The sequence below is a fragment of the Enterobacter sp. 22452 genome (genome assembly GCF_052045065.1).
GTDB lineage: Bacteria > Pseudomonadota > Gammaproteobacteria > Enterobacterales > Enterobacteriaceae > Enterobacter > Enterobacter mori.
Map to the genome: position 1 here is coordinate 75,356 of NZ_JBQEOB010000007.1, position 57,671 is coordinate 133,026.

Below are 57,671 nucleotides of genomic sequence, written 5' to 3' on the forward strand. Positions count from 1 at the left end.
CACCCGGCAACCTGCGCACAGGACTAGTGCGCACCGCCGCCGCCGCTACCGGCGCCAAACGGTGGTTTAGCAAACCACACCAGCCCCAGCAGGACGATAAAGATCCCTGCCGATATCCAGAAAATCTCGTTGGCTGAGATAATCAGACCCTGGTTGGTGATCTGCTGGGCGATCCAGCCGGACGCCTGTTGCTCCGTCATCCCCATTCCCTCCAGCTGGCTATACATCTGCTGAGCATTCGGGTTGAACGGGTTCACCGCTTCGGTCAACTGCGCATGGTGCAATGATTCCCGGTTGGTCCACAGCGTCGTGGTGATCGACGTCCCGATGGAGCCCGCCAGCGTTCGGGTAAAGTTCGACAGGCTCGATGCCGCCGCCATGCGCTCAGGCGGTAAGCCGGAAAGCGTAATGGTGGTCAGTGGCATAAAGAAGCACGCCACCGCAAAGCCCTGAATAAACTGCGGCCACGCGGACGCGCCAAAGTCCATTCCCGGTTCGAACGTATACGCGCGCCAGTAGAAGCAGACGGCGTACATGATAAAGCTGAACGTGACCAGCCTGCGCATGTCGAGCTTATGGGCGAAACGACCAATAATCGGCGACAGCAGAACCGGTATTAACCCCACAGGCGCAGAGGCCAGCCCCGCCCAGGTCGCGGTATAGCCGTATACCTCCTGCAATAGCTGCGGCAGCAGAACGATCGCGCCGAAGTAGAGCATGTAGGCGAGGCTGATACACAGACAGCCGATGGTGAAGTTTCGCGACTTAAACAGCGAGAGATCGACTATCGGGTTGTCGTCCGTCAGCTCCCAGACAATCAGGAAGCTGATAGCGACCACGGCAACGACCGTGAGGACGATGATTTCCGACGAGGCAAACCAGTCCAGCTCTTTACCCCGGTCGAGCATGATCTGCAGGCTACCAATGCCGACGACCAGCAACGCCAGCCCCACGCCATCAATTCGCCGCTGCTCGGTACGCGTTTCACGACCGCGCAGAGACTGCAGGGTCATCAACACGACCAGCGCACCAATCGGTACGTTGATAAAGAAGATCCAGCCCCAGTGGTAGTTATCGCTGATGTAGCCACCGAGAATCGGTCCGCAAATCGGCGCGACAATTACGGTCATTGACCACAGCGCCAGCGCAATGGAGCGTTTGGCGGGCGGGTAGTTGTTCAGCAGTAAACTCTGCGACAACGGAATCAACGGCCCTGCCACAATCCCCTGAATGACGCGGAAGAAAATCAGCATCGTCAGGCTGTTGGACATGCCGCACGCCCAGGAGGCGAGAACGAACAATACCGTTGACCACAGGAACAGCTTCACTTCACCGACGCGCTTCGCCAGCCAGCCGGTGATCGGAATGGAGATGGCGTTTGCCACCCCGAACGAGGTAATGACCCAGGTTCCCTGGCTCAGCGATGAGCCAAGGTTCCCGGCGATAGTCGGGATCGCCACGTTTGCGATGGTGGAGTCCAGCACCTGCATGAATGTCGCCAGAGACAGCGCAATGGTCATAATGACCAGCTGCGCGCCTTCCAGCGGTTTTTGCGGCTTTTGCTGTTGCATAACGCTCACCTTCGGATTAACCGGCGTTTGCCTTCACGATGTCATCGATCAGCTTGTTGACCGGATCGAGGCTAATTTCACGGGCGTTACTTTCATAAGCCGGGCTGCTGCGCACCTGGCTTGCGAGGATCTGACCGTCGCGGTTGGCGGTATCGACCGTCACCAGCGTGGAAAGACCGATACGCAGCGGGTGATCCGCCAGCTGTTTGGCATCCAGCTCGATACGCACCGGCAGACGCTGAACCACTTTGATCCAGTTACCGGTGGCGTTCTGCGCAGGCAGCAGGGAGAAGGCGCTGCCGGTCCCCATGTCCAGACCGACCACTTTACCGGTGTACTTCACGTCATCGCCGTAGATGTCGCTGATAACGGTCGCGGTCTGGCCGATACGCATATGCGCAAGCTGTGTCTCTTTGAAGTTCGCATCCACCCACAGATTGTCCGCCGGAACGACCGCCATCAGCGGCGTGGTTGGGCTAATTTGTGCCCCTGGCTGGACGGAACGACGGGAGACGTAGCCGGTCATCGGGCTGACAATTTTGGTACGCTGCAGGGCAAGCCATGCGTTACGCACTTCGGTCGCCGCCTGCTTAACGGCTGGCTGGTTTTCCAGACTGGTGCCCAGCACCATCGCCTGGTTGGCGTTGTACTGTTGGATCGCCACGTCCAGCTGAGCCTGCGCGCTGGCAACGGCGTCGCGGGCGTGCTGCAGCTCTTCACGGCCAATCAGGTTGGCGGTGCCGAGAGGAACACGACGATTGAGATCGCTCTGCGCCTGTGCCAGTGCGGTTTTCTGCACGTCGATGCTGGCCTGAAGCTGTTTGCTGTTGATCATCAGCTGGCGAGTTTGACGGACGCTGGAGGCCAGCTCTGTCTGTGCTTTTTCGAATGCCTGTTGGGCGTCGGTCGGATCGAGCGTGACCAGCACATCCCCTTTTTGCACAAAGTCGGTATTGTCAGCCCAGACTTTCGTCACGCTGCCCGACACCTGCGCCATAATTTGAACCTGGTTCCCTGCCACGTATGCATCGTCAGTCTCTTCAGCATGACGCAATACTAAAAACCAATAGATCCCATATGCCACGGCAATAATAATAAAGAGCAAGGTCAACAGAAGAAGGGCGCTCTTACGTTTGCCTTTCTTGTTGGCCGGTTGCTGCGGGTTGGTATTCTCCGCATTTGCGCTCATTGTTGTTCTCCACGATCTTCTTATTTTCACATCGGCTGAGCCGACCTGTTGTCAGAAAGGCCAGCAGTGTGACGTGCTGGCCTGTCAGTTTTCTTTTTTAAATCAGGATATTCGAGCGTGTCGTCGCGTTAGCGCAGCGCCTCAAGAATGGCGCCGTCTTCATCCATCTGGTCCAGACGGGTGAGCAGCTTGCGAGTGATGTGCTCAAGCTGGTCGCGCTCGGCAGTGCTGAGGACAGACCAGAGTTTGTGCAGGCAATTGTGCTGAGGTGGCAGCACCTCACGCAGGAATTCGTGACCTTTATCGGTCAGTTGCAGATGCAGACAGCGGCGGTCGTTGTCGCTTTCACGGCGCTCAATCCAGCCGCGTTTTTCCAGCTCATCAGCGATACGGGTCGCATTGGTGCGGGATGAACCCAGCGCGCAGCTCAGCTCAGACGGTTGAATGCTGTGGTTTTCCTGAGACTGCAGCGTAATTAACGCCATAAACAACGTCTCGTTAATCCCTTGAGCTTTCAGCATCTTATTACGGTTTTCCAGCAACTTACCCTGCATGTGCATGCACAGGCGAGTCAGCAGGATTTCCTGATAAGGGAAGTCCTCATGACGACTGGCGCGGAATTTAAGCATTTGTTCAATGGGCGTAAACGAACTATCCATTTTGGGCATAACCTCATTAATTACAGCCGATATAGTAACGACAGTGACAAATAATGTAAATGAATTATTTGTGCGGTTATATCCGCCAAACGTATGTCACCATCAGAAAGCGCCGGGTAAGTCCGTGACCCGGTGAGCACAGAAAGCGTAGGGTATGAACCCGTTGAAGAGGGGAGGTGAGGATGGGGGTCTGAGCTATTCATGCGTATACTAAATATGTCACCCACATTAAAATTTCTGGAATAAATAATTGCGTTAACATTAACAGATGCAGGCCCCCTTTACACCCCAGGAGGCCTAAAGCAGTGTAAATCTTAGTGAATTGCCTCCTGGCGGTGATAGCCACGCCACCAGACCAGCAGATTCAGCACCGCCATGACGGCGCCGATGGCGCACACGCCTGTCCAGCCCGCATGCTGCCATGCGGAAGCAGAAATCAACGAACCTGCAGCACCACCGATAAAGTAGCTGGTCATGTACCCGGCCGTGAGGCGGTTTCGCGCTTCAGGCTTCACGCGGTAAATGACGGTCTGGTTGGTGATATGCACGCCCTGGACGGTCAGGTCGAGCACCAGAATACCGACGATCAGCGCCAGCACGGAGACGTGCCCATACCAGATAGCCGCCCAGGAGAGCAGAAGTAAAACCAGCCCGGCAGTCGTGGTCATGTGCGATTTGCCTTTGTCAGCTAGCCCACCCGCCGGTCGTGCGCCCAGCGCGCCCGCCGCACCGGCCAGACCAAACAGACCAATCACCCCTTCGGAATAGTTAAACGGCGGTGCGGCCAGCAGAAAGGCCATCGACGTCCAGAGAATGCTGAAGTTGGCGAAGGTGAAACACCCCAGCAGAGCGCGGGTGCGTAGCAGTTTATCCTGCGTGAACAGGCTGAATACGGAGGCCAGAAGCTGAGGGTAGTTAAGATGGTTCTCTTGCTTCACTTTCGGCAGCCCGCGCCACAGCGCCAGTGCCATCACTACCATCAACACGCTCGCCACCCAGTAAACGGTGCGCCAGCCGCCGAGGCTAGCCAGCAGCCCGGCGACGGTTCGCGCCAGTAAAATCCCCAGCAGCAGGCCGCTCATAATGGTGCCTACCACTTTGCCGCGCTTTTCCGGCGAAGCGAGCGTTGCCGCCAGCGGCACCAGAATTTGCGCCACCACGGAAAACAGTCCCGTCAGGGCGGTACCGATAATCATCATCGTCAGCGACTGGCTGCTGGCGGTGATCAACATCCCACCGGCCGCCAGCAGGGTCATGGAAACGATCAGCATCCGGCGTTCAAACATATCGCCGAGCGGCACCAGGAACAGCAGTCCGGCGGCATAGCCAAGCTGGGCGGCGGTGACGATAAAGCCTGCGGAGCTGGCAGAGAGATTGAACGCGCGGGCGATGGTGTCGAGAAGAGGTTGCGCGTAGTAGTTGCTGGCGACTGCCAGACCCGTTGCCACGGACATTAAAAGGATGAGTGCGGGGCTAAGCCCTTGAGTTGTTTTTGTCATTAGTTTCAGGAATCGTTAGTTGAGTGATTATATTTCCGGAAACCATAATAACCAATGATGGTGAATGTTGGGGGATTGTTATGTGTGTGTTTGTGCGGTTAATCCCCTCACCCCAGCCCTCTCCCCAAAGGGGAGAGGGTGTATAAAGTCCCCTCTCCCCTTTGGGGAGAGGGTTAGGGTGAGGGGTAAGGTTGTGTTGTATTTTTTACTTCTGCGCGTCAAGCGCCTCTTTCACCCAGCCGTCGAACTGCTGCTGGTGGGCTTTGATCCAGCCGTCCACGTGGCCTTTTACATCCGCTTCTGACGATTTACCCGCATGCATCATCGCGTTCTGGGCATTGATGTCCGCCAGCGGCAGCTTCATCACCGAGAACAGCTTCGCCGCCGCCGGGTTTTTCTCTGCCCAGGCTTTGTTGGCGACGATATGCATGGTGTTCACCGGGAAGCCGTAGTTCATGCCGTTCGGCAGCCTGGTGTCGATATCTTTCTGCTCGCCCGGCAGGGAGGAGAACGGCACCTGCAGCCACACCACGTCTTTACCCGGCTTCAGCACGTCGCTCACCCAGTACGGCGTCCAGGTGTAGTAGATCACCGGTTTACCCTCTTTGAAGCGGGCAATGGTGTCGGCCATCATCGCGGAGTAGTTGCCGTGGCTCACGTCGACGGTTTTCGCCAGATCGAAGGCTTTGTTCTGGTGGTTAATCACCGCTTCACAGCCCCAGCCCGGCGAGCAGCCCATCATGTCGGCCTTGCCGTCACCGTTGGTGTCGAACAGCTTGGCGATCTTCGGATCTTTCAGCTGTTCAATATTGGTGATGTGGTACTGATCGGCGGTTTTCTTGTCGATCAGATACCCCTGCGCTGCGCCCGTCACGAAGGTGCCTTCGCGATAGAATTTCTTGTCGCCACCGGCGGCGGCATACATGTCGTCGTGCAGCGGCTGCCAGTTAACCGCGGTAAAGGTGGCGTCACCAGAGGCAATCGAGGTGTAGCCCACGTTATAGTCCACTTCACTCGGCGTGTTGACCGTATAGCCCAGCTTCTCCAGCGCGCGGCTGACGATCTGCGTCTGGAAGCTCTCTTCCGAAATGGTGCTCTGCACCGGCTGTACGGTAATGCCTTTGCCAGGCAGCTCAGCCGCAAACGTGCTGGTGGAGACAAGGGTGGCAAACGCTGTGGCAAAAAGTACGTTATGTCGCATCGTTGTTCCTTATTTTGATTTCGTGAAAGGGCGGGTGAGTAACCCGACGGGGCCGGTGGTATACCAGCGACGGTTGCCGCGACTGCGTGAATCACGACCGACGGCCTGAGTCAGGCGGTCAAGAATAATGGCGAGGATCACAATGCCGACGCCGCCGACGGTAGCCAGCCCCATGTCGAGACGGCCGATACCGCGCAGCACCATCTGGCCCAGTCCGCCAACGGCGATCATCGAGGCGATCACCACCATCGACAGGGCTAGCATCAGCGTCTGGTTAACGCCCGCCATGATGGTCGGCATCGCCAGCGGAAGCTGAACTTTGAACAGCATCTGACGCGGGCTGGCGCCGAAGGAACGTGAGGCTTCGATCAGATCCGCTGGCACCTGGTTAATCCCCAGAATGGTCAGACGGATAATCGGCGGCAGGGCGAAGATAATGGTCACCACTACCCCCGGCACGTTGCCGATGCCGAACAGCATCACGATCGGCACCAGATAGACGAACGCCGGCGTGGTCTGCATCGCATCCAGTAACGGACGAATAATCTTCGCGGCCCGCGGGCTGCGCGCCAGCCAGATCCCCATCGGTAAGCCGATGACAACGCAGAAGAGCAGGGCGGTCAGCACCAGAGCCAGGGTGATCATTGCCTGCGACCACGCGCCAATCGCGCCAATGGCAATCAGCGAGATCAGCGTGGCGACCCCCATGCCCGCGCTACCGAACTGCCAGGCGATCAGGGAGAACAGGATAATCGCCACCGGTGCTGGCATGCCCAGCATCAGCTGCTGGAAGCCGTTCAGGATGTAATCCACCGGGACGCGGATCCCCTGGAAGACCGGACGGAAGTGGGTGACCACCCAGTCGATCCCCTCCGTAACCCAGCTGTCCAGCGGGATCAGCGTTTTGTGGAACGGATCCATAATATTGAAGTGTTCTGGCGCAGGCGCGGGTGCGCTGTTCAGCCAGTCTGCCGCACCGCCGCCATCGGTCGGCGCTGGCGTGGAACCCCACGCGTCGGCAGATTGCGCAGCGCTGTCCGCTGCTTCAGTGGTACCCCACGGGTTAGATTGATCAGCCATTGTTTGCCCCCTCGCGATCTAAAGCCTGCAGCAGCATCCGTTTTGAGATGATGCCGACGTACTGTTGTTCCTCACCAACGACCGGTACGGCGCACGGCGCCTGGCCCACGTGAGAGAGCAACTCGCTGAGCGGCGTTTCTGCGTCCACGGCGAGCGGAGCGTCAATTAACGCCGCATCGATCCCCTGGTTCTCAGTGAGAGCCGTTTTCAGGGAGTCGATGGAAACAACGCCGACAAATTTATTGCCGCGTTCAACCAGATAACCGTATTCACGGTCTTCATCCTGCAGCAGCTTCAGCGCCGAGCGCGGGCCGAAGCCTGGCGTTTTACGGATAATGCCGTTCGGGGTTCGACGGGCAATATCTTTGGCGCTAAACACCTGGCTAATATCCACGCCGCGGAAGAAGGTACGGACATAATCATTCGCCGGATTATTGAGAATTTCATCCGGTGTTCCCACCTGCACGACTTCACCGTTTTGCATAATGGCAATACGGTCGCCAATACGCATGGCTTCATCGAGGTCGTGGGAAATAAAGACAATGGTACGTTGATGTTTAGCCTGTAATTTTACCAACTCATCCTGCATCTCGGTGCGAATTAACGGATCGAGCGCCGAGAAGGCTTCATCCATTAATAATATGTCTGGATTAATGGCTAACGCGCGGGCTAATCCTACACGCTGACGCATACCGCCGGAAAGTTCATCCGGATACGCGTGGGCATAATTTTCCAGCCCGACCTGACGCAGTGCATCAAGGGCTTTTTCCTGCCGTTCCTGAGCGGGCGTACCGGCTAATTCCATCCCGAAGGCGGCATTATCCAGCACCGTCAAATGCGGCATCAGCGCGAATGACTGAAACACCATCGCAATCTTCTTTCTGCGCACCTCGCGAAGCTCTGCGTCTGATATTCTGGCGATATCCACGCCGTCAATCAGCACCTGCCCGCGGGTGGGTTCAATCAGGCGATTGAGAAGGCGAACCATAGTGGATTTACCCGAACCGGATAACCCCATGATGACAAAAATCTCGCCTTCTTCAATGGCCAGACTGGCGTTTTTAACGCCAAGCGATAGCCCGGTTTTTTCCAGAATTTGCTCTTTCGAAAGGCCTTTCTCAATATATTTGAATGCGCGCTGCGGATGCTCGCCAAATACTTTATAAAGATTTTTCACTTCTAATTTAATTGCCATGCAATAGAGAGTGTCCTGTTATTAGTTTATGTCGATATGATTACCATGGTAAATTGTTAACGGGCATAACCCTAACATACTGAGAATCTGAGACAACCCTGAGGTGACCTGAAGTCGGAATTTTGACGCAAGCGAAACGGCTGAATTTCCCATGAGTAAAGGGCTGAGGGCTTTTTGAATTTTTCTCAATTTTTTGCTGCTGCATCGGGAAATTTCGCCTGAATCGGTATGATTCAGGCGAATATGACGGGGAAATTACAGTGTAGTGCCTGGTGAAATATTGGTATGGAAATAATGAGATGTATATTTAATTAATGAACGTTAATTCATACATTAAAAATCCCAGTCCTCATCTTCCGTCTCCACCGCTTTGCCCATCACGTACGACGAGCCAGACCCGGAGAAGAAGTCGTGGTTTTCGTCGGCGTTAGGCGACAGCGCTGCCAGAATCGCCGGGTTCACCTCCGCCATTTCCGGCGGGAACAGCGCCTCGTAGCCCAGGTTCATCAGCGCCTTGTTGGCGTTGTAGCAGAGGAACGCCTTCACATCGTCCTCCCAGCCCGTTCCGGCGTACAGCTCTTCGGTATAGCTCAGCTCGTTGTCGTACAGATCCATCAGCAAATCGAGGGCAAAACCTTTGAGTGCCTCGCGTTTCTCCAGACTGATTTTCTCCAGCCCTTTCTGATACTTATAGCCGATGTAATACCCGTGCACCGCTTCATCACGAATGATGAGGCGGATCAGGTCGGCGGTGTTGGTGAGCTTGCCCCGGCTCGACCAGTACATCGGTAGCCAGAAGCCGGAATAGAAGAGGAAGGATTCCAGGAACACGCTCGCGATCTTCTTCTTCAGCGGTTCGTCGGCGCGGTAATACTCCAGCACCAGTTCCGCCTTGCGCTGTAATGACTCACTCTCTTCGCTCCAGGTATAGGCCGCGTCCACGTCTTTGGTCTGGCACAGCGTGGAGAAAATCGAGCTGTAGGAGCGGGCATGCACCGCTTCCATAAAGCTGATGTTCGACATCACCGCCTCTTCATGCGGCGTCAGCGCGTCGCTCATCAGCGCTGGCGCACCGACGGTATTCTGAATGGTGTCCAGCAGCGTCAGGCCGGTAAAGACGCGGATCGTCAGCTGCTGCTCGGCGTGGCTCAGCGTTTGCCAGGCCGGAATATCGTTCGAAAGCGGCACCTTTTCCGGCAGCCAGAAGTTGCTGGTCAGGCGATTCCACACCTCCAGGTCTTTATCGTCCTGGATTTTGTTCCAGTTAACGGCACTCACGCGTGACAGTTTCATCCTTTCTCCTTACAGCGCGCAGGACACGCAGCCTTCGATTTCGGTGCCTTCCAGCGCAAGCTGGCGCAGGCGAATGTAGTAGAGCGTTTTGATGCCTTTCTTCCAGGCGTAGATCTGCGCCCTGTTGATATCCCGCGTGGTGGCGGTGTCCGGGAAGAACAGCGTCAGCGACAGCCCCTGATCGACATGCTTCGTCGCCTCGGCGTAGGTATCGATGATTTTTTCCGGGCCGATCTCATACGCATCCTGATAGAGCGCCAGGTTCTCGTTGGTCATAAACGGGGCAGGGTAGTAAACGCGCCCGGTTTTGCCTTCCTTACGAATTTCAATTTTCGACACGATGGGGTGAATGCTCGACGTGGCGTGGTTGATGTAGGAAATCGATCCGGTTGGCGGCACCGCCTGCAGGTTCTGGTTATAAATGCCGTAGCGCATCACGTCGACACGCAGCTGCTGCCACATCTCGCGCGTCGGCAGGGTAATACCCGCGCGGGCAAAAAGTTCGCGCACTTTTTCGGTTTTCGGCTGCCAGTCGCCTTCAAGGTACTGGCTGAAATACTCTCCGCTCGCGTAGCGCGACTGCTCAAAGCCCGCGAAGCGCTGGTTACGCTCGCGCGCCAGCATCATCGAGGTGTGCAGCGCGTGCCAGGTGACGGTGTAGAAATAGAGGTTGGTAAAATCCAGCCCCTCCGGACTGCCGTAGGCGATGCCTTCCCGCGCCAGATACCCGTGCAGGTTCATCTGCCCCAGCCCGATGGCGTGGGACGCGGCGTTGCCCGCTTCAATAGACGGCACGCTGCGGATGTGGCTCATGTCGGACACCGCCGTCAGCCCGCGAATGGCGGTCTCCACCGTGCGGCCAAAGTCTGGGGAATCCATGGTGTGGGCAATATTCAGCGAGCCGAGGTTGCAGGAGATATCTTTCCCGATGTCCGCGTAGTCCAGGTTTTCGTCGTAGGTGGAGGCGCTGTTGACCTGCAAAATCTCCGAGCACAGGTTACTCATGTTGATGCGCCCGGCAATCGGGTTCGCTCGGTTCACCGTGTCCTCGTACATGATGTAGGGATAGCCGGACTCAAACTGGATCTCCGCCAGCGTCTGGAAGAAATCGCGGGCGTTGATGTACTTTTTACGGATGCGATCGTCTGCCACCAGCTCGTCGTAGAGGTCGTTTATCGCCACGTCGCCAAAGGCTTTGCCGTAAATACGCTCAATGTCATAGGGCGAGAAGAGCGCCATCTCGGCATTCTCTTTGGCGAGTTGGAAGGTGATGTCCGGGATCGTCACGCCGAGCGACAGGGTTTTGATGCGGATTTTTTCGTCGGCGTTTTCGCGCTTGGTATCCAGAAAGCGCAGAATATCCGGGTGGTGTGCATGCAGATAAACCGCCCCCGCGCCCTGACGCGCGCCAAGCTGGTTGGCATACGAGAAGGCATCTTCCAGCATCTTCATTACCGGGATCACGCCCGAGGACTGGTTTTCGATGCGCTTGATCGGCGCGCCCGCTTCGCGCAGGTTCGAGAGCAGAAACGCCACCCCGCCGCCGCGTTTAGAGAGCTGCAGCGCCGAGTTCACCGCGCGGCCAATCGACTCCATATTGTCTTCGATGCGCAGCAGGAAACAGGAAACCAGCTCGCCGCGCTGGGCCTTGCCGCAGTTGAGGAAGGTCGGCGTGGCGGGCTGGAAGCGGCCGGAGAGGATCTCCTCCATCAGGCGTTCAGCCTGCGCTTCATCCCCTTGCGCCAGGGTTAACGCCACCATCACGGTGCGATCTTCAAAGCTCTCTAAGTAGCGTTTGCCGTCAAAGGTCTTCAGGGTATAGCTGGTGTAGTACTTCCACGCGCCAAGAAACGTCTGGAAACGAAAACCGCTGGCATGCGCGCGTTCAAACAGCTTCACCACAAAGGTGCGGTCGTAGCGGGTCAGCACGCGTTCTTCGTAGTAGCCTTCTTTAACCAGATAGTCGAGACGCTCATGCTGGCTGCCAAACGTCACCGTGTTAGGCCGAACGTGGGCGGCAAAAAAGGCGTCCACCGCATCATGGTCTTTACCAAACTGGATGCGCCCCTCGCGGTCATAGAGGTTGAGCATCGCATTTAATGCGTGGTAATCAGGCGTTGCCTGCATTACGCGTTCTGCGGTTGTCGTTGCCAAAATTCGTTCACTCCTTTACGCACGTTTTCTACGTCCTGCTGTGTCCCCATCAGTTCAAAGCGATAGAGATACGGCACGCCGCATTTTTGAGAGATGACATCCCCGGCGCGGCCAAAGGCATCGCCGAAATTGCGATTTCCCGCCGCAATAACCCCGCGGATCAGCGCCCGGTTATGGGGATCGTTGAGAAAGCGGATCACCTGACGGGGAACCGCCCCCGCCGTACCCCCGCCGCCATAGCTGGGCACCACCAGTATGAAAGGTTCGTCTACCTGAATTCGCTCCCGCTCGTTAAGCGGGATGCGGGTCGCAGACATCCCGAGACGCTCGATAAAGCGGAGCGTGTTTTCCGAGCCGCTGGAGAAGAACACCAGCCCACTCATGCACGGGCGGCCTGAGCGGCGAGGCGGTTGATCATGTCCGGGCGGAAGCCAGACCAGCTGGTCTCCCCGGCGACGACCACCGGAAGCTGCCGGAAACCTTGCGCACGCAGGGTATCGGCGGCATCGGGCACCAGGTCGATATTCACCATCTCAAACGCCACGCCGCGGCTCTCCATTGCACGTTTGGTTGCGTGGCACTGAACACAATCGTTACGAGTGTAAATAATAATGCTCATGATTCGTATTTCCATTTAGAATAAGAAAACGGCGCGATTGAACGCGTCAGGTTGTGTCTCTGTTGCTAAAGGAATACTAGATGTAGTTGTGATAATTATCAACCATACAAGATATGGGAAATTCAGATTGATAATGCCCGGGTGATGAGCACAGCGGGGCAGGGCGTGCTGTACGGGTTTTACAGGTGTTCGGACAAAGAAAAGCCCCGGCGCCTGAGGCAACCGGGGCTGATAAGTCGTGTTTACTTACGCAGGCTGAGCAGGGCACCAACAAAAATACCGACGGCGGCAACCGTACCCAGTGCACAAAGCGGTTTTTCACGGACGAAGGTATTGGCACAGCTCACCGCGTCGCAGGCCGCCTGCGTAGCGCGAGAACGACCGTGCATCCGGGCTCGGGTTTCACGCAACAGAGACTGAGCCTTACGTTTTGCGGCATCTGCTTCATCCTTCGCGTCACTTCCCCAGGACTTCAGCACTTCCTCTAGCGTGTCCGCTAATTGGCTGACATCATTACGAATATCCTGCGCATCATCATTAATATCGTTTCGGTTCGGTCTGTTAAACATAGGATCCTCCATAATTTTGCGTTCCCGTTTAGTCTAGTTCAGAAATTTAATATCTGAAGCGAGTCACGGCTTATTGAACAGTTTATGGAATATTCTGAAAGCCCTGCTAATGCTGAATACTGTAAGGTTGCCGGGCAGGAAAAGATAACGAGGAAGAGATATGTATTTACGACCCGATGAGGTGGCGCGCGTTCTTGAAAAAGAGGGATTCACCATGGATGAGGTGACATCTAAAGCGTATGGATATCGCCGTGGCGAGAATTATGTTTACGTAAACCGTGAAGCGAGAATGGGGCGCACCGCTCTCATTATTCACCCGACCCTGAAAGACAGAAGTTTGTCCTTTGCTGAGCCTGCCTCGGATATTAAAACCTGCGATCATTATCAGCAATTTCCGCTCTATTTAGGCGGTGAGACGCATGAGCATTATGGTATTCCGCACGGTTTCAGTTCACGGATGGCGCTGGAGCGTTTTCTGAAGGGACTGTTTGGCGACATTCAGTAAGTCTGCGACTGGCATGAGCCAGTCGCCCCACCTCATGCTTTTGCCTGGCTGTACTGGCTGACTTTAAACAGACGGCGGCAGTAGTCGAGAAAGTAGCCGTAGACCGCACCCATTAACATCGAAACCACGATATTTGAACTGACCGCCGCCGCGATTTGATGCCAGTCTGCGCCCACAGTCAGCAGAATAGCCACATAAACCGGTGACTGGAATGTGACATACGCCAGCACGTCGGCCAGATTTTTAACCCAACCTGCCGGGCTAATGCGACGGGCAAAGCGCATAATCGCATCGCGATATAATCCGTAAGGCCAGGCAATAACGATGTTGACCGGGATGGCCACCAGACGAGATGAAAGTGACTGCTCAAAGGTCATTCCGGAGAGGAAAATTTCAATCAGCATGTTGACGACGGAGCAGTAGACTACCATCGCGAAGGTATCCGCTACCGCATGGCGCAGGCGTGATTGCGGTGAGAACATGTCTGAACTCCTTGAGAAGCACAAAAGGTGATGTTTTATCGGTAAATCTTAGTGATTTAGATTGGTTTGTTTGACGCGTATAGCGTATCTCTCTGGCTTTGAACTAACAACTAGTGATAAATTTTTATTTGCTGGCGTTTTTTCCACAATATGCTCTAAATTTGTCTGTTTTTTACTCGCTTCGTTATTTTCTCTCCTTGATGTATTTTTATGTTTATAAATCAATTGTTTATGCTTGATCCTTTCAGAGGCCGTAACCGCGTCTCTGAGAACCGCGTGATATTCTACAATTTGGCTCAAAGGTAACCGTATATATTGATGCGGCAATTAATTCCCGGGACGCATGCGGTTCTCTCGGCTGATATATAAATTATTTATTTTAAAATATTTACAAAATTGTCCTGTCGCGCTGATGGGTAGATATTGTGTTTAAAATGAATTATTCTGTCGGCTGATTTCCGGTTTACTCCAAAGAAAAGGTTTTTAATTATTATGTCTTTGACGTTACAGAATCTTAATAATATCCGTACGCTGCGTGCAATGGCACGTGAATTATCCGTCGACATTCTTGACGAAATGCTGGAGAAGGTCAGGATCGTTGTTGAAGAAAAACAACACGAGCAGTCGGAATTCGAGCAGCAACGTGCAGAGCAGCAGGATAAAATTAATGCGTTGCTGGAACGGATGAAAGCCGACGGTATTTCACCTTCCGATCTGCTCGGTACTGAACGCGTGCAGGCCGGTAAACCGGCGAAAAAACGCAAAGTGCGTGAAGCGAAATATCGCTTTATTGATGTGAATGGCGAAGAGAAAACGTGGACCGGCCAGGGCCGCACGCCAAAGGCGATTGCCAATGCGCTGGCAAACGGTAAAACACTGGATGATTTTCTGATTTAAGTCTTGAGCCGGGCGGACGTATCCGCCCGGTTTTACAATCAGCAGACGCCAAAATCACCCGCTTCGGTATATAACGTCACCTCTGCGGCTTTCAGGGTAAATGTCTCGCCCTGTTCATTGCTGGCCTGCACGACCACAATGCTGTCGTCCTTCACGTCGAGCACTTTCAGTTTTGGACCGCCCTGACGCGGCTGCACATAATCACCAACAGAAAACATAGTACCTCCTCTCATTTAGCGATCTTCACCTTAGCCCACGTCGTGCAAAGGGTACAGCATTAAACGGTCTGGTACTGCTTACGAGGTACGACGGTTCCACGGCATGATCTTCAGCAGCCGCGCCATGCCGCAAAAACCGGTCAGACCGGCAAACAGCAGGCCCGCCCCCACAAAACCACTCAGCAGGAAAAAGCCGCCTGAGAGCGTGTAGCCCAGCACCACGCCGAGCAGGATCAGCAGCCCCGCTGCAATTTGTACCTGCCGCATCAGGGGCAGCGGCTGTGATTTATCTTCGACGGTCAGCAGCCCGGCCTGTTTCCAGCCCTGAATGCCCCCCTCAACCACGAAGGCCTGAGCGGGTGATGCTGCCTGGGCCAAACGGGCATCATGGTTTGCTGTTCGTGCGCCGGACTGGCAATGAAAAATCACCGTTTCACCGGGCGCTGTTTTAAGCCCGGCGGGTAAGGTATCCAGCGGAACGGACTGTGCAACCGCAATATGTTCACGGGCATATTCATCGGTATCGCGAATATCAATCAGTCTTGCGCCCTCAGCAATAAGCGCATTCGCCTGCTGTGGCGTAATAAGAGCAAGAGGCATCGTGTTTCCTTACAGCAACTCATCGGGATAGGTCTGACAAGTAGAGCACTTAATGAATGCCTTAAGCCAGTGTAAAGAGGGTAAAGGCAGGTAAAAGCGCAGGAACGTCCTGGCAGCAAGCGGTAAACTGGCTATGCTTAGAGATAGTCTCTTTTTATTTTCAATTGGTTAGCTTGCACGGAGTCTGTTATGGGTTTTTGGCGTATTGTTTTTACGATTATCCTGCCGCCGCTGGGTGTACTGCTTGGCAAAGGGTTTGGCTGGGCGTTTATCCTCAACATCCTTCTGACCTTACTGGGATACATCCCGGGTCTTATTCACGCGTTTTGGGTCCAGACCAAAAGCTAAGCACGCCAGAGTAAATCGCTGTAGATCCCGGTCAGCACACCTTCTGGACCAAACTGCTGTTTGATCCAGCGCGTCACCTGACCGGTCGCGGCATGCTGCGTGGCAAGCAGCATGCGCGAATCCTGGCGCGGGTTGTTAATGCGTCGCGTCGCCAGGAGACCATCCTCCACCGCCTCTCTCGCCATGTATTCCGGCAAAAAGCCAATCCCTTCCCCCAGGATCTGACACTGGCATTTGGTGTTGAAATCCGGCACAAGAATCGCCTCCTGCCCGTGCAGCAGCCAGCCAACCTTTTTGTTAATGGTATGCGCGGTATCTTCCACCATGATGTTCGGATACAGGCGCAGCTGGCTCTCCGCTATCGGTTCGGGAACAAAGGCGAGCGGATGTTCCGGTGCGATGGCAAAGACCCAGCGGATAGCGCCAATTTCGGTGTAATCAATCCCGCCGCCGTCGAGCAGCGTGTCCGGCGCGCCAATCGCGATATTGGCCTGATTGTTGATAATAGAATCCCAGACGCCGTTGTAGACCTCGGTCGTGACGGTAATCTGACAGGTCGGAAACTGTTTTTTCAGCACCTGTAATAGCCTGGCGGTGTGGCGCGGCGTATACAACAGCTGATTAATACAGATGCGCACCCGCGCCTCGATGCCCTGCGAAATGGTATCAATCCCGCGCTTGATGGCGTGGAAGTCGTTTAGCAGGTCGGTGGCCTTGCGGTAAAAGTAAAACCCGGACTCGGTCAGCTCGATGCTGCGCGTGTTGCGCACAAACAACACCACGTCCAGCCCGGTCTCCATGCGCTTAATGGTGTAACTGATAGCGGAGGTCGTCACGCCCAGTTCGGCGGCGGCTTTGCTGAAGCTGCCAAAGCGCGCCGCGGTGGTGAAGGCCAGCAGGTTCTCTTCGGTAAAGATGGAATTCATATCACTGCTCCCGTGAGCCATCAGTTTTGAACATATTTTAACAACGATGTTACAACGCATTTGAAGCCGGTCACAGTTCTGGCTATTTGCTGCAGGCCGCACTCGGTAAGGCTTCGTCAGGCATAAGCATAATGCAGCTTCGCGCGCTAAAACGCGGTGAAACATAAGAAAAAGGTTGCACAGACGCACATTTTAACCCGTTTGTTGAATTTAACTCAACAATTAATTGGCTGTCGATGAATCATTTTTAAGCGGATTCTTTTATGACCAGGCTGTTGCTATTCTCAGGTCAACAGAAATAAAAACATCGGGAGTCTGAATATGTCTGCGAACGAACTCGTTACTGAATTTCTGCTGGCAGCAGAAGAGGGCAATAGCGATGCGCTAAAAGCCTGTCTGGAGAAAGGCGTGGATATTAACGCCACCAACCGCCAGAAAAGAACGGCGGTTATTATTGCCAGCCTGAAAAAGCATTATTCCTGCGTGGAGCTATTAATTGCCGCCGGTGCGGATATTGATAAACAGGACCAGACCTGCTTTAACCCCTTCCTGATTAGCTGCCTGACCAACGATATCACCCTGCTGCGCCTTGTCCTTCCGGCAAATCCCGATCTCGACCGCCTGACGCGCTTTGGCGGCGTGGGCATTACGCCTGCCAGTGAAAAAGGGCATGTGGAGATCGTGCGCGAGCTGCTGGAAAAAACGGATATCAACGTCAACCACACCAATTTTGTCGGCTGGACGCCGCTGCTGGAAGCCATCGTGCTTAACGACGGCGGCGCGAAGCAGCAGGAGATCGTCAAGCTGCTGCTGGATCACGGCGCGAACCCGCACATGACCGACAAATACGGCAAAACCCCGCTCGAGCTGGCGCGGGAAAAAGGCTTCGATGCGATAGCCGACCTGCTGCTGGCGGCAGGCGCATAACGCATTCGGCCAGCCATTTCCGGCTGGCCGTTAATACAAAAGTATTTTTAACCGACGTGCATTTTGCACGACGGCGGCCCCCTTTTATCCGCGTTCAGGAGAAAATAATGCCAACGAAAGTCGTGATTAAAAAGAATACCTGGTTTGATTCGGTTTCATTGATGTCGGTTTCCACCAAAGCCAATAAATTGCCCGGCGTCGAGCAGGCGTTTGTGGCCATGGCGACGGAAATGAACAAAGGCGTCTTAAAAAACCTCGGGCTATTAACGCCGGAATTAGCGGAAGCCAAAAACGGCGACCTGATGATTGTGATTAAAGGCGACGCGGCGAATGATGAAACGCTGGCCGCTATTGAAGCGCTGTTCACGCGTAAAGAGAGCGCAGGCTCTCATGAAGCGCGCTACGCCACGATTGTCAGCGCCAAAACCCATCGCCCGGACGCAAACCTTGCGGTGATTTCCGTCAACGGTACTTTCGCCGCCCGCGAAGCGCGCCAGGCGCTGGAAAACGATCTTAACGTCATGCTCTTTTCCGATAACGTGTCGCTCGACGACGAGCTGGCGCTGAAGCAGCTCGCGCACCAGAAAGGGCTGCTGATGATGGGGCCGGACTGCGGCACCGCCATCATCAACGGTGCGGGACTGTGCTTTGCTAACGCTGTGCGCCGCGGCTCGGTTGGCATCGTCGGCGCTTCCGGCACCGGCAGTCAGGAGCTGAGCGTGCGCATTCACGAATTTGGCGGCGGCGTGTCGCAGCTGATTGGCACCGGCGGGCGCGATCTCAGCGAGAAAATTGGCGGCCTGATGATGCTCGACGCCATCGACATGCTTGAAGCCGACGAGGGCACCCAGGTTATCGCGCTGATCTCCAAACCAGCGGCTCCTGCCGTGGCGGAGAAAGTGCTGGCCCGCGCGCGTACCTGCCGCAAGCCGGTGGTCGTCTGCTTCCTTGGGCGCAGCGAACCGCCCGCCGATGAAGATGGCCTGCAGTTTGCCCGCGGTACCAAAGAGGCGGCCCTGAAGGCGGTCCTGCTTACCGGCATCAAAAAAGAGTCCCTGGACCTGCATCCGCTCAACTGGCCTTTGATTGAAGAGGTTCGCGCCCGCCTGACCCCGCAGCAGAAGTACATTCGCGGCCTGTTCTGCGGCGGCACCCTGTGCGACGAGGCGATGTTTGCGGCGCTTGCGAAATTCGACGACGTCTACAGCAACATCCAGCCTGATCCGGCCAGACGCCTGAGCGACATCAGCGTCAGTAAAGCCCACACCTTCCTCGACTTTGGCGACGACGACTTCACCAACGGCAAGCCGCATCCGATGATCGACCCGACCAACCGCATCAGCCGCCTGCTGCAGGAGGCGCGCGATCCTGAGGTGGGCGTCATCGTGATGGACTTTGTGCTGGGCTTCGGCGCGCATGAGGATCCGGTGGGGGTGATGCTTGATGCCATTAAGGAGGCGCAGGCCATCGCGAAGGCGGATAACCGTCCTCTGGAAATTCTCGGCTACGTACTCGGCACCGACCAGGATCCGCAGTCCCTGGCGCAGCAGTGCCAGCTGCTGACCGACGCTGGCGTTATCTGGGCCAGCAGCAGTACCAACACTGGATTACTGGCACGCGAATTTGTTTGCAAAGGGGAGAAAGCATAATGACGACCTTATTCAACCAGCCGCTGAACGTCATTAACGTCGGCATTGCGATGTTCAGCGATGATCTCAAAAAACAGCACGTTCCCGTCACCCAGCTCGACTGGACGCCGCCGGGGCAGGGCAATATGCAGGTCGTTGAGGCGCTCGACCAGCTGGCCGAAAAACCGCTGGTGGAGAAAATCGCCGCCGCCAACCAAATTGCGCTTGAGCGCATTATTCAGTCCCATCCGGTACTGGTGGGCTATGACCAGGCCATTAACGTGGTGCCGGGCATGACCCGCACCACCATTCTGCACGCCGGTCCGCCCGTCTCCTGGGAGAACATGTGCGGGGCAATGAAGGGCGCGGTCACCGGGGCGCTGGTGTTTGAAGGGCTGGCGAAAGATCTGGACGATGCGGCAAGGCTCGCCGCCTCCGGAGATATTACGTTCTCGCCGTGCCACGAGCATGACTGCGTGGGCTCGATGGCGGGCGTCACCTCCGCGTCGATGTTTATGCACATCGTTGAAAACAAAACCTACGGCAACCGCGCGTTCACCAACCTCAGCGAGCAGATGGCGAAGATCCTGCGCATGGGGGCCAACGACCAGAGCGTCATCGACCGCCTGAACTGGATGCGCGACGTGCTCGGCCCGATGCTGCGCGACGCCATGAAGATCATCGGCGAAATCGACCTGCGCCTGATGCTGGCGCAGGCGCTGCACATGGGCGACGAGTGCCACAACCGCAACAACGCGGGCACCACGCTGCTGATCCAGGCGCTGACGCCGGGGCTGATTCAGGCGGGGTATCCGGTGGAGCAGCAGCGCGAGGTATTTGAGTTTGTCGCCAGCAGCGACTACTTCTCCGGTCCGACGTGGATGGCGATGTGTAAGGCCGCGCTGGACGCTGCTCACGGCATTGAGTACAGCACCGTCGTCACCACCATGGCGCGCAACGGCTACGAGTTCGGCCTGCGCATTTCCGGCCTGCCGGGGCAGTGGTTCACCGGCCCGGCGCAGCAGGTGATTGGTCCGATGTTCGCGGGCTATAAGCCGGAAGACTCCGGGCTGGATATCGGCGACAGCGCCATCACCGAAACCTACGGCATTGGCGGCTTTGCGATGGCGACGGCCCCGGCGATTGTCGCGCTGGTGGGCGGGACGGTGGATGAAGCCATCGACTTCTCCCGCCAAATGCGCGAAATCACCCTCGGCGAAAACCCAAACGTCACCATTCCGCTGCTCTCGTTTATGGGCATCCCAACCGCCATCGACATTACCAAAGTCGCGGGCAGCGGCATTCTGCCGGTCATTAATACCGCCATTGCCCATAAAGACGCGGGCATCGGCATGATTGGGGCGGGCATCGTTCACCCGCCGTTTAGCTGTTTTGAAAAGGCGCTGTTGACCTTCCGCGATCGCTACTTTTTATAAGGCAAGCATCCATGAAAAACATGAAACTGGAGTGGAAAAGAGGTGACTGGGCGGCGTATTTCGGGTTGATGACCAACAACCTGACCAATTTGCTGACCATGATGGGGCTGCTCATTTTTGTCGTCGGCATCCCGAAGGAGATTGTTTATGGACGCATCGCGCCAGCCTTCGGGCTGGCGGTGCTGGTCGCGAGTATTTGCTACGCCTGGTTCGGCATGCAAATGGCGCGCGCCACCGGGCGAACGGACGTCACCGCGCTGCCGTCCGGCCCCAGCGCGCCGTCAATTTTTACCGTGACCTTCCTGGTGCTGATGCCGGTGTATCAGCAAACGGGCGATGCGGAGTTCGCCATTCAGATTGGCCTGGTGTGGTGCTTTGTTGAGGCGATGATCCTGGCGGGCGGCTCGTTCCTGGGTGAGACCATCCGCAAGATGATCCCGCGCACCGTGCTGCTGTCGTGCCTCTCCGGTTTGGGCCTGCTGCTGCTGGCGATGAACCCGATGCTGCAGGCGTTCGAAGCGCCGACCGTGTCGTTTATCGTGCTGCTGCTGATCTTCATTAACTGGTTCGGTAAAAAGCCCATTTTCGCCAAAATCCCGACCGGTCTGCTGTTGCTGGTTGCAGGAACGGCGCTAGCGTGGCTCTCGGGTCTGCAAAGCCCGGAAGCGATTAAAGCGTCCATGTCATCCTTCGGCTTTAACCCGCCGCAGGTGCACGTAGAAGGCTTCCTGCAGGGCCTGCCGCACGCGCTGCCGTATCTTGCCTCTGCCGTACCGCTGGGGCTGGCGAACTACATCTTTGACCTGGAAAACATCGAAAGCGCCCACGCGGCGGGGGATGAATACCCGACCCGCAAGGTGATGCTGGCGAACGGTCTGTCGTCGATGCTCGGCTGCCTGATGGGGAACCCGTTCCCGGTCACGGTCTACGTCGGCCACCCCGGCTGGAAAGCGATGGGGGCCAGCATCGGCTACACGCTGGCCTCGGGCGTGACTATGTTCATCGTGCCGCTGTTCGGGCTGGGGGCGTTTATGCTCGCCATCATTCCGATGACCGCCATCGTGCCGATTCTGGTGTTTATCGGCGTTGTGACGGCCAACCAGGTAGTGAGGGAAACGCCCAAAGTGGAGGTGCCCGTCATCTTCATCTGCCTGTTCCCGTGGATCGCCAACTGGGCGCTGACCATGATGAACAGCGTGATGAGCGCCGCGGGCACCAGCGCGGGGAAAATCGGCACCGACGTGCTGCACAGCAAAGGGATCTACTACGAAGGGCTGATGCATCTCGGCAACGGCGCACCGCTTGCCAGCATGCTGTGGGGCTGTATCGCCATCTTTGCCATCATCAACAAACCGCTGCGCGGGGCTGTCGCCGCTGCGGGCGGGGCGCTGCTGGCGCTGTTTGGGGTGATCCATGCCCCGGTGGTGGGATTTGCCGAAGGCAGTTCGCTGATGTTCGTGACGGCCTACCTGATGATGGGCGGCATGTTTGTGGTGAAGCATGTGCTGGATATCTCTGTTAATCCCCCACTCCCTGTGGGAGAGGGCCGGGGTGAGGGCACCAGAACGCACCTTCTAAAGGAAACAAAATGAAAGAGCTTATGGTCGTCGCCATTGGTGGCAACAGCATTATCAAAGACAACGCCAGCCAGTCAGTTGAACATCAGGCGCAGGCGGTGAAAGCGGTGGCCGAGTCGGTGCTGGAAATGCTGGCCTCCGACTATGACATCGTTCTCACCCACGGCAACGGCCCCCAGGTGGGGCTGGATCTGCGCCGTGCCGAAATCGCCCACGAGCGGGAAGGGCTGCCGCTGACCCCGCTGGCAAACTGCGTGGCGGATACGCAGGGTGGCATCGGTTACCTGATCCAGCAGGCGCTCAATAACCGGCTTGCCGCGCGCGGCGAGCAAAAAGCGGTCACGGTCGTCACGCAGGTTGAGGTGGATAAAAACGATCCCGGCTTTACGCACCCGACGAAACCGATCGGTGCGTTTTTCAGCGAGACACAGCGCGACGAGCTGCAGCGCGCGCACCCGGACTGGCATTTTGTTGAGGATTCCGGTCGGGGCTACCGTCGCGTGGTGGCTTCACCCCAGCCGCTGCGCATTGTTGAGGCCGACGCCATCAAAACGCTGACGCAAAAAGGCTTTGTGGTGATCGGCGCGGGCGGCGGGGGGATCCCCGTTGTTCGCAGTGAGCAGGGGGATTATCAGAGCGTCGACGCGGTGATTGATAAAGATCTCTCCACCGCGCTGCTGGCACGCGAGATCCGCGCCGACGTGCTGGCGATCACCACCGGCGTAGAGAAAGTGTGCGTCAACTTTGGCAAGCCAAACCAGCAGGCGCTGGACGCTGTAAACATGGCGCAGATGACGCGTTATATGGAAGAGGGCCACTTCCCGGCGGGCAGCATGCTCCCCAAAATCGTCGCCTCGCTGGAATTTTTAAAACACGGCGGCAAGCGGGTGATCATCACCTCGCCGGACTGCCTGCCCGCGGCGCTGCGCGGAGAAACCGGCACCCATATCGTTAATGAAGGAAGATAAGATGAGTGAAAACAAAAGCCGCCGCGAGTTTATTAGCCAGAGCGGCAAAATGGTTACCGCCTGCGCGCTGTTTGGCGCCACCGGCTCCGTCGCGTATGCTGCGGATACCGCAAAGCCAACCTGCGAGACGGGTAAACCGATGAGCATCACCGCGAAACATTACTACCTGGATAACGTGCTGCTGGAGGCCGGGTTCAACGTCGACGGCAGCGTGGCGACGAGCACCCGCACCGAGCTGAAAACGCTGGAAATCAAAGACGGCAAGATCGTCGCCCTGCGCGACAATAAAAGCCATGCCGACGCCACGCTGCCGCACTATGACGCAGGCGGCAAGCTGATGCTCCCGGCGATGCGCGACATGCACATCCATCTGGATAAAACCTTTTACGGCGGCCCGTGGCGCTCGCTGAACCGCCCGGCGGGTACCACGATTCAGGACATGATCCGCCTGGAACAAAAAATGCTGCCGGAGCTGCAGCCCTATACGCAAGAACGCGCGGAAAAGCTGATCGACCTGATCCAGTCGAAAGGCTCCACCATTGCCCGCAGCCACTGCAATATCGAGCCGACCTCCGGCCTGAAGAATCTCGAAAATCTGCAGGCGGTTTTGTCGCGCCGTAAGCCCGGCTTTGACTGTGAAATCGTCGCTTTCCCGCAGCACGGGCTGCTGCTGTCAAACTCAGAAAAACTGATGCGCGAGGCGATGCAGGCCGGGGCGCATTACGTGGGCGGGCTGGACCCGACTAACGTTGACGGTGCGATGGAGAAATCTCTCGATCTGATGTTCCAGATCGCGCTGGACTACGACAAAGGGGTGGATATTCACCTGCACGAAACCAGCCCGGCGGGCGTGGCGGCGGTGAACTACATGGTCGAAACCGTGGAGAAAACGCCGGAGCTGAAGGGCAAACTGACCATCAGCCACGCCTTCGCGCTGGCGACGCTCAACGAGCAGCAGGTGGATGAGATCGCCACCCGCATGGCGGCGCAGCAGGTGACCATCGCCTCCACCGTGCCGATTGGCACCCTGCATATGCCGCTGAAGCAGCTGCGTGAGAAGGGCGTGTTCGTTATGACGGGGACCGACAGCGTGATCGACCACTGGTCGCCGTACGGTCTGGGGGACATGCTGGAGAAAGCGAATCTTTATGCGCAGCTCTACATCCGCCCGAACGAGCAGACGCTCTCCCGCGCGCTCGGTATCGCCACCGGCGACGTGCTGCCGCTGAACGACAAGGGCGAGCGCGTGTGGCCAAAAGCGCAGGACGACGCCAGCTTTGTGCTTGTGGATGCCTCCTGTTCCGCCGAAGCGGTGGCGCGCATTTCACCGCGCACCGCGACGTTCCATAAGGGCAACCTTGTCTGGGGTGTCGTAGGCTAAAAGCGAGCCGGGTGGCGGCTTCGCCTTACCCGGCCTACGGTTCGGAGATTTTGNCCGCCACCCGACAATGCAGTATACTGCTATGCACATTCTTAAAGAGGGATCTGCCATGGCACAAAACATCTACGACAACCCGGCATTTTTCGAAGGCTACGCCCAGCTTCCGCGCTCGGTTCAGGGGCTCGACGGCGCGCCGGAGTGGCCCGCGCTTAAGGCCATGCTGCCAGATTTAACCGGCAAATCGGTTGTCGATCTCGGCTGCGGCTACGGCTGGTTTTGCCGCGCGGCGCGCGAGCTGGGCGCTGCTGAGGTCACGGGCGTTGATATCTCCGAAAAGATGCTCGCCCGCGCTGGGGAGCTTACCGCTGACACACAGATTCACTATCAGCGTAGCGACCTGGAATCACTCGAGCTCAACGAGAACAGCCTCGATCTGGTCTATAGCTCCCTGGCGCTGCACTACCTGCCGGAGCTGGATACCCTGTTTGCGAAGGTTCAGCGCGCGCTTAAGCCCGGCGGCAGCTTGGTCTTTTCCATGGAGCACCCCATTTACACCTGCGCCACCCGTCAAGGCTGGCTGACCGACGACAGTGGCGAGCGGTTCTGGGGCGTGAACCATTATCAGGAAGAAGGCAAGCGCGTCAGCAACTGGCTGGCGGACGGCGTTATCAAGTATCACCGCACGCTGGGCACCACGCTTAACGCGCTGATCGGGGCCGGGTTAACGATAAGCGAGGTCAACGAGTGGGGGCCAACGCAGGCGCAGATTGACGCCTGGCCCGCGCTGGCCGAAGAGGCAGTGCGCCCGATGCTGGTGCTGATCGCCGCCCGTAAGGCTCAGTAACCCACTTTATACACGCGTCCGCTCTGCACGCCTTCCACGCTGCGGCGGTAGGCCTGCGCCACGGTCGCGGCGGGAACGCTCTCAAAGCCCGGGAAGAAGCCGTCGTACGCTTCGACGGATTCGGTGAGTACCGTCGGGCTAATCAGGTTGATGCGGATCCCGCGCGGCAGCTCACAGGCGGCAGCGCGTACAAACCCTTCCAGCGCCGCATTTACCGTGGTGGCATTCACGCCCTGTGCAATCGGCTCGTGCGCAACAATCCCGCTTATCAGCGTAATCGAGCCGCCCTCGTTCAGGTAGCGCTGGCCGGTCAGCGCCAGTCGCACCTGCCCCAAAAGCTTATCCTGCAATCCCCGGTTGAAATCGCTGTCTTTCATGGTCGCGAGGGGGCCAAAGTGAAGGCTGCCGCTGGCGGAGACAATCGCGTCCACCGGACCGATTTTCTCAAACAGCGCCTGGACGCTCGCCTGCGAGGTGATATCCACCTGATAGTCGCCCTGCGTGCGACCGACGCGGATGACTTCGTGACGACGACTCAGCGCTTCCGTTACTGCACGACCGACCGTACCGCTGGCACCAATAATGACGATTTTCATAGCAGACTCCTTATGTTGTGAGACTTCATTCTTTAATAAATAAAAAGTCAGATAAACTGGGCTAACGTTAGAAGATTGCTAACCAGAGGTTCGGAATATGGATAAGCTTCGCGGTATGGAGACGTTTATTGCGGTGGTGGAAAGCGGTAGCTTTACCGGTGCAGCATCACGTCTGGAGATGTCGGCGGTGATGGTGGGGAAGTATATTGCCCTGCTGGAAACCCAGCTCGGCACGCGACTGCTGGAGCGCAACACGCGCCGTCAGAGCCTGACCGATGCCGGGCGCGTCTATTTCGAGGAGGCGAAGCGGGTGCTGGAGCAGGTCTCCATTGCTGAAAATGCAGTTGAGCGGCTGCGTGCTGCGCCTGCCGGAACGTTACGCGTCACGGCACCGACGTCGTTTGGTGGCTGTGTGATTGCACCGCTCACCGCCACCTATTTACAGCGTTATCCGGAGGTGCGTGTGGAGCTGGATCTCACCAACCGGATGGTCGATCTGGTGGATGAAGGGGTCGATCTGGCCATTCGTATTGGCGACATTCAAAACGACGATCTGGTAGCGAAGTATCTCTGTCCCTACCGGATGGTGATCTGCGCCGCGCCGGATTATTTAGCGCGCTACGGCACGCCACAGACGCCTGCCGATCTGGTGAATCATCTGTGCCTGTCACACACGGTGTGGACCGCGCGTAACGAGTGGCGGCTACCGGGCATGGAAGGAGAAGTGCGCTGGAAGCGGGATGCGATCTTAAGATGCAACGATGGCTATGGATTACGCATGGCGGCGCGGGCTGGTGCAGGATTACTGCTGCAACCGGAGGTGCTGGTGGCGGAAGAGCTGGCAAGCGGCAGGCTGGTGCGGGTGCTGGAGCAGTACACGCCCGCGCCGAGGCCGGTGCATTTATTGTGGCGTCAGGATTTACGTCAACTGCCTAAGCTTACGGAATTTATCGCCCATATTCTGCTAAGATTGGGCACAATATAAAAAAAGAAGGTAATCAAAGAATGTCTGCAAACAAACTCGCCAGCAGCGCGCAGGGCCTGCAATCCTCTGCCATCCGTGAATTATTAAAACATAGCAAAATGGCAGGGGTGATTTCGCTGGGCGGTGGTATTCCTAATCCCGATCTGTTCGATCACGAAGGGCTTAAAATTGCTGCCGATTCCGTCTTATCACAGCATTTTGGCGAGGCGTTCCAGTACGGCCTGACGGAAGGCGTCCCGGGGCTGCGCGAGGAAATTAAACGCATCTGCGAGGGGCGCGGTATCGCCTGTAAGGCCGATGATGTCGTTATTACTTCCGGCTCGCAGCAATCACTTGACGTGCTGGCGCGTGCGTTAATCAACCCGGGTGACACCGTCGTCGTTGAGCGTCCAACCTATCTCGCCGCGCTGCAGGTCTTCGGCCTGGCGCAGGCCAACTTTGAATCCGTTGGCACCGACGGCGACGGTATGAAGGTGGATGAGCTTGAAGCGCTGGTGGCAAAGAAAGCCATCAAAGCAGTCTATATCGTTCCAACCTTTGGTAACCCCGGCGGCGTGACGCTTTCCGAAGCGCGCCGTAAACAGCTGGTGGAATTATCAAAGCGTTATGATTTCGTGATTATCGAAGACGACCCGTACAGCGAAATTAATTACACCGACGAAGTATTCCGCCCGTTGATTGCTCACGCCAAAGATATCGGCAATGAAGAGAACGTGGTGTACACCTCCACCTTCTCTAAAATCCTCGCACCGGGAACCCGCGTGGGCTGGGTGCTGGTCCCCGAGTGGCTGAAACGTGCGGTGGTTAATCTGAAGCAAACCACCGATCTGCACACCAGCACGCTGTCACAGCTGATGACCTATGAGTACCTGAAAACCGGACGTCTGGCGGGGCAGATTAAGATGATCCGCGAAGCCTATCGCCAGAAATACCAGACGTTTGCCACTGAACTGGAGGCCGAACTGGGCGATGTGATGTCGTTCCACAAGCCGAAGGGCGGCATGTTCCTGTGGGCGAAAATGAACAACGGCATGAACACCACGCGTTGGCTGGAGAAGACGTTAAGCAATGGCGTGGTGTTTGTACCTGGCGAGTTCTTCTACTGCAATGAACCGGACCATACGACGCTGCGTATGTCGTTTGTGACGCCAACGGATGAACAGCTGATAGAAGCGGTTCGACGTTTGAAAATCTCGCTGTAAACGATCTGCGCATAATGGCGGCAACGTCGCTATGCGCAAGCCTTCCTTACAGCAGCCCTTTCTGTGCAAATGTCATACGAGTGGCTTCATTCAGATCCAAATCCTGTAAGGACGCCGGGCGAACCCAGGCAATCTCCTGAAACTCTTCGTTGAAGGTCACCTCACGGTTGGCGCTGATGCAGTCGAAGATCAGGTAAATCATATAAATTTCTTCCGTGGTGCCGTCGGCGTAGGTTTTCACCCGAGTGTCATCGCGAAATGCCCAGGGTTTTACCTCGGTAATCTCCAGCGCGTCGCCAAGCTCCTCGCGGATTTCCCGGCGCAGCGCCTGTTCCATCGTTTCACCCGGCTCCATCCCTCCACCGGACAGTGCCCACTGGCCGGGAAATACGCCGCGATCGTCGGCCATTTTGCACAGCAGATAGGCCCCGTCGTTCTGAATGATGGGGCAGACAATGGTACGTTGGCGCATGGTTTCTTCCTGAAAATGAGTTTGAGCTACTTTAGCAGATTGGGGGGTGATGGTTATGTTAGAGGTGTTCGATTCTCGCTCCTTGGTTTTCTGCATTTTGTGATGCCCTCACCCCGGCCCTCTCCCACAGGGAGAGGGAGAAAATCATAGCGAATTTTTACTCCATGCGGATGTAGGCCGGGTAAGGCGCAGCCGCCACCCGGCGATTGACTACCGTTCCCTCAGCGCCTCTTTCGCCCGGTTAAACGGCTTGATCATATAATCCAGCACCGTTTTCTCTCCGGTCTTAATGTCCACCGTCGCAATCATCCCCGGCACAATTGAGAAGTGCCTGCCCGCCTTATTCACCAGGTAATCCTGGCTGGTACGGATAAACACCCGGTAATAGAACACTTCCGGCTTAGCTTCGTCCTGGATGGTATCCGGTGAAATGGTCTCCACCACGCCATGCAGCCCGCCGTAGATGGCATAATCGTACGCGGTGATCTTCACCAGCGCTTCCTGATTAGGGTGGATAAAGGCGATATCGCGCGGCGACAGGCGGGTTTCAATCAGCAGGTGATCGTCCACCGGTACGATCTCCATCAGCTCGCCGTTGGGCGGGATCACGCCGCCGATGGTGGTCACTTTGATGTTTTTCACAATGCCGCGCACCGGGGATTTCACCGTCAGGCGGGTCACCGAATCTTCACGGCCTTTGAGAATGGCGGAAACCATATCCACCTCCGCGTTGGCTTTGGAGAGCGCCTCGCGCGCCTGAACGTAATACTGCGAGCGCACGTCGGTGAGCTTGAGTTCCAGATCGCTTTTCTGCCGCTGCAGACGCAGCACTTCCACGTGGCTGGCGGCGCCGGTTTTCACCAGCCGCTGGGTGATCGCCAGCTCTTTATTGGCGAGATCTAACGCCGAGCGCAGCTCGCGCTGGGTATCTTCAAGCTGTGCGCGACGTGAGTTATAGAGGCGCGTTTCGGCCCCGATCAGATCCGTCCATTTCGCCAGCGAAGGCGGGAACTTCAGCGGCAGATCGTTCACTTCGGCATACAACCGAACGCTGGAGGCGAGCGATGCCCGGTAGCGCGCCGCGCTTTCGCCGACGTTCGATTCCGAACGCGTCGGATCGAGCCGCGCCAGCACCTGTCCCGCCTGAACCTGATCCCCTTCGTGCACGTTCAGTTCCGTCAGGATCCCGCCGTCGAGCGACTGTAAAACCTGCTCGCGCGAGCTGGGGATCACTTTGCCGGTTCCGGTGGAAACTTCATCCAGAATGCCGTACCACGCCCAGACGCCAAGCACCACAAACAGCAGCAGGGAGAATACAACGATCCGTCGCGCGCCGGTGTAGCCGCTTTCGGAGTCGAGGGCGTTATCCAGATCGTCCATTGCGGCAACGTCACGCTGACTGATTTTCATTTTTCCACTCCCGTCCGGTTGCTGCCTGCTGTTGCTGCATACGGCTGTTGCTCAGCGCCTGCGCTTTCGGCGCATCCATCACCAGCATCCCCTCTTTTAACACCACCACGCGCTCAACCAGCTCCAGCACGGGCACGCGGTGGGTGGCGACAACCAGCGTGCGGTTGCCGAGCCAGGCGTTGAGGCGCTGGATAAATTCCCGCTCGGTATGCTCGTCAAGCGACGCCGTGGGTTCGTCCATCAGCACGATATTCGGGTCGCGCAGAAGCATGCGCGCCAGCAGAATGGACTGCCGCTGCCCGCCGGACAGCCCCACGCCATTCTCCATAATCGGGTAGTCCAGCCCCTTCGGCAGCTTCTGCACAAAGCTCGCCGCGCCGCACATTTCCAGCACCTCAAAAATCTCTTCATCGGTGGCGCGCGGCATACCCAGCGTGATGTTCTCGCGCAGGGTGCCGTAAAACAGCCGCGCGTTCTGGGTCATAAAGCCGACGTTACGCCGCACGTCCGCCACGTCGAGATGGGGCAGGCTGAAGTTGTCGAGCCGCAGCTCGCCGCCCGCCAGATCCATCCCGCCCGCCATCGCCTGCAGTAGGGTTGACTTGCCCGCGCCGTTGCGCCCGAGGATCGCCACTTTCTCGCCAGGTTTGATCTCCAGACGGTTAATGCGCAGCGCCATGCGGGGATCTTCCGGGTGATAGCGGAACTGCGCTTGCTCGAAGAGGTAATGGCCGCGCAGCACGTCCTGGCGGATCGGCGTCTCTTCGCGCTGGTTTTCGGTGGGCAGCTGCATAATGCTGTCCAGCCCCTCTTTGGCGGCCTTCACCTGTTGCCAGCGGGCCAGCACGCCGCACAGCGTCGCCATCGGAGCGATCATGCGGGAGGCCAGCATCGAGGCGGCGACCACCGAGCCGGTGGTCAGGGTGCCGTCGATCACCATCGGCGCGCCGACCACGATGACGCCTGCGTAGACCAGACTTTGAATGGTCATCCCCCAGTTGATCAGGTTCTGCGTCAGCTCGCGGGTGCGCAGGCCGGATTCGGCGGTGATCTGGATGTAGCTGTTCCACTGCTGCAAAAAGCGATTTTCTGCCTGCATCAATTTAATGTCCTCCAGCCCCTGCACGCTCTCCACCAGTACCGCGTTGCGCAGGGTGGATTCGTGTGCCGACTGCTTCGCCAGCTCCGCCAGCCGCTTTTGCAGCAGCAGGCCGGGCAATACCATGATCACCGCCGCGACCGGGGCGATCCACGCCAGCTGCGGCGCGATGATCGCCAGCACCACCACAAACAGGAGGAAGAAAGGCAGGTCGACAATCGTTGAAATGGTAGAGGAGGTGACCATTTCGCGGATCTGCTCCAGCTCGCGCAGCTGGGAAATGAAGCTGCCGGTGGAGCGGGGGATGGCGCTGTTGCGCAGGCGTAGCGCATGGCCAAAGACACGATCCGACACGCGTAGATCCGAGCGCTTGCCCAGCAGATCCATAATGTGCCCGCGCGCCACGCGCAGCACAAAACCAAACAGAGTGGCGATCAGCACCCCGATAGTCAGAACGTACAGCGTCGGGTAGGACTGGGCCGGGATCACCCGGTCGTAGACCTGCATGGAAAACACGATCCCCGAAAGCGACAGCACGTTGATAAACAGCGCGGCGAGCATGACCCAGCTGTAGGGGCGCAGATCGCGCATCACCAGCCGGTAGAGCCAGTCCGGGCGATATTTAGATATATAGGCATCCACCCGGCTGTCCTTCAGGGCGGCCAGAGGACGCAGGGCGATCACATGGCGGATGGCCGGGAGCATGGCCGTCATCGACAGGCGGTTGGTGTGCGTGTTGCCGTCGAAAAAGCTGACCTCAAGCGTGTCTTCGCCGTCGAAATGTTCAATGACGCCGATTTTCCCCTCGCTCAGCTCCACCACGACGGGCAAGCGCCAGCTATTGATGGACTGCCGATCTGCCGTCAGCAGCTCAAATGTCAGTCCGGCCTCGCGCGCAAGCTGGGTGAGGGCAGGCACCATCGGTTTACCTTTCAGCCACGGCGCACCCGCCATCAGCGCGCCGGGTGAACAGGCTACGCGATAACGCGTTGCCACGTAGCCAAACGCCTGTGCCCACTGTTCCAGCGCATCATCCGTCATGTTTTCACCCTGTGGGATATCGCGTTGCTTCATGGCTGGATCTCCACGGTCTGGATGGTACGGTTATCAAGATCGAACGCGTGACGTAAGCGCCCGGTGTTGTACAGGCAGTTGAGCTGAAGCTGATGCAGCTGTCCGGCGGTTTGCTGCTGGGTGAAACGCGCCTGATAAACCTCCTGTTCGGCGTTTAACACGTCGAGCAGCGGACGCGAGCCGAGGTCGAGATACTGCTGTTGGTACAGCTCGCGGGTGCGGGCGCTGAGCGCTTCCTGACGCCCCTGAATTTGCAGCGTGGCCATCAGGCTCATCACCTGGCTGCGGGCTTCGAGCAGTTTTTGCCGCACGTCGAGGCGGGTGCGCTGAATGGTGGACTGCGCCGACTCGACCGCGTGTCCGGCCGCATTGCGTCGGGCGGTCAGGCCGCCCCCCTGATAGAGCGGCATCTGCACTTTTACCCAGGCGGAATATTGGGTGCGATCCCGCGTTTCGTTGCCCGCATACCGGTCGTTAAGGTAGTGGCGCACTTCCGGCTCAAGCGAAATGGTCGGCGTCATCTGCGCGTTGGCATTGTCAAGGTTGGCCTGCGCGACGTTGGCCTGCGCCCAGGCGGCTAGTACGGCGGGCACCAGGCGATCGTCCGGCTCGGCGATGTCGCAGCTGCGCGCCAGACTTTGTGGGAAATCGTTGCTGATCGTGTTCAGGCTGTCCCAGCCGAGAAAACTCATCAGCGTGGCGCGGGCGCTGTCGAGGCTGGCCTGGTACTGCATCAGCTGCGCGCGCGCGCCTTCGATACGGGCATCGGTCTGCACCACGTCAGAGAGTGAGGTGGCCCCTTCGTCATTGCGCAGCTTCGTCAGCTTTCCGATAGAGGAGAGGGCATCAAGCTGCTCTTTGGCAGTGTCCACCATCTGCTGCAAGGTTTGAACCTGCACCATGGCGATGGCGGTATCGTGGGCGATGGTGTCAATGCTGACCAGCACGTTAGCCTGCTGCTGGGCGACGCCTGCGCTTTCGGCGCGCACCTGGCTCGCCACTTTGCCGAAGTCGTAGAGCATTTGCGAGAGGGAGAGGACCAGCGACGGCGTGAAGCCGTTGTCGTCACCGTCGTGGGTATAGCCGTTCTCCATTCCGGCATTGATTTGCGGATAGTATTTCGATTTGGCGACGTCCACGTTTTCGCTCTGCTGGTAGAGTTTACCTACCGCTTCGCTGATGGCCGGGTGCCAGGTGACGGCACGGTTTACGGCTTCGCCCAGCTGCAGCGTGCCGGGCGCGGCTTTCGTGGCCACCGGGGCCACGCGGCCGTTCAAAGAGGGGAGTTCCTGCGTTTCGCTGAGTTGTTCGGCATTGATCGTTCCCGCCGGGTTGGCAGCTAGAGCGGGCACAGATATCAGGCAGCACGAGAGCCACCAGTAAGGCATCTTCATTCCCATGTCTTGTCCCTAATAAAATGGTACAGCTTTATTGTTGTGCCCGGGCGCTGCGCGCCCGGGTCAGGTGGTTCTGTTGCTATCAGGTAATGATGTGCTGCTGGTTAACGAGCTCGTCGTAGGTGGTCTGAACGTTATCCAACGTAACGAGTGCAGATTTAGTGTAGGCGGCCCCCGTACCGTCACGGTCGATGGAGATCACAGTATTGTTACCGCTTTGTGAAACAGTGAGATAGTTACCCAGCGTCGACGCGCTGCCGTTCCAGCCCACCAGCAGATCGCCAATGTCGATCTTGTCTCCCTGCGCCAGTGAGAAGTTGGTCCAGTGGTCGCCCGCGCTGTTCCCCGCCGTTGCGTTGCCTGCCGTGCTGTTCAGCACCTGGTAAATCAGCGTATCGCCGTAAGCCGTACCGGTGATGACGTCGTTGTGTTCAGAGCTGATGAACTGCGGCGCCATATTGATGGTCAGCGAGGCGGTATCCGTTTTACCGGTCGCGTCGGTCAGGGTGTAGTTAAAGACCTCCTTCGAGGTGATGGTTGAGAGCGATACCCCGGCGTTGAGGCTGTAGGTGTAATGACCGTCTGCCGCAATCGCCAGCGTGCCGTAATGGCCCACAATGTTCACCGCAGTGCTGCCGGTGTAAGGATCCAGGGTGGTGGTCACGCCGTTGTAGCCGGTGATGCTCAGGCGGGTATCCACCGAGTGCAGCTGATCCATTGCCCCGGCGGAGTCGGTGCCGTCAAAGATGTTGCCGTTGACGGTATGACCGCTGGTGGAGTCGAACTGGGTCAGGGAGTAGGCGGTGCCGCTGACGCTTGGGGTAATGGTGATATTCCCCGCAGCCAGTGGACCCATTTTGCCGGTATAGCTGAGCGTATAGGTACCTGCATCCAGATCCAGTCCCGTCAGGTTGATGGTGGCTGTGCCGCCCAGCAGCAGCCCGCCGTTGAATGAACCACTTCTTACGGTGGTCGCGCCATTGGTTATCGTCCAGTCCACCGTCAACCCGCCCAGAGAAAGGAGCGATGCGACGTTAAAGGTCAATACCACATTGTGCAGGGCCGTATTCGGATCCACCACGAAGGTACCGTTTCCGCTACCCTGGGTTGATGCCAGCAGCGCGGCGTTCCAGCTCGCCGTCCCTACGGTTGTATCCGAGTAGGCCGTCGTGTGGTGTACCGAGGTCACGTCCATCGCGGTGCTTACATCGTTCACTGCATCCATCGCCCGCGCGGTTGGGGTGATGTTGAGCGAGGCCGTATCTTTGGCACCGTTCGGCGCGGTAATGGTGTAGACGAAGGTATCCGGCGTGCTGATGTGGTCAGCGCCAACGCCGCTCTTCAGGGTGTAGGTGTACTGACCGGACGCGTTAATGGAGAGCGTGCCGTATTCCCCCACGATGGTGGTGAGGCCGCTGCTGTTTACCGCCACGCCGTTTACTTCCGTCACCAGCGTGCCGGATGGCGCGACGTCATCCGCCAGCACATCCCCGGTGGTGCTGGTACCGACGCTTGCCACGCTATAGACGTGGTCTTCCAGCACGTTCAGCGTGTAGGCCGTCAGCGCGGTGATCCCCGCCGCCGTGTTCAGGAGGAAGAGGTACTCCCCAGACGGCAGATTCAGCGTCAGCGTGGACGAGGTGCCGCCCAGCAGCGGCGCGCGCAGCCAGCCCGGCTGAACGCGCATCTGCTCGAAGGTCTGGGTCGCGTCGTTGAACTTATAGATGTACAGGTCAAACACCGAGGCCAGCGCTACGCCCCCCACGGAGGCCTGAATGGTCATGGTGCGGGTGGTGCCTTCCTCCACGCTGTAGATGATCGGATTGCTCAAATCATCCAGCAGATTCAGGCCCAGGGTATTACCGAGGTTAATCCCGACCACGGTAAAGCCGCCCTGCGACGAGGTGCCGTTGTTAATGGCACTCACCGTGGTGTCAAAGGTCAGCGATGCGGTGTCATCCACGGCCACGATGCCGCTGGTGGCCGTGCCTGTCCCCAGCGACAGCACCAGGTTCGCCGAGGCGCTGGTTCCGTTGTGGGAGATGGTGTAGGTGAAGTTCTCCGTACGGCCAATCACCGAGGCGCTGGTATTCGTCAGGGTATAGGTGTAGCTGCCGTCGCGGTTGATGGTCAGCGTACCGTACTGCCCCTGAATTGCCGTGCCGTCGGCGGTGACGCTGGTGATGACCCCCAGCGCGTTAGTGACGGCGGTAACCGTGGTGCCCGCCGGGGCGTTATCGCTACCGGTGGTCGGGTCAACGTCGAGGATGACGTTGCCGCCCAGGCTGGTTTCGCCGGTGACGGTGCCTGCGCTGGTCTCTTTCACGCCCACATCAATGCTGGTGTAAGAGCCCGTCGCCAGCAGGTTGGTGTTGTAGCTCAGGACGCGATACTGACCGTTGGCCAGGCCGTTCAGGTTCAGCGAAACGCCGGTCGCACCGAGCGTGAGCAGATCGGCAAACTGCGGCTGGCCGGTATCCACCACCGTTGTCCAGGTGTTGTTGACGCTGTCGAACCGCTGCACCACCAGTTCAAGGGTATTGAGCAGCGACAGCACTGCACCCGTGGCGTTGGCGTTGACGGTGATGTCCGCGCTGCCGCCGCTGCCCACCGTAAAGCCGACCTGCGCGGTGTCATTGCCGAGCAGCGTAAGCGCGTTGCCCAGCGCGCCCACCAGCAGGAAGCCGTAATCGCTGTACTGCGAGTTGGTGACCGTTGCGGTTGTGGTGAGGTCCAACTCTTCAACGTTGCTACTGGCCGACAGCGGCACGACCGGAGCGAGGGCCGATCCTGGCTGCGAAACGTTACCTGCGGCATCGGTCGCGGTGACCTGCAGCGTCTGACCTTCGGTCTGTTTATTGAGGAAGGTATAGCTGTAGGTACCGTTGCTGCCTGCCGTTGTGGTCACCGTGCTGCCATCTGCCAGACGGATGGTGACGGTGCTGCCCGCTTCGGCGTTACCCGTCAGGACGCTACCGTCGGCGTTAAAGCTGCCGGTTGGCGTGTTTGGCGCGGTGAGGTCGACAATCACCGTCGTGGCGGAAGAGAACGGACCGGTTCCCGAGCCGTTACTCGCGGTGGCAGTAAACGCATGGGAGCCTTCGCTCATCGCCGGAGTGGTGAAGGTCCAGTTGCCTGATCCGTCGGCGACAACGCTGCCCATTGCGACGCCGTTATTGTAGAGCGTGACGGTGGCGTTAGGCTGCGCCGTTCCGCTGAGGGTTGGCGTGGTGTCATCGGTCGTTTTGCCGTTGGTCAGATTACCGGTGACGGTACCGACGTTGTCGGTAATGGTGGCGATTACCGGCGCGTTCGGCAGCGTCGTGAACGGCGCGGTAACCGATGCGCTCACACCCGCGTTTCCGGCTTTATCGGTGGCGTAGACCACCAGCGACTCTCCTCCCGTCTGCGCAGGGGAGATCGTGGCGTTAAAGTTGCCGCTACCGTCCGCTACCGCCGTACCGAGGACCGTACCGGTGCTGGTGGTGATGGTAACCGTGCTGCCCGCTTCGGCGGTGCCGGTGACGTGCGTCCCGTTGGTGATCACCGCCAGGCCGGCAGGAACCGCTGGCGGCGTCAGGTCAACGGTGATGGTGGTGACTGACGATGGCGCGCTGGTGTTGCCTGCCGCATCGGTCGCCGTGGCGGTGAAGTTATGTTGCCCCTCCGCCAGCGTGATGCTGGTTTGCGGTAGCGTCCAGTTCCCGTTGGCATCGGCCGTCACGGTACCCACAAGCGTCGTACCGTCATAGATGCGAACGGTGGCGTTGGCTTCCGCGGTGCCGTTGAGCGTAGGGCGCGTGTCGTTGGTCGGGTTGCTGCCCGTCACCGGACCGGTGACGGTGCCCACGTCATCGACAACAGAGCTGATAACCGGCGCAGTTGGCGCGGTTGCGTCAACGTTAATCACATATCCAGGGGTTTGCGCACTGGCGTTACCTACCGGATCGGTCGCCGAGAAGGTCAGGCTGTGCGAGCCGTCACCCAGCGCCGGAGAAGGGGTAAAGCTCCAGTTTCCGCCGGTCGCAACGACGCTGCCTATCTGCACGCCGTTATCGAAGATTTTCACCGTCGAGCCCGCTTCTGCCGTGCCCGTGAGCGTCGGCTGCGCATCGTTGGTTAAGCCGCCGTTGGCGATTGGCGTGGCGGCGTTACCGACGTCATCCGTGATGCTTGTCAGCACCGGCAGCGCTGGCGGCGTGGTGTCGATGGTCAGCGTGAAGGTGGCTGATGACGCGCTGGTATTGCCAGCCGCATCGGTGGCTTCTGCCGTAAAGCTGTGCGGGCCAGTCGCCAGCGTCGTGTTGAGCAAGATACTCCAGTTGCCGCTGGCGTCTGCAGTGCCCGTGCCGACAAGCGTAGTGCCTTCATAGATGTTCACCGTAGCAAACGGCTCGCTGGTGCCCACAAGACGCGGTACGGTGTCGTCGGTACTTTGCCCTGAGCCAAGCGCGCCCGTCACCGTGCCGACATCATCGATAGCCTGCGAGATAACCGGTGCGTTCGGTGGAGTGGTATCGACAATCAGCGTAAAGGCCGGTGAAGCCGGGCTGACGTTGCCTGCCGCGTCGGTTGCCGTGGCGGTCCAGGTATGGCTGCCGCTGCTGAGTGGGTTAGCAGGCGTGAAGCTCCATACGCCACTGCCGTTGGCCTGAACGGTACCGACCTGCTGACCATTTTCATAAAGGGTGATAGTGGCGTTGGCCGCTGCGGTTCCGTTCAACGTTGGCGTGGTGTCGTCGGTACTTTGCCCCGAGGTGAGTGGGTTGAGAACGGTACCCTGGTTATCCGTTGCCGGCGTAAAGACCGGTGCCAGCGGCGCGACGGTGTCCACCGTCAGGTTAAACGCTGGCGAGGTGGCGCCGGTGTTACCCGCCGTATCGGTGGCGTTGAAGGTGATGGCGTGCAGCCCTTCACCGAGCGCCGTACCCGGGGTAAAGGTCCAGTTCCCCTGAGCGTTCACCACGGCGGTGCCGATTTCAGTGCCATCCACAATCACGTGAACCGTCGCACCGATTTCGCCCGTGCCGTTGAAGGTTGGGCGCGCATCGTTGGTGCTGTTACCGGTGAGGAGCGTCCCGGTGACCGGCCCGACATCGTCAATGACAGTCGTTACAACCGGCGCGTCAGGGCCTGCTGTATCCACGGTGAAGGCGAATACCGGAGAGTTAGCCGAGACGTTGCCTACGGCATCCGTGGCGTTGACGCGAATGTTATAGTTGCCATCGCCAAGCGCAGTGCCAGGCGTAAAGGTCCAGTTGCCGTTGCTGTCTACCGTGGTGGTACCAATCTCCACCCCATTATTCAGAATGTGGATTGTACTGCCCAGCGCACCTGTCCCGCTCAGCGTCGGCGTATTGTCGTTGGTGACCTGGCCGGCGGTCAGATTACCGGTCACGCCGCCCGCCACGTTGTCGTTAACCGTATCGAGCGTCGGCACCGTTGGCGCCGTCAGGTCGATGTCAATGCTCCAGGCGTTGGAGGTCTGGCTCACGTTGCCCTGCGGATCGGTGGCTTTGACGGTGAAGGAGTGCGAGCCTTCCACGAGGGCGGTTTCAGGCGTAAAGGTCCATGCGCCGGTGACGCTGTCTGCCGCCACGATACCGATCTGCGTTGTGCCATCATAAATAACGACGACACTGCCCGCTTCCGCCGTCCCGGTCAGGGTTGGCGTGGCGTCGTTGGTTGGCGCACCGTCAGGTACTACGGTCGCGGCATTCCCCGCGTCGTCGGTCACGCTGGTGATCACCGGCGTCGTGGAGACGGTATCAACGGTGATGGTGATGCCCGTAGAGAGTCCGCTCGCGTTGCCCGCCGGATCGGTGGCCCGGATCGTCAGGGTATGATCGCCATCAGCCAGCGCTGGCGGGGTGTAGGTCCATGTGCCGGTTGAGCCGACGACAACGCTGCCTAACGGAGTACCGTTATTGTAAATGGTAATCGTATCACCCACGTTCCCCACGCCGTTCAGCGTTGGGCGGTTATCGTTGGTGGTCTGGCCGTCGCTCAATGGCCCAATGCCCGGACCGACGTCATCGATGATGGAGCCGATAGCTGGTGTGTCGGGGGCGGTCAGGTCAATGGTGACGGTTGCGGCAGGAGAGCGTCCGCTGGTTTCGCCGCTAACAATATCCGTCGCGGTGACTTCAAAGGTATGTGGACCTGCTGTCAACGGGAAGAGCGGGGTGTAACTCCAGTTGCCGCTTCCATCCGCAACCACGGTTGGCGGCACTGCCAGTACGCCATCCTGATAAATCGTGATGACGGCGTTAGGTTCTGCTGTCCCGCTCAGCGTAGGCGAGGTGTCATCAGAGGTTTTGTCTTTCACATTGCCCGTGATCGGTCCAACGTTATCGGTAATAGCCGTAATAACCGGTACGTCCGGAAGGTCCAGCGGCGAGTCGGTGACGACAAAGCTTGCACCTGGGCTGGTGTTCCCCGCGGCATCCGTGGCGGTCACCTTCAGCGTGGTGGCATCCAGCTGTGCCGGGCTGAGCGCAATGGAGAAATTGCCACCGGTCGCAACGCCGGTACCGAGGACAGTCGTACCGTCTGCGGCATACACGGTGATGGTGGCTCCCGCTTCAGCGGTCCCGGTAAGCGGGGTGCCTTGCTGAGTAAGGGCGATGTTGGCTGGGTCTGCCGGGATACCCGTATCGACGGTTACCGCCAGGTTCGGAGAGCTACCCGAAATATTGCCTGCGGGATCGCGGGATGAGACCGAGAAGGTGTGCGGGCCATCAGGTAAGGTGCTGTCGGCGGTCCACGTCCAGATACCGTTTTGAGGAACCGTTACGGTAATGGTTGATGGCGTCCCATCCACTGAAACGATGATTGTTGAGCCCGGCTCGCCGGTACCGCTGAGAGCCGGGGTGCCGTCGCGCGTATAGAGGGTACCGTTTGTCAGCTGGCTATCAGAAACCGCGTCGATAGCTGGCGTCGCGGGAGCCTGCGTATCGATCGTCACGGTAAAGACCGGGCCTGGCGCACTGACGTTACCTGCGCTATCCACTGCCGCAACGGTAATATTCAGCGGGCCGTCCGTTTGGGCCGTCGGAAGCGTGTATGACCATTGGCCATTGACGATATCAACGCGCGCCAGTTCAACACCGTTGTTGTAAATGATCGCCGTTTCACCGTCAGGACCGGTTCCGCCGATCGTTGGGGTGTTATCTGTCGTAGAACCACCGTTTTGTGCACCACCGATGGCCGCGATAACCGGTGTATCGGGCGCGAGCGTGTCTACCGTAATGGTGATGCCGGTTGACGGATCTGATTCGTTGCCCGCCTCATCGGTGGCCGTGGCGGTATATTCATGCGTGCCTTCCCCAATGTTGCTCTCAGGGCGCCAGCTCCAGTTGCCGTTTCCGTCTACCGTCACCGTGCCTACGGCTGTCGTCGTTGTGCCGCCATCGCGGCTGTCATAGATGGTGATCACATCGTTTGGCGTACCCGTTCCGCTCAATACCGGGCGCGGATCGTTGGTGGTTTCGCCGTCGGCTACGGGGCCGGTGATCTGGCTCACGCTGTCGGTCACGACCGGCACCGTTGGGGCCAGAGGGGCTTCAGTATCAATGGTGATCGTCACCGGGGTGGACGGGGCGCTTTCGTTGCCCGCGCCATCCTGATTGGTGACCGTCAGGGAGAGATCGTAGGTCCCGTTACCCAGCGGTGTGCTCGGCGTCCAGGTCCAGTTGCCGTCACCGTCCACCAGAGATTCGCCGATTTTGGTCGTGCCATCATAAATATTCACCACGTCACCCGGGTTGCCCGTTCCGCTCAGGGTTGGCGTGGTATCGCGGGTCGTTTCACCCGGGTTCAGTGCGGTACCCGGCGTGCTGCCGTCCGGGTTTACGGTGATATCCGGTATCGCCGGTGTATCAGGCGCGATGGTATCAATGGTGAGCACGAACGGAGGCGAAATCGTCGTGTTACCGGCAGCATCCGTGGCGTGCACCGTCAGGGAATGTGGGCCGTTGGTTAACGGGGTGGTTGGCGTAAAGGTCCATGTTCCCCCCGTTACAGTCGCCGTGCCGAGCAGGGTATTACCGTCATAAAGTGTAATGATGGTGTCCGCCGGTGCCGTCCCCTGCAGCTGAGGCTGGGTGTCGTCCGTTGTGTCACCGTCCTGAAGCGGGTTCTGCACCGGACCCACGTTATCCAGCGCCGTCTCAATAGTGGCCGCCGCCGGTGGCGTAACGTCGACCGTCAGCGTAAAGCCGCCGGATGCCGGGCTGGTGTTACCCGCCGCGTCGGTGGTGACGGCGGTCAGGGTATGCGGCCCCTCGCTCAACGGCGTTGTGGGCGTGAAGGTCCACGCACCGTTGCTGTCGACCAGCGCGGTACCAATGGCGTTGCCATCAAGACGAATGGTGACCGTTGAACCTGGCTCGGCGGTACCGTTGAGCGTCGGGGTGGCGTCGTTTGTCGTTTCACCGGTATCGAGCGGGCCGGTGCGTCCAGGGGCATCATCCACGACCTGCGTTATGACCGGTGCGACCGGCGCAGTGCCATCAACGGTGATGCTCCAGGTATTTGAGGCCCCGCTCGGGTTACCTGCTCCATCGACCGCCGTTGCCGTCAGGACGTGACCGCCATCAGGCAGCGGTGCCGTTGGGGTAATGCTCCATTCGCCGGACGCCGGAACAGTCACGGTACCGATGACGGTGCTGCCGCTGGTAACGGTAATGGTTGTACCGGGTTCACCCGTCCCGTTGATGGTGGGCGTCCGGTCGTTAGTGAGGCCATTCTGGGCGACTGGACCCGCGGTGGCCTGCACATCATCCACCACGGAAATAATCACCGGCGTTTGCGCAGGCGTGATGTCCGGCGCAACGGTAGGGGTTGTTGGCCCCGTGTTGCCTGCGGCGTCGGTGGCATCTGCGGTCAAACTTTCGCCGTTGGCTTTTGGCGGCGTGAGCGTGACGCTGAAGCTACCGTCATCATTGGCTTTGCCTTGACCCACCGTGACGTTACCTTCACGAATAGTCACCGTACTGCCCGGTTCAGCGGTACCCGTAACCGTTGTGCCGTCGCCGGACACGACGACGTTATCCGGTGCGAGAGGTGGCGTCGAATCAGGTGCAGTGGCCGTAGCCGGCAGGCTAACGTTACCGCTGTCATCGGTTGCGATAACCGTCAGCACTTCGCCGTTTGTCTGGGCCGGGCTGATTGGCGTGCTAAAGGTCCCGTCGCCATTGGCTGTCGTTTCGCCGATGACTGTGCCATCCGGGGCTTTAATGGTGACGGTACTGCCCGGTTCTGCCGTCCCGCTGACGCTTTGACCATCGTCGGACACCACGAGATTGCCGGGCAGGGCTGGCGGGGTGGTATCGGCTGCGGTAGCGGTCGCTGGCGTGCTCTGGTTACCTGCAGCGTCAGACGCCACCACGGAGATCAGCTGGCCGTTGGTTTGCGCAGGGGTAAGCGTGGCAACAAAGTTACCGTTGCCGTCCGTGGTCGTACGGCCAATAACGTCTCCGTCGCTGTTGGTGATCACAATGCTGCTGTTGGGCTCGGCGGTGCCGGTAATCTGTGTGCCAGCCGGATTCAGAGAAATGACGGGTTGATCCGGCGGTGTGGTGTCAACGATGAAATTAATCGGCTGAGACAGGCCGCTCTGGTTGCCTGCCGCATCGGTTTCACGCACCGTAATCGAGTGCGCGCCTTCTGCAAGAGGTGATGTCGGGGTCAGGCTCCAGGTGCCGTTAGGCTGCACCGTGGCAGTCCCTACGGGCGCGCCGTTATCGTAAACGGTAATGGTGCTGCCAGGTTCACCTCTGCCCGTCAGACGCGGTTGTGAGGCATCCGTAAATTGTCCTACGCTGATGGCACCTTTGAGGCTTCCGGTATCATCATTAACCACGAATGCAGACGGCGTTGACGGGGCGGTGAGATCCACGGTAAGGGTAAACGCCGGGGAGGCTGGGCCGGTGTTGCCTGCGACGTCGGCGGCACGCACGGTCAGCTGATGGCTGCCTTCGCTGAGGTTCACGGATGGCGTAAACGTCCAGCTTCCGTTAGCGGCGACCACGGCGGTACCGATCGCGATACCGTTGTCATAAATGGTGACGGTCGAGCCTGCTTCTGCGGTACCGGTGAGCTGTGGCCGCGGATCGTTGGTACTGCTGCCATTGCCCAGCGTACCGGTAATGGGGGCGACATCATCAACAACGCTGATGACGACCGGCGCCGTCGGGGCGACGGTATCGACGATAAAGGTTACGGCGGTCGATGGCGCGCTGGTGTTGCCCGCCGCATCGGTTGCCGTGGTCGTGATGGTGTGGCTTCCGTTGGCGAGATTGCCTGCTGGGGTAAAGCTCCAGTTGCCGTTAGCATCCACTTTGGTGGTGCCGATCTGGGTGCCGTTATCGTAAATGGTGATGGTGGTTCCGGCTTCGCCAATGCCGCTGAGGGTAGGGCGGGCGTCGTCAGTGCGCTGGCCATTGTCCAGCGGGCCCGTTTCCGTGCCGACGTCATCGTTTACGATGAGAAGGTTTGGCGCATCCGGCACGGTGGAGTCTGGAGCGGTGACCTGACCAGGCTGGCTGGTGTTGCCCGCGCTGTCCGTCGCGGTGGCGGTAAGCTGCTCGCCGTTGGTCAGCGGTTTACCCAGCTCGATGGTGAACGCGCCATCGCTGCCTGCTTTCCCGGTGCCGACCACGTTACCGTCGGCATCTTTTAACGTGACGGTGCTGCCCGGTTCAGCGCGACCCGTGACGGTGGTACCGTCATCCGATACCTGCAGATTGGTGGGCGCATCCGGTGCGGTGGTATCGGGCGCGGTGACGTGCCCGGCCTGGCTGGTATTACCGGATGAATCCGTCGCGGTGGCGGTGATCACCTCGCCGTTGGTCAGGGGCTTATCCAGCACGATGGTAAATTTGCCGTCATTGCCCGTTTTTCCGGTGCCGACCACGTTACCGTCGGCATCTTTTAGCGTGACGGTGCTGCCCGGCTCAGCGGTACCCGTGACGGTTTTGCCATCGTCGGAGAACTGTAAGTTGGTTGGCGCGGTTGGCGCCGTGGTATCGGGATCCGTCGGTGTGCCCGGATTGCCGGGGTTGCTGTTGTCATCATCGTCACCTCCGCCTCCTCCGCCGGTGCCCGCTGCGATGGCAATCCCACCCGCTACCGCAAGACCACCCAGCACCCATGGCCAGACGGCGGCACCGCCTGCATCACTCCCTGACGCGGCAAGTAATACGTCCGTGGAGGCGATTGATTCGTATGTGGCGGCCCCGGTAGGGTCTTCAATCCACCACAGCGCGCCGTCACTCTCCTCCAGGACCAGCTGGCTCACGCCCTGGGCATCCGTGACGTAGAAGTTTTTCAGGGTGATCACCTCGCCGGAGTGCAGCGTCACCACCAGATCGTTACCGCTACGGGCGAAATGAGAAATATCGGTTCGCTCTACGTGTAGCTCCACGATAGAGGAATGGCTCAGCGTAACCTGGGTGCCCTCTGTGGTGGTTTCCACGCCAGTAAGTTTCGATATAACAGAGATTTGGCTCATTTAGTCATTACTCCAGACGAGTTGTCGTGAACGGCGTGCAAGATGAGCCATCTGTTTATGAAGGGAAAAGCGCGCCCGCGGCGGAGTAACTGCAATTAAGCAGTACTCACCGTATTTTTTTAGAGCGAACGATGCCCGCCAGGATATAGAGTGGCAACATCAGAGCGAATCTATTTATTTGATGGAAAATATTGCGTATTCTTTTTTTTGTGCTCTCGATAACCCTGCGATTAATAGAGGAATTAATTCGAAATAGTATAAAAATGATATAGCCAGAAAAGCCCCGATATGCAAATTAAGATTCTGTAAATACAGGGGGATATCATGAGGTAAATATTAATATATGGGCGTTGATTATCGGTGTGAATGATTAACATGTTGTTTTTTAAGTGTTGTTGTAAATTTGGGGCGTGTTTTTTAACGTTTTTATGAGAGGTTAAATAATGCGGTGGTGAGAGGTTTTCTGTTTATTTAAATAATGCTGTTTAAGGCTGCTTAATATTTATTTAAGTTAGGGTAACATTTTTGATGTAAGATATATTATGTTTTTAGTGAGTGGAAATATATTCTGATGCATAAACAAATTTCTGCTACCAGGAGCGATAAGAATAGTTGAGAGGCGGGTGAAATACATTGGGCTGATCGTCAGTGCGGTAAAAATATGGACGCCATTTTTTATAATAAAAAGTCCCCGCAAAAATGAATAAAATGTGTGGCTCGCGCGTTAACCGACGTATTCACTTTTGACCCTGGAGCTCTGTATGAACACCACTCTGCTTCGTCTGTTCCCGACGCTGATCATTTTCCTGTACACCCCGCTGGCGTCTGCGATGGGCGATAATAGTACCGAGAGCAAAACGCCTGACTGCCCGTCCGGGCAGGTCTATGACAGTGCATCTCAGAAATGCGTGCCTGATAAAAGCAGCAGCCTCAGCGATGAGGACAAAACCCGTTATGCCTACCATCTTGCGAAGAAAGGAGAGTACCAGGCGGCGCTCAACTTGCTTGACTCTCTGAAAAATGCGAATACGGCTGAAGCCTGGAACTATCGCGGTTATGCCACGCGTAAACTCGGCCGCACGGATGAAGGTATTGGCTATTATCAGCGTTCGCTTGCTATCGAACCGAACTATGCCAAAGCTCGCGAATATCTGGGTGAAGCGTGGGTGGTGAAAGGGCGACCGGATTTGGCCAAAGAACAGCTGAAGGTGATTGCCGGTATTTGCGGCCAGAACTGCGAGGAGTACCGTGACCTGCAGGCTGCCATTAACGGACATCCTGAATCCTGAATGCCCTCTGTAGGGAAAGCAAATCGCTACCAGTGACGTTCGTGAACAGTTAGCTGCACACCTGGCGCGCCTTTGGCGCTACGGGCTGGTGTTGTCGCGAAACCGGGATATCGCTGAAGAACTGGTGCAGTCTACCTGCGTGCGGGCGCTTGAAAAGAGCAGCCAGTACACGCCTGGTACACGTATCGACAGGTGGCTGTTCGCGATTCTGCACTCAATCTGGATCTCTGAACTGCGAGCACGGCTCGTGCGGCAGGGGCAGGGTTTTGTCGTCAGTGACGAGCTTTTGGCGCCTGACACGCGTGAGCAGGATGAGATGCGCCTGCATTATCTGAAGGTGATGCAGCGCAATACGGTTTTTTTGGTTTACGTCGAAGATTTTACCTATCAGGAGGCGGCGGACACGCTATCGGTACCGATTGGTACCATTATGAGTCGGCTGGCAACAGCCAGAGCGACGCTGGCAAAATCGGCTAATGCATCGCCCCCGGTAAAGGAGAAACGTTCTTGAACGCGTACCGTTTTACACCGCCCTACAACGATGATGCTATCGTGGCCTGGATAGATGGTGAGATGTCACGTGCCGAGGCACAACAGTTTGAAGCGCAGCTACGAACGGATGACCAGCTCTCCGGTCGGACGGCGGAGCTGATGAAAAGCAACCAGAACTATCAGCTCGCGTTCGCCGACATGCTGAATGACGCACCGGTGGAACGAATGCAGGCCCGTCTGGAGCTGCTTTCTGAACAGCGGCCCGCGCCATCAGATGGCGTTAGCAGGCGGGCGCTGATTGCCGCATCGCTCAGTTTTTTGGTGCTGGGGTCAGGGCTGGGATACTGGCTAAGGCTGACCTCCGCGCTGGCTGATGAAAACGCCCAGATCCGTGAACGGGAAGCACAATATATGTCGCTGTATAGCGTCGAGACGCTGCTGGATATGGACGCTGCGTCGCCTGTTCTTCAGCGCGGGCTAGCGCGCGCGGCACAGGATATCGGCCTGCAACTTGCGGAGTCACAGCTTTCCCTGCGTGGGGCCGAGCTTAAAATGGTACGCATGCTACGGTACGACGCCACCTCTATCGCGCAAATCGCCTGGCTAAACGCCGACTATGGACCGATGGCGCTATGCATCTCCCCGACAGAGCAGAAGATGAAAACCGCTTTCCAGCAGGAGCAACGGCACAGTATGAACCTGGTATGGTGGCAAGATGCGGGGTATCAGTTCGTTCTGATTGGCCGTAATCCACTCCCCGCGTTACAGAGCAATGCGCAGCAGCTCTATGATGTGTTAGCCTGAATCGCAATGGCGATATCCGGGGTGAGGGTGGTATCACCCGTCACGCCAATGAGCCTGGCCCATGAGAGGATGCCACCAAAGGCATGCCACGACAGGTGAATACGCGTGTTGTTAGTGTCGATGATAAAGTGCTGCGGGCTGCATAAAGAGATGAGCAAAACAGCAGGAAACTAAAAGCCAGCAGCCGATACATGGTGATTCTCCGTTAAGCGCGCACAGTGTTAACGCATGACCTGCTGTCTTTATTCGGAGAAATGAAAAAAGGCCGCTAACGCGGCCTTCCTGGGGATTATTCAGTGACTTTCTTTTCTAATTCACTGGCACCCTGTTTGGTTTTATTCCAGCCTTTCTCTGCACCCTCTTTGGTGGCATCCCACCCCTTCTCTGTGCCTTCTTTGGTTTTATGCCAGGCTTTTTGAGAGTCTTCGCTGACTTTGCTGCCAAAGCTTTCGCTTTTACCTTCTGCGGCATGCTCATTTTTCAGCTTCAGTTCTTCACCTTTGTTCTGCTCTTCGTGCAGTTTTTGCTTCGCGTCGTTGGCGTTCGCTTTCGCCGCGGCGACAGTGTCGTCAGTTGCATGTGTGGTCGCAGCAAAAACTGGGGAAGCCAGCAGAACAGCAGATAATGCAATAATTGTTTTTTTCATAATATCCTCATTTAACGTTTTCGGTTATGAGCGTGATTCAGCATGTCACAGACGAAGCGAAGCGGCTTTAGGAAAAAACTGTAAAAGAATGGATGCCACGAAGGCGCTATTTCATGCGAAAGGCTAACCGAGCGTGAGATATCCCATCTCAGCCAGTGCTGCCAGCGTCAGTAGAATAAAAAATAGTATGGTGAAGGGTCTGTACATATTACTCTCCTTGTTGTGCATATAGTCATCCGTGTTGATCCTGTCATGCGCCAGCCCAGTGTTCTTAGAGGCAACGCTATTATCTCCGTGACAGCGGAAATAATCATGGATGCCGCTCACAAGTTGCGAGTCGGCATTTTATTAGTCACGGTGATTAAATATTTTCAGTGTGAGTCGGCGTGGAAAATGCTGAGATAATAGCCCAATGGAACGCTTCTTTCGGAGTCTGAAAACGAATGGGTGCCGGTGTCAGGTTATTATATAGGGGGTATTACAGCTCGCTAAAGCCGCATAAATATAACGCTGGGTTACCCTCAAACGAATCGAAAAACCGATATTGGAAAACTCTAAAGCGGCGGTCAGTTTTAGTTGACCACTTCAGTTCACTGCTTTGTCAGAGGTCGAAAGTAACGGCTTGGTTTTCTTGCAAGGGGGAGTCTCCATGCGTTTAGGCCCAACGGAAACACTATAGCTTTTCGTTGGGCCTACCAATGTGCCTAAAAGGTTCGGATTTAATCAGTTGGTTTTCAGACATCGCGGGACAAATTGAGGGCACAAAAAAGCCCGCAGGGCTTGCGCCGTGCGGGCTCTTAGGACTTCATCGGATGACTCTGGTAATCACCGATGGAGAATTTTGGTGGGCTGGCGGAGTCTGAATTGGTTGTGTAATTCATTGAATTAATTTGAATAACTGCTAGTTCAACTTTTCTTAGGGGCCTATTTGGGTGCCTAAAAGTTTTTTCTCCCTTTGATGAGAAAGAAGACGAGATAGGGACTGTGCGTGGTGATATCTAGTTGAGTCGTCACACTGAAAAACAGATTTGACCTGGTAACCATTTCTTGCGCAGCAAACGCGCCGCGCATATACGGTTTGGGCTTACCTTTTATCAAACGCTTAGACTACTATTCGCCTGCGAAATTTTTTGGATAAAAGCCATCATCACCAATGCAGCATCGAAAAATGCTTAATTAAAAATGCTCACGCCTGCATCCCCTTACCCCGTGCCAGGTTAATTCTTTCAACGCATTCCTTAAACGCTTTAAGTTGCTCCGTAGAGAGTTCAGATTCATCAATTTTGACCAGAAGAGCGTTGAGAGAGCGTTCAATATCATTTTTAATTAACCGTAAGCAGATAACCTTAACCCAACGTGGAGAGAGCTTACTGAGGCCAATTGCTCTTGTGATTTGTAATTTCATGCGATGCCTCTCAACCGCCAGTGTGCCGGTTTTCAACCTCGGTTATAACACGCAATGGACAGGACTTCTGTTATTCCTTCGCCTAAAATTTAGCATGAAGCGCTTAGCTTGGGTGCAACCAGGATTTCATTAAACATCAAAATTAGTTTTGCATCATGACGCGCAAGCGCCACGTCATAACCAGAGTTACTAGTTCACCTCAAGGTAGTTTTTCATATTCTGACACAGGATGGGATATCTCCTTTGTGCCATAGTGGATGTTATTAATCTCATGCAGTATGGATTCACGAAAAATATACGTTAAATTTTGTCCTGATTGACACGGGATGAAAGCTCCTGATAGCTCTCTTTTCTCTCGCTGTAACGATCTGCAAGATAACCAGTTTGTCCCTTAAGCAGCACCGTGATTTTAAACAGCTCCTCGGCTACATCGACGATACGGTCATACCATGACGAAGGTTTCATTCGGCCGTTTTCGTCGAACTCTTGCCATGCCTTAGCAATGGAGGACTGGTTGGGGATCGTGAACATCCGCATCCATCGGCCCAGAATGCGCATTTGGTTCACCGCATTAAAGGACTGCGAACCACCGCAGACCTGCATCACTGCAAGTGTCTTGCCCTGCGAAGGACGAACCGCGCCTTCACTTAAGGGTATCCAGTCTATTTGCGCCTTCATCACCGCGCTCATCGTCCCATGCCGCTCAGGGGAACTCCACACCATCCCGTCACACCATCTGACCAGGCCGCGTAGTTCGGTGACCTTAGGGTGCGTGTCTGGCGCATCATCAGGCAGGGGTAAACCAGAGGGGTTAAAGAATTCCACCTCCGCGCCCATTGCAGTCAGAAGACGACCGGCTTCCTCCGCGGCAAAGCGGCTGTAGGAGCGCTCTCTTACTGAGCCATACAGGATAAGAATCCGTGGTGGCACTTGCAGGTTCAGGCGTTCAGCGATGTGTTGATCAAAGAATTCAATATTAAGGGCAGGAAATTGTTCCATTTTTCTCCTCCGGAGAGAGTAGATGATTTCAAATTTAACACATATGATTTATCATATATATATTCTAAAGGGAACGGAGTGAAAAATGCTACAACCTGTTCAGCTTTTCAAAATCCTGTCGGATGAAACTCGGCTCGCCATCGTCATGATTCTCCGGGAGTCAGGAGAACTGTGCGTTTGTGATATCTGCGCAGCCATTTCCGAATCACAACCCAAAGTCTCGCGACATATGGCTATCCTTCGTGAGGCCGGGCTGGTTCTGGACCGTCGTGAAGGCAAATGGATCCACTATCGTCTGTCACCCCACATACCGGCATGGGCAGCTGAGACAATCACGACGTCCTGGCAGTGTATGCGGGAGGATTTGTGTAAATGGCTGGATAAATCAGCCTGCACCTCCTGCTGAGAAAAGAAAACAAATTCACATAATCATATATAACGGAGTCTGAGATGCTTTTGGCGGGGAGTATATTTTTACTGACGTTGATACTGGTGATCTGGCAACCCGGAGGCCTGAGTATTGGCTGGAGTGCGAGTATCGGGGCTGTGCTGGCGCTGGTAACTGGAGTCATCCATATCGCTGATATTCCCGTTGTCTGGAATATCGTCTGGAACGCGACAGCGGCATTTATTGCGGTCATCATCATCAGCCTGCTGCTCGATGAGTCCGGCTTCTTTGAATGGGCCGCACTGCACGTCTCCCGCTGGGGTAACGGACGTGGCCGCCTTTTGTTTAGCTGGATAGTCTTGCTTGGGGCTGCTGTTGCTACACTGTTTGCCAATGACGGAGCCGCACTGATCCTGACGCCGATCGTAATTGCGATGCTGCTCGCACTGGGATTCAGTCAGGGCACGACACTGGCCTTTGTCATGGCCGCAGGATTTATTGCAGATACGGCCAGCCTGCCGCTCATTGTTTCTAACCTGGTGAATATCGTCTCGGCGGACTTTTTCGGTCTGGGCTTTACGCAGTATGCCTCCGTGATGATCCCCGTAGATGTGGCCGCGATTACGGCCACGCTGGTCATGCTGCATCTCTTCTTCCGCAGGGATATTCCGGTGACGTATGACGTTTCGCTGCTGAAGACGCCTGCCAGTGTGATAAAGGATCCGGCAACGTTCAGGGCGGGCTGGATTGTCCTGTTTTTGCTGCTTGTCGGTTTCTTTGTTCTGGAACCTCTTGGGATCCCGATAAGTGCGATAGCCGCTACTGGCGCAGCAGTACTGTTCATAGTGGCGAAAAGAGGTCACGCCATCAACACAGGAAAAGTCCTGCGCGATGCACCATGGCAGATAGTTATTTTTTCACTGGGCATGTACCTGGTGGTCTATGGCCTGCGCAATGCAGGGCTCACGGAGTCTCTGTCTGACGTGCTAAACCTGCTGGCAGAAAAGGGGTTATGGGCAGCAACGTTCGGCACCGGCTTCCTGACCGCGTTCCTGTCGTCGGTAATGAATAACATGCCGACGGTGCTGATTGGTGCGCTGTCGATTGACGGAAGTACGGCGACAGGTGTCGTCAAAGAGGCAATGATTTATGCCAACGTGATTGGCTGCGATTTAGGCCCGAAAATCACTCCGATTGGCAGTCTGGCAACCCTGCTGTGGCTACATGTGCTGGCACAGAAAAACATGACCATCACCTGGGGATATTACTTCCGCACCGGCATAATCATGACCCTGCCCGTGCTTTTCGTCACTCTGGCTGTGCTGGCGTGGCGGCTCTCTGTCACCTTGTAGCGAGATATTGATATGAGCAATATTACCATCTATCACAACCCGGCCTGTGGCACCTCACGTAACACGCTGGAGATGATCCGCAACAGCGGCAACGAACCGACAATAATTTATTATCTCGATACTCCCCCGACCCGTGATGAGCTTATTAAACTTATTTCAGATATGCGGATTACAGTGCGCGCCTTGCTGCGTAAAAACGCTGAACCTTATGAACGCCTGGGTCTTGATGAAGAGAAATTTAGTGATGAGCAGTTGATTGATTTCATGCTTCAAGATCCAATCCTGATTAATCGGCCGGTAGTCGTTACGCCGCTCGGTACTCGTCTTTGCCGCCCTTCGGAAATAGTGCTGGATATTCTTCCGGAAGGTCAGAAAGGAGCGTTTACCAAAGAGGATGGCGAGAAGGTCATTGACGAAACGGGAAAGCGGGTTAGGTAATCTGTCCACTTCAAGATATCGGACGCCTGTTTAATCTACGAGGGCGTCCGCTTGCCGTTCACTAAAGACCTCCAGCCTACTAACCCCGTCCGCATTATGCTATGAGAGGAAAAACTGTGGTGTTGGCTGCATTACAACTGCGTAATGTCACCATTAATACCTTCTTTACCCAGTTTATAGCGCAACATAATCTCTTCATGAAACACCTTGTTGAAGCCGGTTACGAACCAGATGCTTCTCGACGATCCTCTAAGGATGGTTGTGGGCTATCCGTAAAAAGAGCCGGGTATGCCCGGCTCTTTTTTAGCTGATTTCGAAATCTTTTAATTCTCCACCTTCAGCAATCAGATTTGAGATCCGCTTCGGCATTCGCCCCTGACCTGACCATGTTTTTGACTCTCCAGTTTCGTCAGTATATCGATACTTCGCGGGGCGGGGGGAGCGCGTCCTTTTAGCCTTACCCGGAGAGCCAATAGCAGCTAAAAGTTCGGAGGGGTCGATACCCTCATCAAGCATCATCTGACGAAGTGTTTCCAGTTTATCGCGGCGCTGACTTTCATTTGCAAGACGTAATGTCTCTTCTTCTCGTCGTTCTATAAGAATAATTTTAAACTTTTCCAGAACATCTTCCAGTACATCTAATGACATTTCACGAGTCTGAGAACGTAAGGTACGGATATTGTTTAACTGTGTAAGAGCATCTGACATAAAGAGACCTTTTAAAGTTTTTTCGTTGTTCAGCAAATACCAATGTCGACGGTTGCTCATCAACCCGATTTTTCTTACTGAGCATTTTAATCCGATTGGTACATATTGTTATTAACGAGGTTTAGACTACTTATATAAATCTCTTATCGCAAGACAAAATTAAGAAGAATGTGCAAGAACTAAATTACAACTCCTACGAAATGTCCATGCATTTTTGAAGGTACTTAAAACTATGATGCCAGGAGTCATCCGGAGAGCCTTTTTATACCCTCATAACTTATTGCTTCAGTCACACCTGATGAGATTTGAAATGAGGAGAGACAGCGCCGCCACTTAGCAAGGTTTTCACAAATGGCAAGATGGCACGCAGGGGGGAGACACCTGCATTTTGTCAGAGGGTAGCGAATTACTCTCTCTTTATAGAGACGTTTCTAAAAAAGTGTAATGTAAAAAAAAGCCTGCTGTTAGCAGGCCATAAATGCTTTTAACTCATTTTTTGTTCGATTCTGATAAATAGGGTAAGCATGCAATTAAACGTGGAGCAGAGAGCATGACAAAAATTCTATAAATATTTCCTGGCCGCATCAAGTATCTCCTGTGACGTTAACTCCCTGTCAGTAGCCACGTAAACAATACCATGATCGCCAGTTAAGGAAGGAAAACCTGCAGACATAATCCGAAGATGTGTTTCTTCACCGTTTGGATATTCCTGCCTGATAGAGGATATACCTTCCAGAACGGTCATGACTTTACAGGATTCAGCATTAAAGAAAACAAGGACTTTAATCATATTCTATTACCCTGTTCTCTCGTGGATATTAACTGGCAGATGCCATTAAGGTCAAAGCCATTACGCACTTCTTATTTAACATGTGGTTAGCTTGTGCTTTTAGACTTTTTATGCAGTAGTACTGCACTTCATCACATCGCTTAGCATACTCATAATTTTGAAAAATATGCTGATCAGATATTAAGAATAAACGACTTTCATCTGATTTAAGTTATGGATCTGTCTACTCAGGAATAATCCTTCATCGTTATCGCAGACCCACAATGATTTATTTATCGCAAAGTGTTACATTTGCAGCAGCAGGACCCTTGTCTTCGCGGTGAATGGCGAATTCAACTTTCTGACCTTCAAATAAAGTTTTAAAGTTGTCGCCATTAAGTGCAGAAAAATGGACAAAGATATCTTTGCTGCCATCAAGAGGAGAGATGAAGCCAAAACCTTTGTCTTCGTTAAACCATTTAACCAGGCCCATAATTCTCGAGGTCATACTGACTCCGTTATACATGATTGTATTGATAGTAAACGTATAAGATTAAACGTATGGACTCAAAAGAGGGGATATCAACGATAGCGCCTGGTAATGAGAACTGCCCGGAAAATTTCTAACTTTCATTAGTACATCGAACTGATGGGATTCATTAAGACACAGGGAATCGATATAAGCAAATTATCTTTTAGCCGTCCAGAGGTCCTGTAGGGAAAATAAAAGTGGCTGAATGCCATTTTCAATGTATAGTCTTTAAGTGTTTTCAATAAGGAATTGACTTGTCCCATAAAATGACAGGAATTGTCAAAAGCTTTGATATTCTTAGTGGTAAAGGCCTCATCATCCCATCTGATGGACGAAAAGACGTTCTGCTTCACATTTCAGCCGTTAACTCTCGCTAATCAGAATTACTCATCCCTGGAAGCCGCATAGAGTCTTGCCGGATAAACGGTCTCAGGGGGCCTGTGGCTGCGAACATTTATCTTTCCTGATTTTCAGTATGTCAAAATAGATAGATTAAAACTTAACCACATGTGGTACGGTGAAGCTCATTCATTGAAAGGTTAATGGTTATGTCTGTTATCAATTACGCAATGAAATTCTTCAGCAGTGCGTCTACTGCCACTGCTGCCTGTCCTGTTTGTGGCTTAAAATCAGTACAACCGTTGTCAAAAATCCGGCTCAACCAAACCATGCTTTGCCCCGGATGTAAGGCTCTGTTTATCTCCCGACGCTAGCTCGACCAAAATCGCAGAACAGAGCTCATGTCCTATACTTATGTTAGATTCCGGCAGCTGTTAAATCCCTGATGCCTGACGCCCATCCTGAGAGAACGTTTCTGAACTGATTTCGCAACTGCTCCTGCGCGCTAACGTCGCATCAGAGCAATGCTATGAAAATGATCCCCAGAGCGTGGTTTAACCGCTCCCGTATTCTGATGAATGCTGCCGAAAACATAACGTTTTCGGCGAACGATCCTGCCGGTGAAAGCTCGCCGCGGTCAGAACTCTTTTCGACCGTCCAGATGGAACGCTACGGCCAGAAGCTGGCGCGGACTCATAAAGTATCACCGGATAGGCATCCTTATTATCTTCTGAAACGGCTTGGCGACAATGAGGCCGTCATTACCCAAAACTGCTATGAGCTTAACGCGGGTAAAAAGACCAGTATCATGCCCGCCGGTGAATGGCTGCTGGACAATTATTATCTGATTGAGGAACAAATCCGCACTGTCCGCCAGCATCTGCCGAAAAGCTTTGGCAAAGGTCTTCCGTCGCTGGTATCGCCGTTGAATTGCCCACGAATTTATCATATTGCATCAGAGGCCATTGCTCACGGCGATGGCCGCTGGGATGCCGCCAGCCTGACCAGCTATCTCACTGCCTATCAACAGGTGACGCCGCTGACGCTGGGTGAAGTCTGGGCGTTACCGGGAATGCTGCGCCTTGCGCTGATTGAAAATCTTCGTCGTATCAGTATGGAAGTGATAAAAGCGCAGCAGGACAGAAACCTTGCTGATACGTGGATAACAAGGATTGTCGAATGTGCAGAGAGTGCGCCTGGTGATTTAATCATGGTGGTTGCCGATATGGCGCGCTCCCGACCTCCGTTAACCAGTGCGTTTGTCGCAGAGCTGGTGCGGCGCCTGCAGGGGCATGGCAACGCGCTGTCGTTACCTCTGACCTGGGTTGATCAGTGCCTTCGGGAACAGGGGATCACCACTGACGTTCTCATACATAGTTTCAATCAGCAGCTTGCCGCCAGCCAGCTGTCCGTCAGTAACAGCATCGCGGGCCTGCGTTTATTGAGTGAAACGGACTGGGCTGATTTCGCCGAAACGATAAGCGTTGTCGAACAGGCATTACGCAATGATCCTGCCGGCATCTATCCCCGGATGCATTTCAATACCCGGGATCATTACCGGCACGTAGTTGAGGTTCTGGCCAGAGACAGCGGTCTCAGCGAGCCTGAGGTTGCTGAGAAGGCGCTGGCGTTTTCAGAGGAAAAAGCGCCTGATACACCGGAACATCATGTTGGTTATTATCTTGCGGGCGAAGGTCGACAGGCGCTGGATATTCATCTCCTGGCAGACGCCTCAAGGCTCATACGCTTGCGGCACAGTTTCAACAGAATAACCCTGCTGTCATGGCTTGGAAGCCTGGCGTTGCTGACAACCGCAGCGACCGCAGCAATATTGCACGAAACCGCCATGCAGGGGGCAGACTGGCTATTGATCGCGGTGATATTACCTCTGATTATCGCATTAACTCAGTTAATGAGCGATTTGCTCAGTGATGCAACCACCCGTTTTCGCGTTCCTCGACCCTTGCCGGGGATGGATTTTTCAGCCGGTATTC

Annotated in this window: 48 protein-coding genes and 2 pseudogenes (1 of these 50 cut by a window edge); 22 read left to right on the top strand and 28 right to left on the bottom strand. The window is 56.2% G+C overall.

Annotated features, from left to right (window positions below; all coding sequences use genetic code 11):
- Positions 1-23: 23 nt before the first annotated feature.
- The 12 genes from emrB to ACTJJA_RS19095 form a co-directional block, all read right to left on the bottom strand.
- Positions 24-1,571 carry a multidrug efflux MFS transporter permease subunit EmrB gene (emrB, locus tag ACTJJA_RS19040; protein ID WP_089601284.1) on the bottom strand — a complete coding sequence of 516 codons (1,548 nt, stop codon included), beginning with the start codon at positions 1,569-1,571 and terminating at the stop codon, positions 24-26.
- Positions 1,572-1,587: 16 nt separating this feature from the next.
- On the bottom strand, positions 1,588-2,760 hold the full coding sequence (gene emrA / locus ACTJJA_RS19045; protein ID WP_440668933.1) for a multidrug efflux MFS transporter periplasmic adaptor subunit EmrA: 1,173 nt from the start codon (positions 2,758-2,760) through the stop codon (positions 1,588-1,590).
- A 128-nt stretch (positions 2,761-2,888) separates the two neighbouring features.
- A complete protein-coding gene (gene mprA, locus ACTJJA_RS19050; RefSeq protein WP_089601288.1) occupies positions 2,889-3,419 on the bottom strand; it encodes a transcriptional repressor MprA in 531 nt (176 codons plus the stop codon).
- A 314-nt stretch (positions 3,420-3,733) separates the two neighbouring features.
- Positions 3,734-4,918 carry an MFS transporter gene (locus ACTJJA_RS19055; RefSeq protein WP_440668934.1) on the bottom strand — a complete coding sequence of 395 codons (1,185 nt, stop codon included), beginning with the start codon at positions 4,916-4,918 and terminating at the stop codon, positions 3,734-3,736.
- A gap of 205 nt (positions 4,919-5,123) precedes the next feature.
- Entirely contained in the window at positions 5,124-6,119 is a 996-nt protein-coding gene (gene proX / locus ACTJJA_RS19060; protein ID WP_010434360.1) for a glycine betaine/L-proline ABC transporter substrate-binding protein ProX, read from the bottom strand.
- A 9-nt stretch (positions 6,120-6,128) separates the two neighbouring features.
- Positions 6,129-7,199, bottom strand: a complete 1,071-nt coding sequence (gene proW, locus ACTJJA_RS19065) for a glycine betaine/L-proline ABC transporter permease ProW (RefSeq protein WP_089601292.1) — start codon at positions 7,197-7,199, stop codon at positions 6,129-6,131.
- Complete coding sequence (gene proV, locus ACTJJA_RS19070; protein ID WP_042715648.1) at positions 7,192-8,394, bottom strand: glycine betaine/L-proline ABC transporter ATP-binding protein ProV; 1,203 nt, start codon at positions 8,392-8,394, stop codon at positions 7,192-7,194. The genes proW and proV overlap by 8 nt, the downstream gene beginning before the upstream one ends.
- A 333-nt stretch (positions 8,395-8,727) precedes the next feature.
- A complete protein-coding gene (gene nrdF / locus ACTJJA_RS19075; protein WP_440668935.1) occupies positions 8,728-9,687 on the bottom strand; it encodes a class 1b ribonucleoside-diphosphate reductase subunit beta in 960 nt (319 codons plus the stop codon).
- Positions 9,688-9,696: 9 nt separating this feature from the next.
- On the bottom strand, positions 9,697-11,841 hold the full coding sequence (gene nrdE / locus ACTJJA_RS19080; protein WP_440668936.1) for a class 1b ribonucleoside-diphosphate reductase subunit alpha: 2,145 nt from the start codon (positions 11,839-11,841) through the stop codon (positions 9,697-9,699).
- Positions 11,814-12,224: a class Ib ribonucleoside-diphosphate reductase assembly flavoprotein NrdI gene (gene nrdI, locus ACTJJA_RS19085; protein ID WP_440668937.1), complete on the bottom strand. Its 411-nt coding sequence runs from the start codon at positions 12,222-12,224 to the stop codon at positions 11,814-11,816. The genes nrdE and nrdI overlap by 28 nt, the downstream gene beginning before the upstream one ends.
- Positions 12,221-12,460 (bottom strand): glutaredoxin-like protein NrdH, encoded by a 240-nt coding sequence (nrdH, locus tag ACTJJA_RS19090; RefSeq protein WP_010434342.1) that lies wholly within the window; start codon positions 12,458-12,460, stop codon positions 12,221-12,223. Before nrdH ends, nrdI begins: the two co-directional genes overlap by 4 nt.
- 242 nt (positions 12,461-12,702) lie before the next feature.
- Complete coding sequence (locus ACTJJA_RS19095; protein WP_010434339.1) at positions 12,703-13,029, bottom strand: DUF883 domain-containing protein; 327 nt, start codon at positions 13,027-13,029, stop codon at positions 12,703-12,705.
- Positions 13,030-13,189: 160 nt separating this feature from the next.
- Here ACTJJA_RS19095 and ACTJJA_RS19100 point away from each other — a divergent pair, with 160 nt between their 5' ends.
- Complete coding sequence (locus ACTJJA_RS19100; RefSeq protein WP_010434335.1) at positions 13,190-13,534, top strand: DUF2002 family protein; 345 nt, start codon at positions 13,190-13,192, stop codon at positions 13,532-13,534.
- Between the two features lie 32 nt (positions 13,535-13,566).
- On the opposite strand, the gene alaE is transcribed toward ACTJJA_RS19100, so the two are convergent.
- Positions 13,567-14,016, bottom strand: a complete 450-nt coding sequence (gene alaE, locus ACTJJA_RS19105) for an L-alanine exporter AlaE (protein WP_042716310.1) — start codon at positions 14,014-14,016, stop codon at positions 13,567-13,569.
- A 492-nt stretch (positions 14,017-14,508) separates the two neighbouring features.
- Between alaE and stpA the strand changes: the two genes are divergently transcribed.
- A complete protein-coding gene (gene stpA / locus ACTJJA_RS19110) occupies positions 14,509-14,913 on the top strand; it encodes a DNA-binding protein StpA (protein WP_440668938.1) in 405 nt (134 codons plus the stop codon).
- 38 nt (positions 14,914-14,951) lie between these two features.
- Here stpA and ACTJJA_RS19115 read toward each other — a convergent pair whose 3' ends face one another.
- Positions 14,952-15,131 (bottom strand): hypothetical protein, encoded by a 180-nt coding sequence (locus ACTJJA_RS19115; protein ID WP_010434327.1) that lies wholly within the window; start codon positions 15,129-15,131, stop codon positions 14,952-14,954.
- 78 nt (positions 15,132-15,209) lie between these two features.
- A complete protein-coding gene (locus tag ACTJJA_RS19120; RefSeq protein ID WP_336667338.1) occupies positions 15,210-15,731 on the bottom strand; it encodes a rhodanese family protein in 522 nt (173 codons plus the stop codon).
- A gap of 189 nt (positions 15,732-15,920) precedes the next feature.
- On the opposite strand from ACTJJA_RS19120, the gene ACTJJA_RS19125 reads away from it, so the two are divergent.
- Entirely contained in the window at positions 15,921-16,079 is a 159-nt protein-coding gene (locus ACTJJA_RS19125) for a YqaE/Pmp3 family membrane protein (RefSeq protein WP_014884952.1), read from the top strand.
- Here ACTJJA_RS19125 and ACTJJA_RS19130 read toward each other — a convergent pair.
- The gene (locus tag ACTJJA_RS19130; protein ID WP_100166249.1) at positions 16,076-17,005 is read right to left on the bottom strand and encodes a LysR substrate-binding domain-containing protein; all 930 of its coding nucleotides are present in this window, start codon (positions 17,003-17,005) and stop codon (positions 16,076-16,078) included. The genes ACTJJA_RS19125 and ACTJJA_RS19130 overlap by 4 nt on opposite strands.
- A 321-nt stretch (positions 17,006-17,326) precedes the next feature.
- Here ACTJJA_RS19130 and ACTJJA_RS19135 point away from each other — a divergent pair, with 321 nt between their 5' ends.
- The 7 genes from ACTJJA_RS19135 to ACTJJA_RS19165 all read left to right on the top strand — a co-directional run bounded on the left by ACTJJA_RS19135 (position 17,327) and on the right by ACTJJA_RS19165 (position 25,766).
- Positions 17,327-17,932, top strand: coding sequence for an ankyrin repeat domain-containing protein (locus tag ACTJJA_RS19135; RefSeq protein ID WP_108416429.1), 606 nt, complete (start codon positions 17,327-17,329; stop codon positions 17,930-17,932).
- 107 nt (positions 17,933-18,039) lie between these two features.
- Complete coding sequence (gene fdrA, locus ACTJJA_RS19140; RefSeq protein ID WP_440668939.1) at positions 18,040-19,581, top strand: acyl-CoA synthetase FdrA; 1,542 nt, start codon at positions 18,040-18,042, stop codon at positions 19,579-19,581.
- Positions 19,581-20,996, top strand: coding sequence for an oxamate carbamoyltransferase subunit AllG family protein (locus ACTJJA_RS19145; RefSeq protein ID WP_440668940.1), 1,416 nt, complete (start codon positions 19,581-19,583; stop codon positions 20,994-20,996). The genes fdrA and ACTJJA_RS19145 overlap by 1 nt, the downstream gene beginning before the upstream one ends.
- Before the next feature lie 11 nt (positions 20,997-21,007).
- A complete protein-coding gene (locus tag ACTJJA_RS19150) occupies positions 21,008-22,588 on the top strand; it encodes a xanthine permease (protein WP_440668941.1) in 1,581 nt (526 codons plus the stop codon).
- On the top strand, positions 22,585-23,541 hold the full coding sequence (locus ACTJJA_RS19155; RefSeq protein WP_440668942.1) for a carbamate kinase family protein: 957 nt from the start codon (positions 22,585-22,587) through the stop codon (positions 23,539-23,541). Before ACTJJA_RS19150 ends, ACTJJA_RS19155 begins: the two co-directional genes overlap by 4 nt.
- A 1-nt stretch (position 23,542) precedes the next feature.
- Entirely contained in the window at positions 23,543-24,922 is a 1,380-nt protein-coding gene (locus ACTJJA_RS19160; RefSeq protein WP_440668943.1) for an amidohydrolase family protein, read from the top strand.
- 109 nt (positions 24,923-25,031) lie between these two features.
- On the top strand, positions 25,032-25,766 hold the full coding sequence (locus ACTJJA_RS19165) for a class I SAM-dependent methyltransferase (protein ID WP_440668944.1): 735 nt from the start codon (positions 25,032-25,034) through the stop codon (positions 25,764-25,766).
- Here the strand turns inward: ACTJJA_RS19165 and ACTJJA_RS19170 are convergent.
- Complete coding sequence (locus ACTJJA_RS19170; RefSeq protein ID WP_440668945.1) at positions 25,760-26,362, bottom strand: short chain dehydrogenase; 603 nt, start codon at positions 26,360-26,362, stop codon at positions 25,760-25,762. The two genes, ACTJJA_RS19165 and ACTJJA_RS19170, sit on opposite strands and share 7 nt — an antisense overlap.
- Before the next feature lie 97 nt (positions 26,363-26,459).
- Between ACTJJA_RS19170 and ACTJJA_RS19175 the strand changes: the two genes are divergently transcribed.
- On the top strand, positions 26,460-27,347 hold the full coding sequence (locus ACTJJA_RS19175; RefSeq protein ID WP_042715351.1) for a LysR family transcriptional regulator: 888 nt from the start codon (positions 26,460-26,462) through the stop codon (positions 27,345-27,347).
- A gap of 20 nt (positions 27,348-27,367) precedes the next feature.
- On the top strand, positions 27,368-28,549 hold the full coding sequence (locus ACTJJA_RS19180; protein WP_440668946.1) for a PLP-dependent aminotransferase family protein: 1,182 nt from the start codon (positions 27,368-27,370) through the stop codon (positions 28,547-28,549).
- A gap of 46 nt (positions 28,550-28,595) precedes the next feature.
- Here ACTJJA_RS19180 and nudI read toward each other — a convergent pair whose 3' ends face one another.
- The 5 genes from nudI to ACTJJA_RS19205 form a co-directional block, all read right to left on the bottom strand.
- A complete protein-coding gene (gene nudI, locus ACTJJA_RS19185) occupies positions 28,596-29,021 on the bottom strand; it encodes a nucleoside triphosphatase NudI (protein WP_218308456.1) in 426 nt (141 codons plus the stop codon).
- Positions 29,022-29,231: 210 nt separating this feature from the next.
- Positions 29,232-30,401, bottom strand: coding sequence for an HlyD family efflux transporter periplasmic adaptor subunit (locus ACTJJA_RS19190; RefSeq protein ID WP_089598177.1), 1,170 nt, complete (start codon positions 30,399-30,401; stop codon positions 29,232-29,234).
- Between the two features lie 10 nt (positions 30,402-30,411).
- The gene (locus tag ACTJJA_RS19195) at positions 30,412-32,604 is read right to left on the bottom strand and encodes a type I secretion system permease/ATPase (RefSeq protein WP_440668947.1); all 2,193 of its coding nucleotides are present in this window, start codon (positions 32,602-32,604) and stop codon (positions 30,412-30,414) included.
- Complete coding sequence (locus tag ACTJJA_RS19200; protein WP_420985401.1) at positions 32,601-34,004, bottom strand: TolC family outer membrane protein; 1,404 nt, start codon at positions 34,002-34,004, stop codon at positions 32,601-32,603. Before ACTJJA_RS19200 ends, ACTJJA_RS19195 begins: the two co-directional genes overlap by 4 nt.
- Positions 34,005-34,083: 79 nt before the next feature.
- Entirely contained in the window at positions 34,084-45,516 is an 11,433-nt protein-coding gene (locus ACTJJA_RS19205; RefSeq protein WP_440668948.1) for a BapA/Bap/LapF family large adhesin, read from the bottom strand.
- 761 nt (positions 45,517-46,277) lie between these two features.
- Here ACTJJA_RS19205 and ACTJJA_RS19210 point away from each other — a divergent pair.
- The 3 genes from ACTJJA_RS19210 to ACTJJA_RS19220 are packed head-to-tail and all read left to right on the top strand — an operon-like array spanning position 46,278 to position 48,101.
- The gene (locus tag ACTJJA_RS19210; protein WP_440668949.1) at positions 46,278-46,805 is read left to right on the top strand and encodes a tetratricopeptide repeat protein; all 528 of its coding nucleotides are present in this window, start codon (positions 46,278-46,280) and stop codon (positions 46,803-46,805) included.
- A gap of 22 nt (positions 46,806-46,827) precedes the next feature.
- The gene (locus tag ACTJJA_RS19215; protein ID WP_440668954.1) at positions 46,828-47,316 is read left to right on the top strand and encodes a sigma factor-like helix-turn-helix DNA-binding protein; all 489 of its coding nucleotides are present in this window, start codon (positions 46,828-46,830) and stop codon (positions 47,314-47,316) included.
- Positions 47,313-48,101: an anti-sigma factor family protein gene (locus ACTJJA_RS19220; protein WP_440668950.1), complete on the top strand. Its 789-nt coding sequence runs from the start codon at positions 47,313-47,315 to the stop codon at positions 48,099-48,101. Before ACTJJA_RS19215 ends, ACTJJA_RS19220 begins: the two co-directional genes overlap by 4 nt.
- A 289-nt stretch (positions 48,102-48,390) precedes the next feature.
- Here the strand turns inward: ACTJJA_RS19220 and ACTJJA_RS19225 are convergent, their stop codons facing one another.
- Complete coding sequence (locus ACTJJA_RS19225; protein WP_042713370.1) at positions 48,391-48,747, bottom strand: hypothetical protein; 357 nt, start codon at positions 48,745-48,747, stop codon at positions 48,391-48,393.
- 373 nt (positions 48,748-49,120) lie between these two features.
- On the opposite strand from ACTJJA_RS19225, the pseudogene ACTJJA_RS19230 reads away from it, so the two are divergent.
- Positions 49,121-49,304 (top strand): annotated as a pseudogene (locus tag ACTJJA_RS19230) (IS3 family transposase); the annotation flags it as partial.
- Positions 49,305-49,933: 629 nt separating this feature from the next.
- On the opposite strand, the gene ACTJJA_RS19235 reads toward ACTJJA_RS19230, so the two are convergent.
- Both ACTJJA_RS19235 and arsH read right to left on the bottom strand, forming a co-directional pair.
- Positions 49,934-50,152, bottom strand: coding sequence for a hypothetical protein (locus ACTJJA_RS19235; RefSeq protein ID WP_010434242.1), 219 nt, complete (start codon positions 50,150-50,152; stop codon positions 49,934-49,936).
- Between the two features lie 300 nt (positions 50,153-50,452).
- Entirely contained in the window at positions 50,453-51,151 is a 699-nt protein-coding gene (gene arsH / locus ACTJJA_RS19240; RefSeq protein WP_332942161.1) for an arsenical resistance protein ArsH, read from the bottom strand.
- An 85-nt stretch (positions 51,152-51,236) separates the two neighbouring features.
- Here arsH and ACTJJA_RS19245 point away from each other — a divergent pair, with 85 nt between their 5' ends.
- From ACTJJA_RS19245 to arsC, 3 genes are read left to right on the top strand one after another with little or no spacing between them, the layout of a single operon-like run.
- Positions 51,237-51,557, top strand: coding sequence for a metalloregulator ArsR/SmtB family transcription factor (locus ACTJJA_RS19245; RefSeq protein ID WP_032938043.1), 321 nt, complete (start codon positions 51,237-51,239; stop codon positions 51,555-51,557).
- A 44-nt stretch (positions 51,558-51,601) separates the two neighbouring features.
- Positions 51,602-52,891 (top strand): arsenic transporter, encoded by a 1,290-nt coding sequence (locus ACTJJA_RS19250; RefSeq protein ID WP_024274589.1) that lies wholly within the window; start codon positions 51,602-51,604, stop codon positions 52,889-52,891.
- A 12-nt stretch (positions 52,892-52,903) separates the two neighbouring features.
- Positions 52,904-53,329 carry a glutaredoxin-dependent arsenate reductase gene (gene arsC, locus ACTJJA_RS19255; protein WP_332942162.1) on the top strand — a complete coding sequence of 142 codons (426 nt, stop codon included), beginning with the start codon at positions 52,904-52,906 and terminating at the stop codon, positions 53,327-53,329.
- 303 nt (positions 53,330-53,632) lie between these two features.
- Here the strand turns inward: arsC and ACTJJA_RS19260 are convergent, their stop codons facing one another.
- The 3 genes from ACTJJA_RS19260 to ACTJJA_RS19270 all read right to left on the bottom strand — a co-directional run bounded on the left by ACTJJA_RS19260 (position 53,633) and on the right by ACTJJA_RS19270 (position 55,314).
- The gene (locus tag ACTJJA_RS19260) at positions 53,633-54,037 is read right to left on the bottom strand and encodes an H-NS family histone-like protein (RefSeq protein WP_024274587.1); all 405 of its coding nucleotides are present in this window, start codon (positions 54,035-54,037) and stop codon (positions 53,633-53,635) included.
- 562 nt (positions 54,038-54,599) lie between these two features.
- The gene (locus ACTJJA_RS19265) at positions 54,600-54,827 is read right to left on the bottom strand and encodes a hypothetical protein (protein WP_010434226.1); all 228 of its coding nucleotides are present in this window, start codon (positions 54,825-54,827) and stop codon (positions 54,600-54,602) included.
- 268 nt (positions 54,828-55,095) lie between these two features.
- Complete coding sequence (locus ACTJJA_RS19270; protein ID WP_440668951.1) at positions 55,096-55,314, bottom strand: cold shock domain-containing protein; 219 nt, start codon at positions 55,312-55,314, stop codon at positions 55,096-55,098.
- A 278-nt stretch (positions 55,315-55,592) separates the two neighbouring features.
- Here ACTJJA_RS19270 and cspF point away from each other — a divergent pair.
- The 3 genes and pseudogenes from cspF to ACTJJA_RS19285 all read left to right on the top strand — a co-directional run.
- Positions 55,593-55,805, top strand: a pseudogene (gene cspF / locus ACTJJA_RS19275) (cold shock-like protein CspF).
- Positions 55,806-55,886: 81 nt separating this feature from the next.
- Positions 55,887-56,051 carry a YnfU family zinc-binding protein gene (locus ACTJJA_RS19280; RefSeq protein WP_213076230.1) on the top strand — a complete coding sequence of 55 codons (165 nt, stop codon included), beginning with the start codon at positions 55,887-55,889 and terminating at the stop codon, positions 56,049-56,051.
- A gap of 155 nt (positions 56,052-56,206) precedes the next feature.
- Positions 56,207-57,671, top strand: the beginning of a protein-coding gene (locus ACTJJA_RS19285; protein ID WP_332942164.1) for a GH36-type glycosyl hydrolase domain-containing protein. Its footprint extends 7,118 nt past the window's final position; 1,465 of the gene's 8,583 nt are visible here — the first part of the coding sequence; its start codon is at positions 56,207-56,209; the stop codon falls past the right edge of the window.

Coding starts and splice junctions, on each gene's coding strand:
- emrB (WP_089601284.1), bottom strand. CDS start 1,571: ATGCAACAGCAAAAGCCGCAAAAACCGCTGGAAGGCGCGCAGCTGGTC.
- emrA (WP_440668933.1), bottom strand. CDS start 2,760: ATGAGCGCAAATGCGGAGAATACCAACCCGCAGCAACCGGCCAACAAG.
- mprA (WP_089601288.1), bottom strand. CDS start 3,419: ATGGATAGTTCGTTTACGCCCATTGAACAAATGCTTAAATTCCGCGCC.
- ACTJJA_RS19055 (WP_440668934.1), bottom strand. CDS start 4,918: ATGACAAAAACAACTCAAGGGCTTAGCCCCGCACTCATCCTTTTAATG.
- proX (WP_010434360.1), bottom strand. CDS start 6,119: ATGCGACATAACGTACTTTTTGCCACAGCGTTTGCCACCCTTGTCTCC.
- proW (WP_089601292.1), bottom strand. CDS start 7,199: ATGGCTGATCAATCTAACCCGTGGGGTACCACTGAAGCAGCGGACAGC.
- proV (WP_042715648.1), bottom strand. CDS start 8,394: ATGGCAATTAAATTAGAAGTGAAAAATCTTTATAAAGTATTTGGCGAG.
- nrdF (WP_440668935.1), bottom strand. CDS start 9,687: ATGAAACTGTCACGCGTGAGTGCCGTTAACTGGAACAAAATCCAGGAC.
- nrdI (WP_440668937.1), bottom strand. CDS start 12,224: ATGAGTGGGCTGGTGTTCTTCTCCAGCGGCTCGGAAAACACGCTCCGC.
- nrdH (WP_010434342.1), bottom strand. CDS start 12,460: ATGAGCATTATTATTTACACTCGTAACGATTGTGTTCAGTGCCACGCA.
- ACTJJA_RS19095 (WP_010434339.1), bottom strand. CDS start 13,029: ATGTTTAACAGACCGAACCGAAACGATATTAATGATGATGCGCAGGAT.
- ACTJJA_RS19100 (WP_010434335.1), top strand. CDS start 13,190: ATGTATTTACGACCCGATGAGGTGGCGCGCGTTCTTGAAAAAGAGGGA.
- alaE (WP_042716310.1), bottom strand. CDS start 14,016: ATGTTCTCACCGCAATCACGCCTGCGCCATGCGGTAGCGGATACCTTC.
- stpA (WP_440668938.1), top strand. CDS start 14,509: ATGTCTTTGACGTTACAGAATCTTAATAATATCCGTACGCTGCGTGCA.
- ACTJJA_RS19115 (WP_010434327.1), bottom strand. CDS start 15,131: ATGTTTTCTGTTGGTGATTATGTGCAGCCGCGTCAGGGCGGTCCAAAA.
- ACTJJA_RS19120 (WP_336667338.1), bottom strand. CDS start 15,731: ATGCCTCTTGCTCTTATTACGCCACAGCAGGCGAATGCGCTTATTGCT.
- ACTJJA_RS19125 (WP_014884952.1), top strand. CDS start 15,921: ATGGGTTTTTGGCGTATTGTTTTTACGATTATCCTGCCGCCGCTGGGT.
- ACTJJA_RS19130 (WP_100166249.1), bottom strand. CDS start 17,005: ATGAATTCCATCTTTACCGAAGAGAACCTGCTGGCCTTCACCACCGCG.
- ACTJJA_RS19135 (WP_108416429.1), top strand. CDS start 17,327: ATGTCTGCGAACGAACTCGTTACTGAATTTCTGCTGGCAGCAGAAGAG.
- fdrA (WP_440668939.1), top strand. CDS start 18,040: ATGCCAACGAAAGTCGTGATTAAAAAGAATACCTGGTTTGATTCGGTT.
- ACTJJA_RS19145 (WP_440668940.1), top strand. CDS start 19,581: ATGACGACCTTATTCAACCAGCCGCTGAACGTCATTAACGTCGGCATT.
- ACTJJA_RS19150 (WP_440668941.1), top strand. CDS start 21,008: ATGAAAAACATGAAACTGGAGTGGAAAAGAGGTGACTGGGCGGCGTAT.
- ACTJJA_RS19155 (WP_440668942.1), top strand. CDS start 22,585: ATGAAAGAGCTTATGGTCGTCGCCATTGGTGGCAACAGCATTATCAAA.
- ACTJJA_RS19160 (WP_440668943.1), top strand. CDS start 23,543: ATGAGTGAAAACAAAAGCCGCCGCGAGTTTATTAGCCAGAGCGGCAAA.
- ACTJJA_RS19165 (WP_440668944.1), top strand. CDS start 25,032: ATGGCACAAAACATCTACGACAACCCGGCATTTTTCGAAGGCTACGCC.
- ACTJJA_RS19170 (WP_440668945.1), bottom strand. CDS start 26,362: ATGAAAATCGTCATTATTGGTGCCAGCGGTACGGTCGGTCGTGCAGTA.
- ACTJJA_RS19175 (WP_042715351.1), top strand. CDS start 26,460: ATGGATAAGCTTCGCGGTATGGAGACGTTTATTGCGGTGGTGGAAAGC.
- ACTJJA_RS19180 (WP_440668946.1), top strand. CDS start 27,368: ATGTCTGCAAACAAACTCGCCAGCAGCGCGCAGGGCCTGCAATCCTCT.
- nudI (WP_218308456.1), bottom strand. CDS start 29,021: ATGCGCCAACGTACCATTGTCTGCCCCATCATTCAGAACGACGGGGCC.
- ACTJJA_RS19190 (WP_089598177.1), bottom strand. CDS start 30,401: ATGGACGATCTGGATAACGCCCTCGACTCCGAAAGCGGCTACACCGGC.
- ACTJJA_RS19195 (WP_440668947.1), bottom strand. CDS start 32,604: ATGAAGCAACGCGATATCCCACAGGGTGAAAACATGACGGATGATGCG.
- ACTJJA_RS19200 (WP_420985401.1), bottom strand. CDS start 34,004: ATGGGAATGAAGATGCCTTACTGGTGGCTCTCGTGCTGCCTGATATCT.
- ACTJJA_RS19205 (WP_440668948.1), bottom strand. CDS start 45,516: ATGAGCCAAATCTCTGTTATATCGAAACTTACTGGCGTGGAAACCACC.
- ACTJJA_RS19210 (WP_440668949.1), top strand. CDS start 46,278: ATGAACACCACTCTGCTTCGTCTGTTCCCGACGCTGATCATTTTCCTG.
- ACTJJA_RS19225 (WP_042713370.1), bottom strand. CDS start 48,747: ATGAAAAAAACAATTATTGCATTATCTGCTGTTCTGCTGGCTTCCCCA.
- ACTJJA_RS19235 (WP_010434242.1), bottom strand. CDS start 50,152: ATGAAATTACAAATCACAAGAGCAATTGGCCTCAGTAAGCTCTCTCCA.
- arsH (WP_332942161.1), bottom strand. CDS start 51,151: ATGGAACAATTTCCTGCCCTTAATATTGAATTCTTTGATCAACACATC.
- ACTJJA_RS19245 (WP_032938043.1), top strand. CDS start 51,237: ATGCTACAACCTGTTCAGCTTTTCAAAATCCTGTCGGATGAAACTCGG.
- ACTJJA_RS19250 (WP_024274589.1), top strand. CDS start 51,602: ATGCTTTTGGCGGGGAGTATATTTTTACTGACGTTGATACTGGTGATC.
- arsC (WP_332942162.1), top strand. CDS start 52,904: ATGAGCAATATTACCATCTATCACAACCCGGCCTGTGGCACCTCACGT.
- ACTJJA_RS19260 (WP_024274587.1), bottom strand. CDS start 54,037: ATGTCAGATGCTCTTACACAGTTAAACAATATCCGTACCTTACGTTCT.
- ACTJJA_RS19265 (WP_010434226.1), bottom strand. CDS start 54,827: ATGATTAAAGTCCTTGTTTTCTTTAATGCTGAATCCTGTAAAGTCATG.
- ACTJJA_RS19270 (WP_440668951.1), bottom strand. CDS start 55,314: ATGACCTCGAGAATTATGGGCCTGGTTAAATGGTTTAACGAAGACAAA.
- ACTJJA_RS19280 (WP_213076230.1), top strand. CDS start 55,887: ATGTCTGTTATCAATTACGCAATGAAATTCTTCAGCAGTGCGTCTACT.